The sequence below is a fragment of the Methylobacter sp. Wu1 genome (genome assembly GCF_036553575.1).
GTDB lineage: Bacteria > Pseudomonadota > Gammaproteobacteria > Methylococcales > Methylomonadaceae > Methylobacter.
The window spans coordinates 1-57,671 of record NZ_JAZHOC010000054.1; the positions used below are offsets into that span (position 1 = coordinate 1).

A 57,671-nucleotide genomic window follows, 5' to 3' on the forward strand; every position below is an offset into this window, starting at 1 on the left:
CCCATTTATTTAGGCTTTTTTGAATTTGTGCATAACGCCAGAAAACGCGGTAAAGCGTTATTAAGTTCACTGTTGGAACTGATTATCAGCTAACTCCCCGGAATCCATTATGAGCCTTCCTTTTAACTCTATATGATAGGTAATTTCGGAGCTGTATCTCTTAAACAAGTCCTGGAGCCGTAATAGTTTTTCGCCATGAAACAAATAGGGCGAGAACCATGATCCCATATCCAACTGCGACAGCTCCGGCCAGCTCATGGCTTCGACATGGCCTGAGTGGCCATAGCGCTCCAACGACAAGTCATGGCATATCACCACTTCACCATCTGATGACAGTTGAACGTCAAGTTCGACATCCTCAACGCCCATCTCCATGGCCAATTTAAAAGCGGGCCATGTGTTTTCGGGCATATAGGCAGATGCGCCACGGTGAGCAATGATTCTGAACGGGCGTTTAACGATGATAGGCAACTGCATGGGCTTTCCCCTTTTTTAATGTACGATGGGATAGAGGCTCATTAGTCCGTTGCACGGCTGGCGTGCGTTGTCAAAATGGCTTCCTGTCCATTTTGACAACGTTATAAGCTGGAGACAAATCTGCATGAAGCAGATTTGGGCGGCCTAAAATTTAGGCGCGGGGTTGGAATTTGCTAAAAAGGCTTTTTAATTGCGTTGGGATTTTCTTGTTTTCCCCGCCAGTGCCGTTAGCCTGATTGTTCTGCTGCCTTGCGGCCAGCTCGGCCAGCGTTTCCTGTTCAGCCTGTTTTGTCTGAGCGGGCTGTGGCGCCTCTGTGGCGGATTTCAGAGTTCCGAACAGGTTTTTGACTTTTCCGGTTACACTATCGGCTCTTGCCTTAACGGCATCGGATGGCTGATGTTCCTTGCTAGGAGATTCAGGTTGAATATCGCTTCTGACATCCTCCATCAGGACGGGCTGGGGCTCCTCGGCGGATTTATTGGCCGGAGCTGTCTCGCCGGCCAGTTTTTCATCCAGCCTGGCTATCTGCTGCATAGCGTTTCCAAACATATGCTTGAATTTGCCGGTCAGTTTGGGCGCCGTTTTATCTTCCTGAGGCTGAGGCGCTTGTCGGGCAGGCTCGGCCTGAACGGTTTCTGTCTGGACAGCTTCTATATTGCTTTCAGCGAAAACGGGCTGGAACTCTTCAGTTGCTTTATCGATTGCGGCAGGCTCGCTGTCGGCTCTCTCGTCCAGTTTTGCTATTGTTTGCTTGGCGCCGCCAAATATGTGTTTGATTTTGTCGTTTACATTATTGATGTGATTTTCAGAGGGCGCCAAGGACAGTTGTTCGATCTCGACGGGTTCGGCAGGCGCTTCGGCCAAAGGCTCTTCAAATTCAACCGGAGCAGATTGCTGTTCTTCAATAACAGGCGGTTCAATTGGTTTGTCTTTTTGCAGTTGTGCAATCAGGATGTTTTGCGTAAATATTTTTTCTTCCAGCTGTAATTGCAGAGTTTTGGCATGTGCCCATTCGGCTGCTAGCCGCTCTAACTCAGCAAGGCGCGCCAGATTGGCCTGCTGGTCTTGTGCGGTGTCTGAGATTTGCTGTTGCAGTGAGGTATTTTGTTCTCTCAGTCCGGTGAGCTGTTGGGTTTGTGCATCCACCTGGGCTTGCAACGTTTCCAGCAGCGTTTCTTTTTCGGCCAGTTTGGCTGTTTCTGTCTGATAAGCCTGTTGCAGCTCGGTTTTGGTTTGCTGTTCGGCGCGCAAACGTTCGGTTAATTGCGCAATGACGGCGCTGTATTGTTGCCACAAGCCTTCTATCTCAAGCTCACCTTCGTTAGCTGAGGTCGGCCTGTCCAGATTAAAACTGATCGTTAAGGTCCGAAGGCCATCGGCTAACTTCACATTGTGTTCGGTAATGCGTTTTTCGAGATCCAATGCCCGTTGAGTTGCCTTATTGGCAACGTTCTCCGACTCTTCCATGCGTGCGGTATTGGCGCTTAGTTCCTCTTGCAGTTTTTGCGCCTGTTGCTGGGTGGCATCAATGCTATTTTGGGCTTCTTTTGCTTTGGCACGACTTCTTCTGTTTATAAAGGCAATGCGGATGCTATAAAACAGGGCCGTCAGCAACCAGACAGATGCCGCCAAAGCCGCGGCGTACACTGCATTATCAAGGGTAAATTGGTACCATTGGAAAAGCAGGTCCTGAATAATGGGTAAATAGGCTTGCATAGCTTGCATAGGAATGATCCTTGATCAAGATAATTAAAATAAGCAAATGATAACCGTAAAAGATAACCTTTACGGGAAATAAATGCCAGCCTGGTCTTAATGAATATTAAAAGAAAAACTGCGATAAAGTTATCGCTGTATTTTGAGCAGAGCGCCGTCAATATCAACCGGCTGATTGCAAGCGCCCGATAATATGCCTGATGGCAACGGGTGCTCGCTTCAATAGTGTGGCCGTGGCGGCTGGGCGCCGCCACGGCCTAGCGTAAAGCCTGGCTCGTCTGAGCTTTACAGAACGCCTTGTGCCAGCATGGCGTCGGCCACTTTTACGAAGCCCGCCACGTTAGCGCCGTCGACATAGCTGAAGCTGCCGTCTTCGCGCTCGCCGTACTGTACGCAGGCCTGGTGAATGCCCTGCATGATTTCCAGTAGACGACGGTCGACTTCTTCGCGGGTCCATGACAAACGCATGGCGTTCTGGCTCATTTCCAGACCGGAAGTGGCTACGCCGCCGGCATTGCTTGCTTTGCCCGGTGCATAGAGGACGTTGTTGGCTTCAAACATTTTGACTGCTTCGATAGTAGTCGGCATGTTGGCGCCTTCGGCTACGCATTTAACGCCGTTTTTGATCAGAGTGGCCGCATCCACGGCGTCCAGTTCGTTTTGTGTCGCGCAAGGCAGTGCCACATCAACAGGCACATTCCAAGGCTTAACGCCTTCGTGGAATTTGCTGCCTGTGCGTTTAGCGTAATCGCTGACGCGGCCATAGAGATGGTTTTTAACTTCCATCAGTTCGGCCAGTTTTTCAGATGTGAACCCTTCTTCGTCTACGATCGTACCGCTGGAGTCGGATACGGTGACGACTTTGGCGCCCAGCTCCATCGCTTTTTCCACAGCGTATTGAGCTACGTTGCCTGAGCCGGACACGCTGACGCGCATGCCTTCAAACGACATGCCTTTGCGCTTGAGCATTTCCTGAGCGAAATAGACAGTGCCGTAACCGGTCGCTTCAGGACGGATCAGAGAGCCGCCAAAGCTCAGCCCCTTGCCGGTGAGTACGCAGTCAGCCCGGTTGGTCAGCTTCTTGATCATGCCGGCAATAAATGCGACTTCGCGTCCGCCCACCCCGATATCGCCTGCTGGCACGTCGGTATCTGCGCCGACGTGACGGAACAGTTCAGATGCGAACGCCTGGCAGAAACGCATGACTTCGCCGGGACTTTTGCCTTTAGGATCGAAGTCGGAACCGCCTTTGCCGCCGCCCATAGGCAGCGTGGTCAGCGCATTCTTGAAGGTTTGTTCGAAAGCCAGGAATTTCAGAATCGACAGATTCACGGAAGGGTGGAAACGCAGACCGCCTTTGTACGGGCCGATAGCCATACTATGTTGAATGCGATAACCGCGGTTGACCTGGACGGAGCCATGATCATCAACCCAAGAGACACGGAACATGACAACACGCTCAGGCTCGACCAGACGATCCAGTAACCCATGTTCGGCGTATTTGGGGAAGCGCGCAATGTAGGGCCACAGGCTCTCCATTACTTCCGTTACGGCTTGCAGGAATTCAGGTTGGCCTGGGTTTTGCTGAGCCACGTGGCCCAGGAATTCTTCACAACTTTTATATTTCATTTAATCATTGCCTCAATTTTTTGGGCGTTTAAAAAACGCCTCTTTATTTGTGCATATTTTTTGCGCATAAAGCTCACCGATTTTACACGAATAATTTTCACGACGCTAAATGTTAAGTAAATATTCGGAAATTTTGAGCTGAGCGGTATTGCAAATCCATTGTGAAATTCACAGGGTGATCGGCGGCGGAATTTCTTGTCGTGGCGCAGCACAAAACGGCATGGAATCGGTCAAAAATTAACGTCAACGATTGCGCCAATTTTTTAGACATGATGCCCATTCAAGACCTGCTCAATCGCATACGCTGGGACAAAGCGTTCGGCCGTGCGGATTTCCGGATCGGTTATTACGACCGTATTCAACATAGCCTTGTGTTGAAGGCTCTGGTCGACATCAGGTTTCCCGAAGACAGTCACAATGTTTTTGAATGGAATGACAGTGAAGGTGAAACCCATACCATTCCGCTGCATCGCATCAAGGCGGTGTACCGGAACGGAGAGCTGATCTGGCGGAGAACTCATTGATGTCCTTGATAAGAATGTTTCATTTTGATGAGTGCAGCCATGAAGCCAGCTGAAAAAGCACATGATGTTTTTCAAACCGGTTACCGAACCTTGTTTGCAAGCGGTGAGCTGGAACATCGTGCCCGTATTGCCCGTCGGCATTTACAAGATTGAGATCTTTGCGCACGCTATTGCCATGTTGATCGACTCCAGACCATTCAAGGTGCGGTATGCCGGACTGGAGCGCGCGCCGTTGTTTACAATTACGGCTCTCATCATGGCGAAGAAGACGTATTGCGCGGCTGGAAAGGCTCAGGAGCGGCTTTTTTCAACGGCTGTAAGCTGCGCTGTGAGTTTTGCCAGAATTGGGACATCAGCCAGAAAGGAGCGGGTCGTGAAGTAAGCCGCCCCGTCAGCATGGCTGAGCATCAGGAAGCGCTTGCCATCGCCCGGCGCCTCGGTCGATTGTCCGGGTGATGGCAATGGCGATCGCTGAAAGCAGGCGTTTCAGGCGAAACGCCTGGCTGTTAAAAGCTATTGATCAAGGCTCATCGCATCTGGCCTTGCAGCATACTATGCACGCGTTCCCTATTGGCTACCACCGCATGATGCTGCATTTCAACTATTTGGCGAACATCGGCAGGCAGATCTTCCTGCAAGGCTTTTTCATACGCTTCCACGGCATATTGTTCACCGCGTTCGCATTCTTTCAGTATCGAGGCTTTATCGGCACCGGTTATTGCCGTTTTCAGGTTTACCCACATTCGATGAGCGGCACCCGAAAAACTGCCTTCGGTTTCCGGTTCGCCTCCTAGGCGGCGGACTTGGTTCTGCAGCATTTCGGCGCCTTTGGCGCATTGCTGCGACTTTTCAGTGAAAAAATTCAAAAGCTCAGGATCAGTGACATCCTCAGCGCAATCCTGGAATTCCCGTTCACCGTCCTTGGATACTTCGATCAGATCGTTGAGGACGGAAATTGTTTCTTCGTTAGTCATGGCGATACTCCTCAGAAATATTTCTCGACAGGGAGCGTTACCGTGTTTCAGGTTGAGAATATCCATCGATAACAGACAATTAGACTTAGTAGTCGTTTGGAAAGTTCATGCAAGCTGACTGCGAAGAGCGCAATGCCGGAGCTCTCATGGTCTCTGAGGCAAGGCAATGAAATTTTGTGATCGATCATAGGAGTTACGCATTGACGCTTGAATGAAATTGTGGGTTCAAATGTGCCATTGAAGGCATAAAGGTGCCGATGAAGGCGGCGATGACTTCATTGAATAGATCCCGCCTTAATCGATAACAATTATTGATCAGCTCCATAGCGCATAAGCGTTGTAATTGGGCATAACCACAAATAGCCGCAAACACATGGTTTTTGATGGCTGTCTTGCTGCGCACCTGAAAGTGCTCGATATTGCAGACCTGTTTAATGGCCCGGTGATATTGCTCAATTTGCCAATGCCGGTCATGGGCTTCGCTAAAATCCTGCAGGTCAAAGTCATGGAGTCGCTCTTCATGAGGCAGGTACACAATATAATGGCGCAGTTGGTCTTTTAACCGCGTCCGAAACAGTTTGACACTGCCAAAGTCCCGCAACCAAACGACCAGGCCGTCTTCGGGCACCTCTAATTGTTGAACTTGCTGCCATGAACCTTTTTCCACTGAAACCAGACGGTTGCTCTCCAGCGCAAACAGAAACCCCAGACCCTGGTTTTTTATCGTCTTGAGATTCTTGACGCAACTGTACCAGCTATCGCCCGTCACCAAATTGGGCTCAAGTCCCCAAGCTAACACCTCGGCCAGCATCTCCAGAAAATAATCATTTTTGGTTTTACCTTCGGCTTTATCGTAAACCCGGAAATTAACCGGTTGATGTTGCCCTTGAGGATCGGTGTAATACAGCGTAATCAGGTTAATGCCCTTAACCGTGCCGTGATGCTTGCCGGACCAGAAATAGCCGACTAACGCCATGTACTGACTATACGGTTTATCCAAGACACTATCGTCCACGCTTAAGGTTCCGCCTTTTAGATTCAGCATCGCCTTGCTCTCATTGAATAAATCCAAGGGCGTATAGGACTCCCTTTGCAAAAAACGGTTGACGCTATCGTGTGAAATCTTCATAACTTCGGCTAATCGACAACAACTCACGGCTTTCGGCTCGCTCAATAAAAATCCAATATACATCGGCAAGGTACAACGTGCCGTCGAGGGACGGCTTATTTTTCTTATCACGAGCTGACTTTCCGGTGGCGGAATGTTTTTAACCCGCCTATTCTATCCTGACATCATCTGTCAATGCGTAACTTCTAGATCATTCCAAACTTAAAGAACGGTTGAGCGGCGCAGTTTCCATTGGCTAGTAAAAAGTTGGGTCATTTCCAATCCTTTCAATATGAATTCCATATTGCTTGCTGGCGGGAATGAGAGAAGTTTCTAGCACCTCGTCCTATCCGTACAGCACGCAAATAATGTTAGGAAAATATCTTTCAACCGAACAAAATAAAAACGCCCCGTGCCTTTCTTTAGGCACGGGGCGTTCCGTCACATCTTAGTCTAAACGGAATGGTCTACATTATAAAGAGAGCGATACAGCCGAGCCGACAGTGGCAGACGCGCCTAATCGCAGATCTACATTCGGCAACAAGGCATCAACCGTTCCGACTACTGATCCAAGGACGCCGCCTACCGCGGTAAGAGTGCTGCCCACTAGCGAATCCAAATCTAAACATAAGACACCGCCAGCTGAAACATTGTCCATCTGAGTATCAGTCAAAGCTACAGGCTCGGCAGATGCCAAACCGGATACAGTTAAAAGGACACCCGCTGCCAGTACTTTCATTAATTCGTTTTTCATAACAATAATTTCTACTTTAGTATTATTAATATAATCCATCCTCAACCTATCAGGATGGCGCTTATTTGCTATAGTGCTTTCTAACTATGCGCAAAAACACTTGGCAAATTCTTGAAGGGATCGCCGTAGCTCCAGTGGATGCCGAAAGCGCCGTCGATCATTGATATATCTATGTTTGGATCTGATCATGTCCATTTTAGCTATGGCGCATCCAACTTCACCATACTCTTAAGATTTGCTTAATTCCTGTTCTTTAACGTACTCTAGCATGTGCTTATTAAAATTTATGTTACAGACCTAACATTTTTGTGACGAAAAATGATCGGCGAGCCGCATCCGGATAGAGGGTGGTCTCGATGAAATTTTATTTTCGCAGTTCGTTTTTCCGGTTGCTTTTAATGCTACCCGCAATGAAATCCCGCTGTTACAATCGGAATATCGATAAGCCAACCGAAGGAGTTAACATGAAACAGAAATTTGCATACTGCGCCTTGCTTTTCAGTTTTTGGATGCCCGCCGCATACTCTGAGGAAGTTGGTTGTGTAATGACGGCCTGGAAGCTGATCGGCGCCAACCATAAAGTGTGCGTGCAAGCCTTTGACGATCCCAAAGTGCAGGGCGTCACTTGCCATATCAGTCAGGCCAAGACCGGCGGCCTCAAAGGCACGTTTGGCGTTGCCGAGGACCCGTCGCAGTTTTCGATTTCCTGTCAGCAGGTCGGGCCGATAGTGATCAATGGCAAGCTGCCCGAAGAGGAAACCGCCTTCAGCGAAAACACCTCGCTGCTTTTCAAGGAAACGCGCGTCTCTCGTCTGTTTGACGCCAAGCGCAATACGCTGATCTATCTCGCCATTAGCCGCAAGCTGATTGAAGGCGCCCCCGCCAGCAGCATCTCCACCGTGCCCATTAAGCCTTGGGGCGGCCAGTGACGGCACGGGCTACAGTGTTCTTTCATCAATGGGCTTATTGTCATGTAATGCATACCAGCCCACGGCAATGCGATAGCCCAGCCACAGTAAAGCCACAATCAGTATAAGGCTGCCGCCCATAAACATCATGAGCCTGCTGATTGCAAACAGTGCTAAAGCGATCCAGAAGGTTTTTATTTGCCAGTTGAAATGGGACTCCAGCCATGTTCCCTGGGCATCTTTCCGTTTCGCCAGATTAATAAAGGCGCCTATTATGAAAGGCAAGCCTGCCAATGCAAATGCCAATACCTGGCACAAGTAAACAACAGCGGTTATCGTTTTTAACGTTCTCAGTTTTTCATCATTTTTCGATTTGTTTTCTATATGTGAAGCACTGTCGGCCATGATCAACCTCCAAATCAAGTTAACTCAGTTGGTAGGGTTTTCTAATTGGAATTCCAACGCAGAATTGATAACAAATAACATAAAAGAGATAATTTTTATGTTGGCTAGCGTACCGAATATGTTAAAAGAAGAAGAATATATTGATCAGGACTTACGCACGCCTGTGGGGCGACTGCCAGCAGTAGGCGCTCTAGGCGAAGTCGCCTCACCACAGGTTTTAAAGCCGCTTGTTTCAACGGTTGAACAGACAAACTGCGTAAGTCCTGCTGATAAAAATTGATAAAAACTCAACGGGCTATGTCTCGCTCAAGCAGGAGCTGTCTATGCTGGTAAAATTTATGACTAAATCGCATGCGGATATCGTTCTGTTTGGCGATATAGCCCAGCGGTTGCTGAAAATGATGGGGCACAGCGGTACAGTGCCTAGTGCCATTCCGGCTGAGGAGGTTCCAGCGGCGCTTGAGCGTTTGAAAAACGCCGTTGAAGCGTTTACGCCGGCGCCTGCCGAATTGCCTGAAGCTATCCGGGAAGATGAGTCAAAAGAGCCGATTGTCAGCCTTAAGCATAGGGCTTTGCCTTTAATTGAACTGTTCGCTGCTGCGGCACGGAATAACAGTTATGTGATGTGGGAAAAAATGTAGCAGCCAGAAGCAGATGAGCTTTCATGTTACAATGAACTGAAAGATAAGTCGTACTGTAGCACAAGCAGAAAAACTTAAATTAAGGAGAATGCCATGCGCAAAAGTGTATTTTTGGTAGGGCTCATGCTGATGAGTCTGTTTTTAACCGGCTGCGGCTACAATACGCTTCAGGCCACGGACGAGCAAATCAAGGCAAGCTGGGGCGAAGTGCTGAACCAGTACAAGCGCAGAGCTGACCTGGTGCCGAATCTCGTTAATGTGGTAAAAGGCTATGCCGGCCATGAAAAAGAGGTGCTGACCCGCGTGACGGAATCCAGAGCCCGCGTCGGCTCAATCCAGGCGACTCCCGATTTGCTCAACGACGAGCAGGCTTTCGCCAAGTTTCAGGACGCTCAGGGCGAACTGTCTTCCGCATTGACCCGCCTGCTGGCGGTGGCCGAAAACTATCCGCAATTGAAAGCCGACAGCCTGTTCCGCGATTTGCAGGCGCAGCTGGAAGGCACGGAGAACCGCATCGCTGTCGCGCGCAATCGCTATATTAAAGCGGTACAGGAATACAATGTAACCGTGCGTTCTTTTCCGACCAATCTGACGGCGATGATGTTCGGATACAAAACCAAGCCTTCGTTCGCGGTGGAAGATGAGCAAACGATAACCACGCCGCCCAAAGTCGACTTCAACGTGCCGCCTCCCGGAATGCCCTCTCCAGAATCCGGCCGCTGAACATAGGGCATGAAAGCGCTGACTCTGGCGGTGCGTTCAATTGCCGTAGCGCTCGTTCTGCTGGCAGCAGGATTGGCTGTAGCCGATGTGCCCGTTCCTGCTCTGCAGGCTCGGGTCACGGATCTGACCGGCACATTGTCTCCGGCCCAACAAAGCAAGCTTGAACAGGTGCTGGCAGAGTTCGAGGCACGCAAGGGCAGCCAGATCGCCGTACTGATCATTCCGACAACACAGCCAGAGACCATTGAGCAATACGCCATGCGCGTGGCGGAAACGTGGAAGCTGGGCAGGAAAGACGTCGATGACGGCGTGCTGTTGCTGGTCGCGAAGGAAGACCGGACGCTGCGCATTGAAGTCGGCTATGGACTGGAAGGCGTTATTCCCGATGCCGTGGCCAAGCGCGTGATCAGCGAGATCATCATCCCTTATTTCAAGCAGAATGATTACTTCGGCGGCATCGAAGCCGGCGTGAACCGCTTGATCCGCCTGATTGACGGCGAACCTTTACCGCCGCCGGTCAGGAAAGACGTGTCCTGGTCCGGCTTTGAAGATTTTCTGCCGATCGTGTTTCTGGTGGTTTTGGTCGGAGCCGGCCTGTTTCGCATGATTTTCGGCCGATTGCTGGGATCTTCTATCGTCGGCGGTCTGGTAGGGATTTTATTCTGGCTCATCGCAGGTTCTTTTATGGTCGCATTGATCGCGGGGTTGTTCGCCTTTCTGTTTTCGCTGGGTGGCATGCGCAGCAGCGGTATTTGGCCAGGCGGCGGAGGTTATGGGGGAGGCTTCGGCGGCCGCGGAGGCGGATTCAGTGGCGGTGGTGGCGGCTTCGGCGGCGGCGGCGCATCAGGCCATTGGCGAATTGCTTTGGCCGTACCCACTATGACAGAAAGGAACTAAAAAGTTTATGAATCTTAAGCGCATCATCAGGCATCTGTGGACAGACCGCCGGACGGTTCGGCGGGCTTTTCCGTCCCGCTCCATGCAGGCTATCGAAACCGCGATCCGTCAAACGGAGGCCGATCATCAGGGGCAGGTTCGTTTCGCTGTAGAGGCTTCGCTTGAGTGGGGAGCATTATTAAGAGACCAGGCTGCGCGTGATCGGGCCATTGATGTCTTTTCCCAGTTGCGGGTCTGGGATACGGCCCGGAACAATGGCGTGCTGATTTATCTGTTATTTGCGGACCATGATGTTGAAATCGTGGCGGATCGGGGTATACACAGCCGCGTAGGCAAGCAAGGATGGGAAGTGATCTGCCAGGATATGGAGACGGCATTCAGGCGGCGGCAGTTTGAAGCAGGCGTCATCAGCGGCATCAGGGCTGTCAGCGAACATCTGGCCAGGCATTATCCGGAGCAGGGCGTTCAGGTCAACGAGCTGCCCGATCAACCGGTTCAGATGTAAAAAAAACTGAAGATATATAATCAGGCTGGCATTACTGCCAGGACTCACGCCGTTTCATTTGCCGCGGACGCTTTATATCAGATCCTCGGCTTACTGCCTGAAGCACTGGCATGAAGATTAAAAGCCTTGCTCATACTGAGCAAAACAGTATAGAGTTTAATCTTGATAACTGATGTTACGAGTTAGTTGAAGTTAGATCGATCTAATAAAGTGCCGCTAACGCGACGGTTGTGTTAATCGGGTTTCACGAAAAACCTCCCTGTTTTCCGCCTTGACAGGCGGCTAGGTCGTGCAAATCGGCCGTTCTGCCGATTTGTCGCACCCGAGGGCGAGCTCTTTTCTTTTAACAGCCTGTGTAGGCTGGGTTGGCGCTTTAGCGGAAACCCGGCATAGGCGGCCGAAATGCCGGGTATACCAACCCAGTCTACCGCCGCTAAAAGCTGCAGTGTTCGGCGCGGCAAATGGGATGAAACCGCTTTTGTGTAACATCAGCTGATAAATAAAAAGATTTCTTTCAAATTCTGAGCCATTAAGCGGTGGGCCGAAACAGATCCTTGGATAATACGGTGCCTGAGTCAATTTATTTAAAGCACGAAAGGTCTTTGTGGAACCGAATGGCATGGCTGCCGATTCCCCTGCTGCTTGTCGCGATATCTCTATTATGGGCGACGGATTCGGGAATAGCGTATGAATTGCCTTATCTCCAGATTGGTCTGTCTTTCTGTCTCTCGGCGCTGGTATCGCTGCTTATCGCTTACCTGATCGGCCGCAGTTTCATGGCCAATGGCATGCCGGGACTGTTGCTGTTGGGTTGCGGTGCTTTATTCTGGGGTTCTGCCGGGGTTCTGGCTGGCATAGTCACACTGATAAGAGACGGTTACGAGCATATCGATCAGAACGCTTTGGTAACCATTCATAATATCTGTGCCTGGATATCGGCCTTATGCCATTTGGCGGGCGCCGCCTTTTCATTGAGATGGAGATTTACCCTCAGCATATCGTACTTCTGGCTCGCGATGAGTTTTGCGATAGCCTTTGTCACTGTGGCGCTGGTTGTCTGGATGGCGCTCTCCAGCTGGACTCCGGTTTTTTTCATACAGGGCCAGGGCGGAACGCCGGTGCGGCAATTGGTATTGGGTTCGGCCATTGCCATGTTTGTTTTTACGGCTATCCTGCTGCGCGCGATGAACCATTCGCGCGCATCCTCTTTTATAAACTGGTATTCCCTGGCGTTGCTGCTGCTTGCAGTCGGGCTATTCGGCGTTATGATCCAGTCTGTCCATGGCAGCCTGTTAGGCTGGGCAGGGCGCGGCGCGCAATTTCTCGGCGGCGTCTATATGCTGGCTGCGGCTTTCATGTTGATACGCGAGTCGAATAAGCATGAGATCCGGCTGGAGCGTCCGGCAAACAACAGTCTTTATCATTATGGCATTACCGTTGCGATAGCCGTTGCCGCCGCCATCGTGCGCCTGGTTTTCCTGCAGGAGCTGGAGATGCGCGTCGCCTTTGTGACGTTCTATCCGGCTGTGATAGCCGCTGCATCCTATGGCGGCATGCGGGCCGGTTTATTGGCTGTCGTGCTGTCGGCTCTTCTGGCGGATTATTTCTGGATTGGGCAGGAATGGCAATTTTCCATTGAAGAGCCAGGCGATTGGTTAGGCATTGCGGTCTTTGCTGTCACTGGCGTCATGCTCTCATGGATTACCGAGAGCATGCATCACACGCTGGCGCGAGTTGCCGTGGCCGAGACCGAAGCCCGATTTGTCGCTGAACGCAAGAGCAAAGAAGCCGAGCTTCAAAAGCTTAACCGCACACTCAGCGTGATTACACGCAGCAGTCAAGTGATGATGCGCGCCACCGATGAAATGGCGTACTTGAATGAGATATGCCGTATTATTGCCGAAGACTGCGAACATACAATGGTGTGGATAGGCTATGCGGAACACGATGAAAACAAGACCGTCCGGCCTGTCGCCCATGCCGGTTTCGAGAGAGATTATCTGGAAAGCCTGAATATCACCTGGATGGATAACGAGCGAGGGCGAGGTCCCACGGGCACGTGCATACGCACTGGAGAGCCCAGTATCTTTCGCAATCTGCAGGCCGATCCCCGCTTCAAACTATGGCGTGAAGAGGCGATAAAAATGGGATACGCTTCTTCGCTTACCTTTCCCTTGTTTGCCGATGCCGGCTATCAACTCGATTTTTTTCTTACGAAGGGATATGCCTCGGCGCTCGCCTTTCCACTGTTTGCTCATAATGCGGTCGTCGGCGCCATTACCATCTATTCCATGGAGCCGGAACTCTTTTCGGAAGATGAAATTAAATTGCTGGCCGAGCTGGCGGATGATCTCAGCTTTGGCATCACGGCGCTCAGATTGCGTAAGGAGCATAAACAGGCCGAAAAGGCGCTGCAACGCAGCGAAAAGCAGTACCGCACGCTTTTCGAGACAATGACCGAAGGGCTCATGTTCGATGAAATTATTTACGATGAATCGGGCAATCCTTGCGATCTGCGTGTCCTGGAAGTCAATCCGGCGTTCGAGCATCAGACAGGCTTGAACGCCGGCGACATCGTTGGCCGCACGGTTCGAGAGCTGTTCCCGGACACAAGGCCGACATGGCATCAGGTTTTTGACAAAGTGGCTTTGACCGGTGAGCATACCCACTTTGAAATGTGGGCTAATTCCTTGGGAAGCTGCTTTGAAATCAGTGCTTTCCGGACCGAGCCGGGCCGAATCGGGGTTATCTTTTTCGATGTAACCGATCGCAAGCGTGCCGCCGAAGCATTACAGGAAAATCATCGCCGCAAGGATGAGTTTCTTGCCATGCTCGCTCACGAGCTGCGCAATCCGCTGGCGCCTATCCGCAACGCCGTGCAGGTGCTGAGGAAAATCGATCATGCTAACCCTACAGCCGATTGGGGATATGACGTCATTGACCGGCAGGTGCAACACATGGCCCGGCTTCTGGATGACCTGCTCGATACGGCCCGCATCATGCAGGGTAAAATCATCCTGAAAAACCAGCGCATCAATCTGAGCGATGTCGTTGCCTGCGCTATTGAAAGCTGCCGGCCGCTCATTGAGTCCAAAGGACACCGCCTCGCTCTCTCCCTGCCGGCAGAACCGCAATGGCTGGAAGGCGACGCCATGCGGTTAGAGCAGATCCTGATGAATCTGCTGAACAATGCGGCCAAATACATGCAGGAAGGCGGCGATATCAAGCTGAGTGTCGTGACAGAGGCTAATTGGGCGCGGATCCGGGTTCAGGATACCGGCATCGGTATTGCATCGGAACTGTTGCCGCATGTGTTCGATATTTTCACGCAGGCAGACCGCTCACTTGCGCACTCCCAAGGCGGCTTGGGGCTGGGATTGAACCTGGTGCAGCGCTTGGCCGAACTGCATGGCGGTTCTGTCACGGCTGCCAGCGCAGGGCTTGATCTGGGCAGTGAATTTACAGTGCGGCTTCCGCTCCTGCCGGCCGGGCATGTGGCCGATGCTTTGACTAGCGACTCGACTCCTGCCGGTTCCTCCGAAGAAATCCCGCAACTTCGGATTCTGGTTGTCGATGATAATATCGATAGCGCTGAAAGCCTTGCCGTCCTGCTTCGCTTGTCAGGGCATGAGGTGGCGACCGTAGCATGCGGCACTGATGCGTTGACATACGCTGCCGACTTCCAACCTAAAGTCGTTATACTCGATATTGGCCTGCCCGACATAGATGGTTATGAGGTTGCCCGGCGGTTGCGGGGAATGTCTGAGATGAGGCATGCGAAGTTGGTTGCCGTGACCGGTTATGGGCAGGATGAGGATCGGAAGCATTCGCGGATGGCCGGTTTTGACTACCACTTTCTTAAACCGGTCGATTTCGATGCTATCAGCGAAGTTTTGACGACAGTCTCCAGCAGTTCTGTGCCGGAGTTACAGCCCTAATATGCGGACTAACAGATGGGTTGGGCCGCCAACTGAATGCGGACGGCGACGCAATTGCTTGTGTCGCCGTCCGTTGAAGTGTGCTTTAGCCGATTACAGTTACGTCTTCAGCTTGCGGGCCTTTTTGACCTTGTGAGACGCTAAACTGTACTTTTTGTCCTTCGTCAAGCGATCTGAAACCGCCTGCGCTCAGGATATTTCTGAAATGTACGAAAACATCAGGGCCGGATTTTTGTTCGATAAAGCCGAAACCTTTCTCAGAGTTAAACCATTTAACGATGCCGGTAGTCATTGTAGACATAATAAGTCCTATAGATATATTGAATTAAAGCCTTAAATCAGGCTGGGAGAGCTGGTAAATCTGGAAATTACAAATGAAATACAGGACGAGAAACTTAAAGAAGAGACGTCGAAATGGAAAACAAAGGGTAAATCATATTTTCTAGCTGACGCCCATTGTAGGCGTTATTCCGGATGTGTCAAACTTTATTTTTGCAAGCGCCAGGTTTTATCCGGCGTGAAGCACTGTTGATCAGCGTCTGCTTTCAGGATCGTTGTTTTTGAAAATACCGGTGGTCATCTCACCGCTAGCGGATGTACTATCTCACTAAAAGATGGCTTGAGTCAGCCCAGGAGCACACCATGAACGATAAAGAATTGGTCGCCCGGCATGCGGCCCAGCAGGTTAAGGATGGCATGATCGTCGGTCTTGGCACGGGCTCGACTGCCAATTATTTTATTGATGAGCTTGCGCGCCGCCGCGCTGAGGAAGGCTTGCAGGTGACTGCCGCGGCCAGTTCCGTCGTCAGTACGATCAGGGCCCAGGAACGCGGGCTGCCCCTGGTGGCGCTGGAGCACCTGGCCCGGCTCGACCTCTATGTCGATGGAGCCGACGAGGTGACTCCGGATATGACTTTGCTTAAAGGCCGCGGCTACGACCTGGTCCGGGAAAAGCTGCTGGCCAGGGCCAGCGATATGTTTATCGTGCTGGTCGACCGAAGCAAGCAAGTCGGGCGTATCGGCGAACATTTCCCCATACCGGTTGAAGTCATGCCGTTCGCCTGGCAACTGGTCAAGAAGCGGCTCGAGTCATTGGGCGGGCACGGCAATCTGCGCCAGAATGCGGCTAAAGACGGACTGGCCATAACTTCCTACGGCAGTCTGGTGCTCGATATGGTTTTCGATTCGGATTTTGATGTTCAGGAACTGGACATCGCCTTGAACGATACGCCCGGCGTCGTCGAGCACGGCATCTTTCGCGGGCTGGCCAGTGCGATTTTTATTGCGGCGGAGGGAGAGATACAGGAATATTGGCCTACGCGGTGTTAGCGGTAAAGTAGGCTTTGCAAGGCGATTTTTCAATGTAGATTTTTATAGAGATTAAGGAGGACTAATGATAGAGAAAGACCAAGAGGCGCCTTTTTTCAGAGCGGTTAACCAGAATAATAAATTAGTGTATTTATCGGATTACTACGGCAAGAATGTCGTGCTGTATTTTTACCCGAAAGACGATACGCCCGGCTGCACGATAGAAGCCAATGACTTTACCTCGCTGGCCCAGGATTTTGCCGATCTGAATACCGTCGTGATAGGTGTCAGCAAAGACACCTGCGAATGCCACAGGGCGTTTATCGACAAATATAACCTGAATGTGCCGTTGCTGGCCGATACTTCGGGCGAATTGTGCAACAAGTACGGCGTCTGGCAGGAAGTCGAAAAAGAAGGCGAAAAGAAAATGAAAATCGTGCGCTCGACTTTCATCATCAATCAGGACGGCAAGGTAGAAGAGGCCCTGTACAACGTCAATCCCGAAGGTCATGCGCAGGAAGTATTGGAGAAAGTGAGGCAGCTGGCTCCTAAAACCGAAAGCGAAGAAACTGCAGACTGATATTTTCCTTTCTGTTGTGCAGCGCAGTTTTTGTATTGCCAGATAAAGGTATATGGGCGGCTGCGCGCTCCCCTAAAGGAATTGTAGGTGCGAATTCATTCGCACCTACATTGGGGACCCGATTCAAATAAACGCCGCGATAGCGGCGCATCATCAAACCAAATTTAACTAACCGCGCAACATCAGTTACCAATCGCTATTCCAACTTAATAATGACCAAATCCAAACAGGACTTTTTTTCAGCAGGACTACGCGAATCCGATCCCGGAATATGGCAGGCCATCGCCGGCGAACTAAACCGACAGCACGACCAGATCGAATTGATCGCCTCGGAGAATTTCGTCAGCCGCGCCGTATTGCAGGCGCAGGGCTCCGTCCTGACCAACAAGACCGTAGAAGGCTATCCGGGCGGGCGCTACTACGGCGGCGCCGAATTCGCCGACCGCATAGAACAGCTGGCGATCGACCGGGCCTGCCGCCTGTTCAACTGCCGGTACGCCAACGTGCAGCCGCATTCGGGCAGTAACGCCAATCAGGCGGCTTTCCTGGCCCTGCTCGGCTATGGCGATACGATTTTATCCATGAATGTGGCGGCGGGCGGCCATATCAGCCATGGTCATCCGGCGACCCAGACAGGGCGGCGTTATCGCATCGTCAGTTACGGCGTGAGCCACGAGGATGAATGTATCGATTATGCGGATGTGCGCCGGCTCGCACAGGCGCACAAACCCAAACTGATCATTGCAGGCGGTTCGGCTTACAGCCGGATCATCGATTTTCCCCGGTTAAGGGCAATCGCCGATGAAGTCGAAGCTTATCTGCTGGTCGATATGGCGCATTTCGCCGGCCTGGTCGCGACCGGTTATTATCCCGATCCGTTTCCGCATGCCCACGTCGTGACTACGACCACCTATAAGAGCTTGCGCGGAGCACGCGGCGGCATCATCCTGACCAATGACGAGACGATCGCCAAAAAAATAGCGGCTTCGGTCTTTCCCGGCGTACAGGGCTCGTTGCTCCTGCATGCGATTGCCGGCAAGGCCGTATGCCTGGGCGAAGCGCTGCAGCCTGAGTTCAAGGCCTATAACGGCCAGGTGCTGGCCAATGCCAGAACTTTGGCGGAAAGTTTGGCGAAGGCCGGATATCGCATCGTGTCCGGGCAGACCGATACCGGGCTCATGCTGGTCGATTTGACTGCCAAAGGACTTGACGGCGCCCGGACCGTGGTTGCGCTGGAAAGAGCAGGGCTGACCTGCAATAAAAACCTGATTCCGTTCGATCCGCTGCCGGCCGAAATTGCCTCGGGCATCCGTCTGTCGGCCAACGCCGGCACGACGCGCGGTTTCGGCACCGCCGAGTTTGCACAAATCGCCGGCTGGATCGCCGAGGTATTGGATGGGCTGGCCAACAATGCCGGTAATGCGGCTGTCGAAGCCCATGTCCGCGAGCAGGTTTCAACCTTGTGCCGGGCGTTTCCGATCTATTCTGAAATTTAACTATTGCTGCTAAAGGCTTTAAACGCATGAAGACGATACTCTGTTATGGCGACTCCAATACCTGGGGTTATATTCCGGGCACAGGCCAACGCTATGCCCCTGAAATACGCTGGCCCGGCATTCTCAGCCGCGAGCTTGGCAATGATTACCGTGTTGTCGAGGAAGGCCTCAGTGGACGCTATACGGTCTGGGACGAACCGTTCCGGCCCGGCCGCAACGGCGCGGCGCTACTGCTGCCGCTGCTGCAGTCGCATGCGCCGCTGGATCTCGTGATCCTGATGCTGGGCACAAATGACGTGCTGCATTTCAGGGACAACACAGCTTTCGATGCGGCGCGCGGTGCAGGCATACTGATCGACATCGTGCAAAAAAGCAGTTGCGGGCCGGATGATCTGCCGCCTGATGTGCTGTTGGTCAGCCCGCCCAGAATCACCCAGCTTTCCGCCGAGCTTGGCCTGAAGTGCCATGGTTTGCCTGAGAGGTCAGCAGAGTTCGAGCAACATTACGCCGCCGTCGCCAGCGCGGCCGGATGCTATTTCATTGATGCCGCCGATTATTGCGAGCCCAGCCCCGTCGACGGCGTGCATCTGGATGAAGCAGGGCATCTGGCGCTGGGCATGGCGATGGCTGCCAAGGTGCAGGCCTGCATTTAGCCAGGTTTGTTTGAAATAAAAGCTGAGTCAAGCCCGCTATTCGTAGCGGCCGTGCTGATGTGAGCGGCCATCCCCGCGATTCCCGTGTTGCTGGCGGTTGCCGTTCCAGCGTCCTTGCTGTTCGGCATGGCCCGGTCCTCTGTGTTCGTCTTGACGAGGTCCGCGATTTTCATACTGCCGGCTATGGTTATCTCTCGCCCCGCCAAATTGCCCCGGATTAAAGCGGCCGCCTGCAGGTGCTGTGCGTTCAATGCTGGGCCAGTGCCTCTGGTGATTATCATCCCGGAACCTTGGCTGCGCAGTATGTTCGGGCATTCCGCGATCTTCCCGATGAGGTCTATGGTCTTCATGCTGCCAATGAGGTTGTTCCCAGCGATGTGGGTCGGCGTGGGGTCTCTGATCGGGGTAATAATGCTCATGCGGCGCTCTGCCATATTCGGCTTGCCGGCGCGGCCGATAGACATCATGAAAATGATCACCGCCCGAACTGTAGTTTCTATGTCCATAATCCGGCATACTTCGGTAATAATCCCTTTCTATGACCGTATAGCCGCCGCCATAAGATACGCTATCGGGATAATAGGCGCCGGAATAATGGGCGCAGGCGCTCAGCAGCAGTATTGAACCGACAGCAAATATCTTTTTAATTAATGCGTTCATGTGTTATATCCTTGAATATGCGGGTTTTGGCTGGAGCATAGGGCAAGAATGCTGAATGATAAATGAACTGCCGGGAAAACAGGGGCGCATAGAGCCGTTTTCTCCGATGAGTCGTACCGAACCTGAGAGTGCAGGCGGTAGGCAATTTAGACAATACAAATAGTTAAAGGAATATACAATGAAACATAAAGTAGTCGATGCATTAATTTCCCCCGAAGGTCGTCTCGATGTGCTGTCCAAGATTGAAGTCAGCAAACTGCTGGATACCAGCCAGGGTGGACTGTACCAGGTATTCCGCAACTGCTCGCTGGCGGTGCTGAACTGCGGCAGCGCCATGGATGACGGCAAGGAACTCCTGGAACGCTACTCGTCTTTTGATATTCACGTGATTCAGGAAGAGCGCGGCATCAAGCTGGAAGTGACAGGCGCGCCCGCGCATGCCTTTGTCGACGGCAAGATGATCAAAGGCATCAATGAGCATCTGTTCGCCGTGCTGCGCGACATTATTTACGTCAGCGACGAGATCAACGACAATCCGAAATTCAATCTGCAAACCTCGGACGGCATCACCAACGCCGTCTTTCATATCATGCGCAATGCCAATATCCTGCGCCCGATGACCAACCCGAACCTGGTCGTGTGCTGGGGCGGGCACTCGATCAGCCGTATTGAGTACGACTATTCCAAGCAGGTCGGGCATGAATTGGGCCTGCGCGGACTGGATATCTGTACCGGCTGCGGGCCGGGCGCGATGAAAGGGCCGATGAAGGGCGCCGCTGTCGCTCACTCCAAGCAGCGCATCAAGAACGGCCAGTATCTGGGCATTTCGGAGCCGGGCATTATCGCGGCCGAATCCCCGAATCCGATCGTGAACGATCTTGTCATCATGCCGGATATTGAAAAACGGCTGGAAGCCTTCGTGCGCACCGGCCACGGCATTATCGTATTTCCCGGCGGCGCCGGCACGGCCGAGGAAATCCTGTATATCCTGGGCGTCCTGCTGCATCCCGATAATAAAGACATGCCGTTTCCGCTGATCTTCACCGGCCCCGACACCGCCATCGACTATTTCAATGAAATCGACCGTTTTATCGGCGGCACGCTAGGGCCTAAAGCGCAGCAGCGTTATCAGATTATTGTCGACAATCCCGTCCAGGTCGCGCGCGAAATGCACGAGGGCATCAAGCAGGTGCGCAGTTTCCGCAAGGAAAAAGGCGATGCCTACTATTTCAACTGGTCGTTGAAGGTCGATCCGGTCTTCCAGCATCCGTTTATTCCCACGCATGACAACATGCGAAATCTGGCCCTGCACAAGAATCAGGAAACGCATGTGCTGGCCGCCAACCTGCGCCGGACCTTCTCGGGCATCGTCGCCGGTAACGTAAAAGCCGACGGCATCCGCACCATTGAGCAATACGGCCATTTTGAAATTCGCGGCGATGCCGGCATCATGAAGCTGATGGATTCCTTGCTGGCCTCGTTTGTCGCGCAGCAGCGCATGAAGCTGCCCGGCAAGGCCTATTCGCCTTGTTATCGCGTCATCAAATAAGGGGATTTGCTATAATGGGCAAGTATTAGCTTGCTCATTGTTCTATGAAAGTCATCTTAACGGAGAAGCCATCCGTCGCGCGCGACATAGCCCGCTGTTTGAATATCCGCAACAAGCGCGACGGCTATTTCGAAGGCAACGGCTACCGGATCACCTGGGCTTTCGGGCATCTGGTCGAACTGAAAGAACCGGACGACTATCACAAGGAATGGAAGCGCTGGTCTTTGGAATCGCTGCCCATCATCCCTGAAAAATTCGGCCTGAAAGCGCGCGGCGATGCTTCGGCCAAAAAGCAGCTCAACACGATCAGGCATTTGTTCAAGGAAGCCGATGAAATCATCTGCGCGACCGACGCGGGACGGGAAGGCGAGCTGATTTTTCGCTACATCCTGTCCTGGAGCCAATGCCTGAGCAAGCCGTTCAAGCGCCTGTGGATCAGCTCATTAACGGATGAAGCCATACGCAAAGGCTTTGCCCAATTACAGGACGGCAGGCTTTATGACAATCTCTATCGCGCCGCCAAATGCCGCAGCGAATCGGACTGGATCGTCGGCCTGAACGCCACGCGGCTTTATACGCTGAAATTCGGCCAGAACGGCACGCTGTGGACCATAGGCCGCGTTCAGACGCCCGTGCTGGCGCTGATCGTGCAGCGCGATGCGGAGATCGCCAACTTCATTCCCAAGGATTTCTGGGAATTGCAGACGCTGTACCGTAACACGGTTTTCCAGTACGCCGGCGGGCGCTTTGACCGACAGGTCGATGCTGTGGAATTGCTAAGCCGAATTGATGGGCATGAATTTCAGATCATGGCAGTCAAAGGTAAAAAGGAAACGGTCAATCCGCCTTTGCTGTACGATCTGGCTGATCTGCAAAAAGACATGAGTATGCGTTACGGCTTTACGGCCGAACGTACACTAACCTGCGCGCAGCAGTTGTATGAGAAAAAACACATCACCTATCCGCGCACGGGCAGCCGTTATTTAAGTGATGATATGAAAGCTGACATGAAGCCGCTATTGGAGAAGCTTCGCAGGTCATTTGGTCCACAAATAGCGCCGCTCGATCTGGACGGGTTAGCATTGAACGCGCGCTATTTTAATAATGTTAAGGTGACTGATCACCACGCCATTATCCCGACCACGACTCTACCTGACAGCCTATCTAGTGATGAAGCGAAACTTTACCAAGTCATTGTCATACGCTTCATTGCAGCCTTTTATCCGCCTTGCATCAGGCTGATCACGACAGTACAAGGCGAAACTAATCACACGAAATTCAATGCCACAGGCATTGCTATAGAATCACCGGGTTGGCAGGTGCTGTATAAAGGCGATGATAAACAAGAAACTCTGCCTGATTTTACGCAGGGCGAGACGGGGCTGCATCAGCCTTCGGTCAGTCAGGGCAAGACCAAGCCACCTAAGCCATACACAGAAGCGACCTTGCTGAGCATGATGGAATCGGCCGGCAAAACCTGCGATGACGAAGTGCTTAAGGATGTACTCAAGGAAAAAGGTCTCGGGACGCCGGCAACGCGGGCATCTATCATTGAAACGCTGATCATGCGCAACTACATCAAACGCCAAAAGAAAAACCTGATCAGCACTGAGGCCGGCCGCTATCTGATCGCAATCATTGCCGACGATCGTTTGAAGTCGGCGGCCATGACCGGCGAATGGGAATTCAAGCTCAAGAAAATAGAGCAAAATGCCCATGACCCCGATCAGTTTATGATGGAAATCATTCAATTTATATCTGGAATTATTCTATTCACTCAAAAAATTAAGGATGAATCGATTAGGTTGCCTGAAGCTGTTATTAAGCCGCCAATAATAATTGTGCCGCCTGATTATGATGCTAATAAGTTGGGCGAGTGCCCTTTGTGCCATAAGCCGGTCATCGAAGGGCGTAAAGGCTACGGCTGTAGCGGCTGGAAGGAAGGTTGCCAATTCGTGTTATGGAAAGAGGCGTATGGCGTGTCGATCACGTATGAGATCGCCAGTCAGTTGCTACAGAATGGTCGGACTCTGCAAGCTTATGATGTTCATGTTGGCAACAAAACTTTCGATGCCCATTTGACCCTGAACGGGCAGGGTGAGACGAGTTATATTAAAGCCGCCAGTCAATCGGTTTCAGGGGTAAAAGAAGCCATTGCTGCCTGTCCGTTATGCAACGGCCAGATCATCGAAACGCCCAAAGCCTACAGTTGCAGCGAATGGCGCAACGGCTGCAAGGCCGTGATCTGGAAAACCATTGCGCACAAGAAAATCACGGCCGCGATGGCGAAAAAGATGATTGCTACCGGCCAGACGGGCGTGCTGAAAGGCTTTAAATCGGCTAAAGGCAGCGCTTTCGACGCCAATCTGAAATTCGTCGACGGCAAGGTTCAGATGGACTTCAGCAAGCCCGCTTGAGGTCTCGATATAAGGTATAATAGCCCTTTGATCAATCACGAGAGATAAAGATGAGCAACGTACTCAGTTTTACAGGCACTGTCGGTCGTGACGCGGAAGTCAGGTATCTGCCATCAGGCCAGGCCGTGCTGAATGTCAGTGTCGCCAACAATATCGGCTTCGGCGACAAGCAGCAGACGCTATGGTTCACAGTGGTCTTATGGGGCAAGCGCGCCGAAGGCCAATTGCAGAATTACCTGAAAAAAGGCCAGCAGGTGTTCGTTTCCGGCGAACTGACCCAGAGGGAATATCAGGCCAAAGACGGCTCCACCAGGACTAGCCTGGAAGTGAACGCCAATATTCTGGATCTGGTCGGCGGCCGTAACGCCGAGGGCGCTCGAAGCGAGCCGCAATCCCAGCAAAGAGGCAGACAAAGCTATCAGTCATCGGGCGCGCGCGAGCCGTCTAATCCTCAGCAGGATAGCGGCTATGATAATTTTGATGCGCCTTATGATGACGATATTCCGTTCTAGGAGTCACCTGAGATTAGTTTTGTAAATAATTTAAATAAGCCCCTGATTAAAGGGGCTTTTTTGTATGAGGTAAAATCTATCGGCAGGTACAGGATGGATAAAAAACAGAACGACCCCGAATCAAGCCGACCCGCAATGGCGGCTAATGAATTGGGCTTGGTCTTGCAGTCGGGCGGCAGCAAAAAACTGGCCGAAATACGCCGCAAGGTCCAAACGAACTTGCCGCCCGTTGAGCCGGCTAATGCTGATCATGAAATGCCGGCAGGCTTAAAACCCGAGGTTGTTGCGGAGCTGAAGAAAGCCCGCAAGCTCATTGATGAAAGAATCGCGGAGATCATGAGCCGTTTTCCTGCAGGCAAGCAGAATAAAATGTTCAGCTTCAGGTATGGTTCTGTTGACGCCATCAAGCGCATGGATATGAATGCTGCATTTAAACGGTTAGGCATGCCGGACAATCAGGTCAGGATGAGGCTGATTGCCGGGTTGGATTATTATGGCAATGTTGCGGGGGCGGAGGAAATCAAGCCAGATTCGCCGACCGCCGGGTGATTTATATGCCACAGTATGCCCTGTGTCGGTTGGTCTGACGGTTATCACTCATCACAAAGCTTGTTCTTGCCAAGGTCGGGGCCGTTCAGAAATAAAACGCGGTCATCGCCGCGATCGGATGCGTCTTTGGATTGAATGGTTGTATCGATTGCAGCCTCATCAGATCTGAGGCCGCTGCCAGGGCCTGCTGAAACTAATCTGGCATTTTCGAGGTGATACCTGGCGATATCGTCAGATCCCGCGCCATCAGCGTCGTAATAGGGCACTTGCAATACAATCGGTCGATGCCAGGCATCAAAAGCCTGCGAACCGGTATCGGTCGTTATATTGACGTGTACATGAGCCGGGATAGCAATTGCTTCAGGAGAGCTAGAATCAAATACTGTTCCAAAACTACTATGGAGGGGAGTACCGCTAACGAGACCGCCAGTTGATAAGTACGGCCCACGCCAGCCCACGCCGGTTTTAGGGTTGTAGACATCCCATGAACCTTGCTCGAATAAATATTTCAGGTTGTAAGCGGTGTCGGTACTTGCCTGACTGGCCTTAGGGTAAGCGCCCAATGTATCTGCATAATAGCCAGGACCCGCTTTGCCGCCCATGATCGCCTGCTTGACGGCCTGCAAGGTTGCATCAGTCGCTTGGCATGTAGCCGTGCCGCTTGTGATATTGACATAAGGAACAACCATGCCAGCTAGTGCTATCAGCACCAGCAGCACTACTGTGATTTCCAGCAGCGTCATGCCTGATTGCAGTGTTTTATGGAACCGTTTCATTATTTTGTTCTCATTTGTTGGTGTGGATTTATTCTCGCCGAACAGTTATGCTTCGGGTCGAATGAATTCGACCCTACAGAATTGGCCGGAGGCACAGAAATGCCAAATAGTTGCGTATTTCGAACTTTTTACCAATTGATGACCGGCAAATCGATGCGCGGGTGAAAATCCACCTGAATCGGGTTTTGGCGGTCGGCTGGGTATAAGGTCGATGTACAGTTCGTTCCGTCATGTTCGTAAATGCCAATGGCGTTCTGGCCAGCGGGGATGAAAATGGGATTACTCGCAAAATTAAAATGGATGGTTTGAGATGACCCGTTTTCCTCAATCAAGACAGGTTTGCTGTTGCTGGGTATCGAAGTGATAGTGCCATTGTTGCGATAAAATACCCTCAAACAAAGCTGTTTTATATTTGATGTCCAAGTACCTGAACTAATGTTACAGTTTTGTTGCGAATATCGAGTGATTGTGCTTGAAGCTCCCTCCTCATTTGTGATGTTGCAATCTTTTCCTTTAGTTAAACCATTGGCAGTATTGCATTGAGCTAATGTAAATGAGCATGAAGCAGGATTATCCATATTCCAAGTACCTCCCGGCCCGCCATCAGCAACAATTCGCTCACAATCTGTTTGATTGGAGAACTTACACTGCTTCTGCCATGTTCCATGATTATTAAAACAAGTATTTTCTGTAAAAACACATTTCGAGCCGTCCCAAGTTGTCGGACAAGTCGCTGAAGTAAAATTACATACCCGATCAGTCGTATTCCAAGTTCCACCCACGCCGGGTGCAACGCAACTTGATGGGGTAAATTCACAGGACTCTTGCCATGTTCCCCCTGTAAAGCTGTTGCATTGATCAGAAGTAAAAAAACATGATTGCCACTTCCCACCTAAATCTTTGCAAGTTGATGAACTAATGGCACAAATTGAATCGCAATTGCCATCATTCGGTGAGGTATCAGTACAACTGCCGCCAGCATTTTTACAATCAGCTAGAGCCGTAAAACTACTCGCTTGAGAAGCTAAAAAACCGCAAAATCCACCTAATGATTGATATGGTTTTAATAGATTAATTGTTATTCCGTTGGAAATATCAATTTGCCAGTCCTGTTGACGCACAATAGGATTTGGATAAAACACGGCACCATTTGATTTGTTATTGGATGGGTAATCATTTTCATAATCCCCAGTTGTTGGGATAGAGTTATCCTTTTGATGATTTTTACCAAAACTTTGAACAATCAAATTGCCACTATCTGATGCGTTATTTGTAAGATTGAACAAATCAATAAACCACCAACCATAGTTATTATCGTTAGACAGTAATGTCCAGGTTGCGCCATTTGCTGTGCAGGTAGTTTCATCTGTATAAACGATATTGGTACACTTGCCTTGTGCCACACGCCCCCAACCATCAACAAAAGCATCCTTATCATCTGGATTTCCCGAAACATTCAGGTAAGGGCCTTGCCAGCCCCAGCTCAAGCCTGGCGAATCGCTATTCCTGCCTATCCAAGTTGCAGCAGCTTCCGAACAAAGCGTTTCAGTATTCGATATGCCGTCGCTACAAGGCACCTGCTTATATGTCCACACACTCGGGCTTGTGCAAGCGGATGGTCTTTTGATAGTAGGTAACAAAGTTCCACCCGAATCGTAACAAAATCCTGGTTGTAAAAGCTCACGCAATTCATCCGGCAACCTCCCCATATCCGCCACAAACCCGCTCACCGCCTGCTGGCCGTTGATGATCTGCCGGGGATTGCCGAGGATGGCTTCCCGGATGCGCTCCAGGCGCTCTTGGGTCTGCTCGTAGCGGACCTGGAAACTCAAGCTGTTGGTTTCGCGTATGGCGACGCTGGCCAGCAGCGTTATAAGCAGCAGCACGACCGTCATTTCGATCAGTGTGAAGCCCTGAACCAGGGTAGGGGATGTTTTGTTCATAAGCCGATGAGTATCCAAATGTCAGTTGCGTTCATGAAATACCCGCTCCAAGCGGTCCGCCTGCTTCACGATTTTAAAACTTATAGGCCATGCCCAGATTGAATCCGAAGGAGTCCCAGTTCACGCCGTTGAACCGGGTTTCACCGGCATAGCCGTCGGAGGAATAGAAGGTGTCGATGCCATTGTTGTTGGCTTTCCATTTCTGATAGTCAGCCGACAGGTTTACACTCCAGTCCGGATTGATGCGATAGCTCCCGCCTGCCGAGGCAATAATGCCTTCGCCTTCTGCTTCATGCGTGAAACTTTTGGGATGATCCAAATCTTCGCGCAGATTCCAATTACCAGTACCTTCGTAGTCCGCCCAGTGGTACTCGACTGAACCTTGCAGAGAGAGACGTTCGGTTAGAAACAATTTTGTTTCCATTCCACCCCAAGGACCATACCAAGTCGCTTCATAAGTGCTATTCAGTCCGCCGAAACTGCCCAATGGCGGCATTTCGATCTTAAAGTCATTGTTATTGTCACTGATGGCCTGAACACCGTTGGTATCATTGAACTGCTGGGTGTGAAAGGCATAACCGACTTTAGGTGTCAGGCGCAGGCGAGGCGCAAATTTCTTGCTGCCTATATCAAAGTGATAACCGAGCGCGCCTGAGAGTTCGATCGTTGCGCCATCGTCGGTAACACTGTAGGAGCGCGAAAATTCGCCCTGGCGGTTGTTCTGATCGTAATCGGAATCCTGATTATGGCCATCGACAATCTGGCCGTAAGCGAACTTGCCTTCCGCATGCCAGTGATCGGCATAGGTAACGTCGATGCCGGTTTCGAACATGGCGCTTTCCACGTCTTTCCATTGCAGTTCGGACACAACATCGGGCGAGCCTGACGAGTCGGCGATAGTCCAGTCCAGATCATCCTGCCGATAACCGCCTTCAATATAATAATCAAACTGGAATTCCGGGCTGTCATTGTAATGCTCCGGTTCCTGATAGTTTTCGGCGACGGCCGGGCCATTGGCGGCAAGGCTGATGGTCTGGCCCTGATTGGTCGTTGCAGGCCCGCCTGAAGGTGGCTCGGTAAAAATGACCATGTGCATCGGCCCGTTGCGGCCTACGCCGTTTTCGCGATTGTCTGCCAACGGCGGCTCGCCGGCAGGCGCTTCAAAAACATGCATTTTCATGTCCGGCACGGTGCCTGAGGCGATGCCCACTGCCTGCGCCGTCAGAGGGCAGCAGACGAGTAATGGAGCGATACCTGTTAAGCCGTATTTCTTAACCATGATGTTCCTTGGGTATCAATGAGCCGCAGGGGCCACGATTTCCTCGAACGGCTGGGAGGAAATCAGGTACAGATAGGTTGTTGCATGGCTCTGTTCGCTTTGCCCGGCCAGCGTTTCGTTTTCGATCGTGGAAGCCAGCCAGCGGCCTTTCAGGTGGCGATAATCGACCGTCACCCGCTCGTTCGAGACATTGTGCAGTTCCACGGCCGTGACATAAATGCCGCCCTGGCGCCAGCCGGCAATCGGCAATGCCTTGATCCTGGAATCGTAGGTCAGGTCGACCGGCTCGAACTCGCTCAGCCTGACAGGCGTGATCTTGGGATCGATCTTGCGCTGTTCGGGCGGCAGCCGGATGGCTTCCGAAGCGTAACGGGTCAGGTCCACATAGATCTGCTGGGCAGGCGAGGGCGCCGGCGCCGCTGTTGCCGCCGCCGCCGCAGCTCTGCGGTTTTCCGGGAATTCCCTCGAATCGCCGCGGCCGCGGTATTTATCGAAGACATCCTGCTTGCTGTACTCCTTGAAAGGCTGCTCCAGCACATAGCCTTTATGGCGCCGGTCCGGATTGGAGTAGACGTCCATTGAACCGGCATCCAGCGCATTCGGGTGAATGCTGTTTTCCTCCAGGACTTCGTGGCTGACGCCGGCCGCTTCCGTCGGCGTTTCCATGATATGCGGCTTGATGATGATGACCAGTTCACGGCGCGTGCGCGATTGGCCGTCTTCCCTGAAAAAGAAGCCCAGGCCAGGAATGTCGCCGAGTATGGGCACTTTTTTCTCGCTGTTGCTGGCCGCTTCCTGGATCAGGCCGCCGACGGCGACCGCGGTCGAGTCCTTGGCGACGATCGTGCCGCTGAACGTGCGTTCCTGCACCAGATCGATATTGGCATCCTGCAGGGTCTCGCCGATTTGCACCGGAATCGTGCCTTTGGCGGCCGACAAGGTGGATTGCTCGACCAGTATCTGGATGCCGACTGTTCTGTCCGAATTGATGTTGGGCGTCAGCAGCAGGGTGGTGCCGATGGCGCGCACGTCGGTTTCAGGGACCAGAATCGGCTGTTGTACGACGTTTGCTGTGCCGGAGGCTCCGCTGGCCACTGTGGCCGATGCTGAATAACCGCTGATGATGGGCCTTTCCTCGCCGACAAACACGCGGCTGACTTCCTGATTGGTCGTCATCAGCATGGGGGTGGCCAGTTCCGTGACTCGTCCTTCTTTTTCCAGCAATTGCAGGCGAGCCTCGAAATTATTGCTGACCACTGTAGCCAGCAGTGACGGATCGAAAGCTGCGGATGCGGCTCTCAGGCCGGTATCGAAAACTTCCTGAGCCCCGACGGTGTTGGAGGCGCCCAGTGTAGCCACATTGGCGTTATTGGTCTTGAGCTTGAAGTCGAACAGCGAGTCGTACCCGTCCGATAAATCGATGGACAGGACTTTGACCTCCATCAATAACATGGAACTTTCGGTATCCAGCTTCTTGTACAACTGGCGGATTTCAGCCATCGCATCCTGGTCGCGGGTACGGACCAGCACCCGGTTCTGGTGCTTGATGACGCCGACATAAATCGGTGCCTGATGACGGATGGTCTGATCCAGCAGTCCGCTGCTCTGGGCTATATCGCCGGTGATTAAACCCTGTGTACCGTCTTTGGAATCGGCGAATTTGCGCAGGATATCGGTGCTGACCCGCAGTTGTTCTTCCAATTCAATTTCTCTGTTGCTGTTTTCCTGTCCTCTGGCAGAGACACCTACCTGGTTGCCCAACATGCCGCCGCTGCCGGCATTGATACTGGTCGAGTTGCCGCTGCTTCCGCCGGTACCGCCACTGCCACCGCCGCCGCCAGAGCCGCCTCGAGACGAGGTCAGGGTTGAGCGGCCGTCAATCATGTTAAAGCGTTGAAAACGCTGGGACAGGTCCGTCATGATTTCCCTCTCGTTTTTTCCATAACTCAACGTGACGCGTTCCGAAAACAGGTTTTTAATGGTCTCGGCCAGATCCAGCGCATTTTTGGCATTCTTCATCGTGAAGATTTCCGTTTCTTCTTTTTTGAATTCGACCTGTTCCAGCCGGTATTCCTTGACCGTGTAGATGCGCACGATGTTGGAGTTGACGTCGCGCTGATACCAGAGGTTGTAGGTTTTGGCGATGGCATCGATTACTTCCATGGAAGTCACGCGGCGCAGGAACATCGTGACTTGTATCTCGGCGGCTTCCTTGGAAGCGATGATATTCAGGTCGGACTGCTCCGACAGGATGCGCAGGGCATCGCCGACAGTAATGTCGCGGAATTCGATCTGCTCGATGACCTGTCCGGGATCGGCACGCGCATCTGTCAGCAAAGAAGGTTGCAGCAGCGATAAGGCCAGTATGGCGGCGGTAAAACGGGATTTTGAAAAAAACTTAGGCATAAATAATTAAATCGGGCGTTGCGGTCATGGGGATTCCGGCATCAGGCCGCGCTCATGCTGCAAATCGTCATCAGCGTAAAAAAATGGTTTCGTTGCTCGGGAAGATCCTTACCTGCACATGATCCTTCTGTATTTCCAATACCTGGATTTCGATCAGTTGATTTTTTTCGATAAAGGTAATCTTGTCGTTGACGCTTACCATCTTGGTCTTGCCGTTGACCCGCAGCATGGCGTGGTTCTTGCCTTTATGCATATTGCAGGCGCTGGCCGCCAGCGAGATGTCGGGCAGGTTCGGGGCGGCTGAAGCGTTAACCGCATTGCCCGCTGCAGGGGAGCGGCTGGTGACGTGTTTTAACGCATCCCTGAAGTTTTCGTTCAGGCGGGTCGGGTCCTGCAGCTCATCTTTTGATTGGTTTTTCTTTGCCTGCGCCTGTTGGTCGGACGGCTCCTGCGATTTTCTCAGCCGTTGCTCGAACTGGCTGGTGATGACAGTCGGATCGGGCAGGGCGTTCGTCGTTTCCTGGACAGGTGCGGCTGCCGGAGCTGCAGCGTCTTCTTGTCCGACCGACAGGGACGGGAAACACAACAGCCACAGCGCCGCCAGTTTAAGCGATGGCATCTTCATGAAGGGCTTCCTCCCGCGGCGGAAAACATGGCCACTAAAAAAGCGGCATAAACAAAGCCGACGAGACCGCCGACAAAAATGGTCATGATCGGCGCAATCATGCCGGTTAAGGTGGCGATAGCCTGCTGCAGCAGTTCATCGTGGTATTCGGTCATTTCAAACAGAATTTCGTCGAGCATCCCGGAGCTTTCGCCGATGCGCGTCATTTGCAGTAATAAAGGCATATAGCCGGATTCGGTTTCCAGGGGATCGGCCAGCGACGAGCCTTGCAGAACGCGGCTGCGCGCAAAGGCAATGCGGCTGGCCATGTATTTATTAACATGCAGTTTTTCCATCGTTTCCAGTGCCTCGACCATGACCACGCCGCTGCGCAGCAACAAGCCCATGGCCCTGGAGAACAGCACCGTGCCGGAAAGTCGCAGGACATAGCCGAACAGCGGCAGCTTCAGCGCCCATTTGTCTATCAGCCAGCGGCTGGTCGGCAAGTTATAAAGGACGATAAAAGCCACTATTGCGGCGATTGCGAAAACGGCCATGGTCAGGCCGTTGGCCAGCATCCAGTCGGAGGTGTCGATCAGCGCCTGCGTCACCGGCGGCATCGGTTTGCCCATGATCTGCAGCAGTTTTTTAATCTCGGGAATAATGCTGGTCAGCATGAAGATCACCAGGCCGATCGCGAACAGCATCGTGAAGATCGGATAGCGCAGGGCCGTGACGATCTGCTTTTTCAGTTTGCGGCTGGATTTGACTTCCTTGGCCGCCTCGTCCAGGACCGTGCCCAGATGGCCGGTCTGCTCGCCGACGTGGATCAGCTGGATCGTGAACTCGCTGAAGGCTTTGTGTTCAGCCAATGCATCCTTGAACGAGCTGCCTTGCTGGATGCGCTTGGCCAGTCTTTCCCAGGTAGGGCGCGCGCCGGCCCGGCAAAACTTCTGGGTCAGGCTCAAGGCGTCGAGCAGGCTGATGCCGCTGCGCAGCATGACCGCGATCTGGTGAAATTCATGTTCGATGTCGGATGAATTGAACGCGCGGTAAGCGAACGGGTTGAGGCTGAAGGATTTAGTGGCGCCGCTTTCTTTTTTGACCTCTTCGATTTTAAGCGGCAGCAGGCCCTGCTCGCGCAACGCCAGAATCGCCGATTCGCGGGTCGCGCTTTCGATGGTGGCAGTGCGCTGCTGGCCGCTGCGGTCGCGGGCGAGATAGGTAAATACAGGCATTAGCGGACCGCCGGATTGTTAAACAGGCATAAGTTCTCAATCATCGGCTTTACCATGACGAAGCGATCTGGACGACTTCGGAAACCGACGTGACGCCGGCGATCAACTTGGATACCGCATCGTCCAGCAGACTCTTGATTCCCGTTGCGCGCATTTTCACCACCAGTTCGGCCTCGCCTTCGCCTTCGGCAACGGCGCGCGCCCAGTCCTCGCGCAGTTCCAGCAATTCGTAAAGCCCGATGCGCCCCGCATAGCCTTTGCCTCCGCAGTAAATGCAGCCGGACGGGTCGTGGATTATCCGGCCGGCCAGTTCGGGATGGTTGATCGATACGGCTTCCAGTTCAGTTATCGGCCTGGGGATGCGGCAGTATTTGCACAGGCGCCGGAGCAGGCGCTGGGCCACGGCAAGCCGCAGCGCGGCCGCGACCAGATACGGCTCGACGCCCATGTCGGTCAGACGCGTGACGGTTGCCGCGGCCGAGTTGGTGTGCAGCGTGCCCAGCACCATGTGGCCCGTCAGCGCCGCTTTGATGGCGATATCGGCGGTTTCCTTGTCCCGGATCTCGCCGACCATGATCACGTCGGGGTCATGGCGCAGAACGCTGCGCAGGGCTTTGGCGAAACTGACCTTGTCGGCGGCATCCACCTCGACCTGCGCGACGCCGCCGATTTCGTACTCGATCGGGTCCTCGATGGTGATGATGTTGACATGCCGCTCTTCCAGCAGCATGCGGATGGCCGCGTACAGCGTCGTGGTCTTGCCGCTGCCGGTCGGTCCGGTCATGATCATCATGCCCTGGATGCGGCGCAGGAAGCCTTCGATCCTGTGCCTGTGGTCCGGATCGAAACCCAGATGCTCCAGCGTCAGCGAGTCGGTCTGCACGGCCAGAAGACGCATCGTGACGCGTTCGCCGTATTTGGTCGGCAAGGTGGCCACGCGCACGTCGATGCGCCGTCCGCCGGACACGAACTGATGCGAAAAGCGGCCGTCCTGGGGCTGGCGCTTCTCGGCGATATCCAGATAGGCCATGACTTTCAGGCGGCTGACCAGCTCGGCGTAAATGTTGGCATTGATATGGCTGTACTGCTCCAGTTGGCCGTCGACGCGGAAGCGGATGGTCGCACCGTTAAAGCCCGGATCGATATGGATATCGGAAGCCTGGCGCATGTAGGCGGCATAGAGCAGTTCGTCGCCGGTACTGACGGCGCTGGAGTTGGCCTCGGCGGTTTTGGGCAATGCCTGAACCTGATGGCGGCTGTCGCCGTAGACCTGCTTGAGTTTTACATCCAGCAAATCCTCATCGCCGGCCCATAGCTGGACGGGCATTTTCAGCAGCCGTTCCAGCAGATTTGCCAGCGACGCGTTTTCAATATCCAGGCAGGCGACATGCATGACGCCGTTCAGTTCGATAAAGGGCAGGGCTTTCTGCCGCAACGCAATATTGGCAGGCAGCTTCAGCGCACAGGCCGGATCGATGCGCGCCAGGCCGATATCGAGCAGGTGAGTCTGGGGATCCAGGCCGACGTGATCGATGTATTCCACGGCCACCTGCAGTTCATCGCCTTCGGGCTGCACCCGGCACACCCTGGCTTTGCGTGTAAAGCGCCGGTGCTGGGCCTCGATGCTGACCGTGAGTGTCTGGCCTTCTTCGATCAGACCGGGGTGACCCGCAATAATCAGACCGGCGCCGCTGTCGGATGCTTCTTTGACATCGGCATGGCTTACCGTGATGCCGTTTTCGGCAAACATAGCCGCACGCCAGCCGCTGACAGGCTGGCGCTCTGCGCTTCTTTGTTCGGAAGCAGGCCTTTTAAGCTCTGATGGGTTTTGTCTCATGTATTTATAGTTATTATCATCGCGTAGAGAGCGCTCGGATGTTCTCTACGTCTGTTTGTTATTCAGTCAGGATTCACGCCGCCTGTGGGGGCGACTTCAGTCGCCTTCTGATATGGGCGACTAAAGTCGCCCCCACACAGGCGTTTATAAAAAACGTGTGCCCAATACGCTTACAGCCACAATTTCAACAGCCACTCCTGTTTTCCGTCGCCCTTGCCGTAGGCTTTCATCGTCAGCGATACCGGCAGCGCTTTAATGTCGCTGTCGGCCAATGTCGCCAAGGCCCGGTAGGTATCCAGATAGGTGCCGGCGAAACGGATATTTCTGATATTGATGGCAGCCGCTTTAGGATTTTTCTCGTCAGGGGCGGCAGGCTTTTTATCCTTGGGCGCTTTAGCTTTAGGATCTTTGGCTTTGGGATCGGCGGTTTCCTCCGGCGTTAAAAGATCCTTGAGCCAGTTCCGCGTGCTTTGCAGCGATTTGGGCAGATTTTTGTCGCCCGACTGGTCATTGGGAATCTCTTCAAGTATCTGCAAACGGTTGTCGTCGAAGATAACGGTAATGCGGTCTATGGCGTCATTGGTCGAGCGTTCGGGTGATAAAAAACCGCTTTTGGCCGCCAGTGCCGCATGCAGGGTTTTGGATTCCTGTTCAAGCTTGGCGATCTCTTCCTCCAGCCGTCTTTTTTCCTGTTCCATGCCCGGCATCGCATCCGCGTTGATGCCTTTGCTGAACATCTCCATGTACTGTTGCTCGGCTTTTTGGGACTTTTCCGTGATAAAGCCGCTGATAATCGCAAAATAAACCACCAGCACGCCCAGCGCCGGCAGGATGCGTTTTAGCAATTGCTCTCGTTGTTGTTCAGGTGTCATAGTCATTCAGGCGCTGATCCGTTATTGTTTTTCCGGCTCATGATGAAACCCGTCGATGCCTTTGTCGCGCAGGGCGATTTCAAATTCCCAGGGGCCGCCGTCTTCAAGCAGGTTCATGTTCTTTTTGGTCGGCGCCAGAATTTCCCAGCCCAGATCCGCCAGTTTCAGCTCCAGATAACCGGCCAGCTTGTTGGTCGATACGGCGTCCAGGCTGACGCCGCGGATTTTTATGTCATCGTTTTCGGCGACGACTTCCTCCAGCACCAGATTCTCGGGCCGGCCCGAGGCAACGGCGGCCAGTAATCGCGAGGGACGGTGCTGCAGTGCCTTGATCATTTGCGGCAACGTGTCCGAGTCGCCTTTGAGCTTGTCGAGCTTTGTTTTCAGCTTGTCGCGTTTTTCGCGATTGTCGGCTGACGATTTGCGCAAGGCGGTCATCGAGGTTTCGACTTTTTTCAGGGCTTCGGCCTCCTGGGTGAAATGCTGGGTCTGATACAGATGCCAGCTCAAATGGCCGGCGCAGATCAGCACGGCTACGGAGCCGCCGGAAGCCATCAGCAACAGATCCTTGTTGAGCTTGGATTGTTGAATCTGCATCGGCGCCGAAGGCGGCGTTTTTTTTGCCAGTGAGACGGCCCATAAGGCCAGCCAGTCCGGCAGCCGTTCGGTATTGCCTAAATGCACCGAATATACGGTTTCAGGCAATAATTCGATCATGTCGTTCAGCAGGGTCTCTGTGTGCGGAACCTCGCCTTGCTCATGCAGCCATTGCTCCAGTTGCGTATGCCAATGACGGTAGTCGAGCGAGAACAGCTGCATGGAAAAGCTGCTGTCGGGATGGCGCCGCAAGGCGACCAATTGCCTGGACCAGCATTCCAGTCTCAGCCAGTCCTCGTGCTCCGGGTTGGCCAAAGATTGCGACATGGCGGCGGGATGCAGCAGGCCGCCCAGCTGGCTGCCGGCTTTTTTCAGGGCTTTGTGGATGTCCTCGAAATGCAGCTGGTTGATCTGGCTCACCCAGTACGTGCTCATTTCATCCTTGTTGCTGAGCAGGTGATAGGCCAGCTTTGCGTCCAGCGCGGACTGGCCGGTCAGGCCTTCCAGCTCGAATTGCAGAGCCTGCAGCAGCGTGGCTTCGTCAACGCCTTCCACCTGCATGGAGGGAATGGTCAGCAGGGCGATCGGCAGGCGCATGTACAGCAGCCAGACTTTGCGGCCGAACGGTTTGCCGGCGGCGATTTGTCCGACGCATTCGGCCAGCTTTGCCGTCGTCGGGCAGCTGAAGTTGATAGCGTCCATATCACCGATCAGCACGCCCGTCTTGTCGAAATCGACCCGAAAGGTTTTGGCCTCGGTAATGAACAGCAGGCTGTGAGCCGGGCGTTTTTTGAATTGGGGGAATTTCATGGTTTTTTAACTACAAATAAAACCTTAGGTTCGTTACAGCGAAAGAGGCGCAGCCAGGAGCGGCTGCGCGTCTTGATGCCCATACCGCTGCATTCTTCTGGAAAAATGCAGGGGTATGAGGTGGGTGAGGAGGCGTCCGTGGCCTCTTCATCCGTCATCCTTGGAAAACATCTCCTTCGATACTTTCCGTCATCCCTTGCGGAAACCGCCGGGCGTCGGTTATTGGGGTGCCTATGGGCCCGGGGTAGTTGAATTGTTTCTGTCTGATAGGATGGCCAATGCTGTTCTGTCCATCCTGTTAAGCCAAGTAGAGTGGGCACGAGAGGTCTATGTCCACTCTGCTTGGCTCTTGCATTTGCGGCGGATCGCTAACCACCGATCCGCCTTATGGATTAAGGTTGGGTTGCCGGACAGCATGGCAACCCAACCTGCGCTACTGATCCTTTAGGGATTAGTTAGCTGCTCCTCTATTTTCCCAGCCCTGAGCCAGCAGTGTGTTTGCGCCAACCAGTCTACCTGCTGTAGGAGTTGCAGGATCAGCAGGTGGCACGTTAGCTACAACACCCAGAAACTTCGCAGGTTCGGTCACACCGGGGCAACCGGCGGTAGTGTTATCTGAATGTACCTGCAAGATTGCAATGAAGTGGGCATAAGCCTGGGCGGGCCCAGCTTTGGCATCTTTAGGGAAGTATATAGGCGCGGCAGCCATTGTAGACTGGATCAATTCATTGTTATCGCCAAGACCAACGCCAATGTAGTCATAGCAGGTTGAATTATAAGCCATCGGATCGCGACCTAATGCTGCTGCCACATGCTGTTGTTGAGCAGTTACCGTATAGCCCATGCCCGCTATATCCGTGAAGTCAGCGTCGCTAACCTCTGCAAACGTACCGCCTTCATTACCACCCAGCATAAGCATATTCGTGCTTGTACCAAACGTTTTATTTTCGATAGTAGGATCGTTATTCACCGCCATGTTTATTCCAGACTTCGCAAGGGAAACAGCTCCAACAGAATTCGCTGCATAGGTAACTGGCGTGAACATCGCAGTATTGGCCAAACCGCAATAAACGTCACCTGCAGTTTGCGCACCGGCGCAAGAACCTGTTCCAGGTCCTACATTATCATTGGTCAATGTGTCTACATGCGGCGGCAAATGGCCTTTCTCTGACACATAACGCAGCATTGCGCTGTTCAGCTGCGCCACGTTATTGGAATTGGTGCTGTCATGGGTGGTCTGGGTAAAGCTGCCGACATATGGCACTAGCAAGCCTGCCAAGCCGATCAGAATCAACAATACCACCGTCAATTCGATTAAAGTCATACCCGCCTGGCGAGTCATATTGTTATAATGCTTCATGAAGGGTTACTCCCTATTTTTATTAGTTAATGATTAAGTTTAAGTTGCCATTAACAAAGTTGTTGGCGGCAGAGCTCGACCCTCTGCCGCCAACCGGGGGTAACCTTTCCCCCACCCTCCTAAAATACCTTTAGTTCGCCATCCCGGCTCTGCCCATCCTGGAACGAATTAACTCGCATGGTCACAATGTATAAAGCAATAGCTGTGCCATATTTGTAAGTTATTGATTTCAGAGAAAATACTATTTTTAATTGAAGGCTATTTTAAAAAACCCTTAAACGGCATTTTAAAAACTGTGTGAAATGCCGCACTACTGCGTGAAATGCCCTATTTTTTATAAGTTATATGTAAGTGTTATTCAGGTAGTTCTGTAAGCTATTGATTACAAAATGGCATTATTTTTTGGCTGAGGCATACCTTAAAAAAATTGTGTGAAATGCCGCATTTCTTGTAAGTTAGGTTTGTGCATGAGCTAATTCGCCACTATTAAAGCCAATACCCTCAAAATATCCGGGCTATGCGCGGCCAGTGCGGTAGGCTGGGTTGGAGCTTTAGCGGAAACCCGGCATGGGCGGCTCCGAAATGCCGGGTTTACCAACCCAGCCTACCGCTGTCAAAAACGGCGGTGCTCGGCGCGGCAAAAACAAGCTAATGCCCGCTATTGACATTCATTTATGACTTCGATCCCGTACTGAAAGTGATCCGATAGAGGCAAACCGGCCGGGAAAGCGCTATGATAATCCCGCACAATTTGTTGAATTTAACCGACAGGACAATTACATGAACAAAAAAGTCTTACATTGCTTGATACTGCTGGCCTTGACGCCTGTTGCCGCCCATGCGGAGTACCCTAACATGAGCCAGGAGCAAATGCAGAACATGATGGCGCAGGCCCAGAAAATGCAGGCCTGTTTCAGTCAGGCCGATCCGGCGGCCATGCAAAAAATGGCTGAGCAGGGGCAAGCTTTCCAGGCCGAGATTTCAGCTCTGTGTAAAAGCGGCGATCGCGATGGCGCCCAAAAACGTGCTGTGGCGTATGCGAAGGAAATGATGAACGATAAAGCCTTTCAGGTCATGAAAAAATGCGGCGAAGAGATGGCCCAGGCAATGCCGCAAATGAATATGGTCAAGGATTACAGCGATGCCAAACAAGGCCATGTCTGTGACAATCACTAGGGCTTAAGGACGGCCTGCCATCCATCGCCTCCTGAAGCTGCACAACAATAAAAAACTGTGAGAGGGTATTTATGATATATCAAGTCGAAGGTGATATTCTGTTGAGCAAGGCCTACGCCATCGCACACGGCGTAGGGCTCAACGATCCGATGGACAAAGGCCTGGCGCTGGCGCTGCATACCCGGCATCCGGCCATGCGCAGGGATTTCGAACGCTGGTGCCATCAGCACAATACCAGGCCCGGCGAAGCGTGGCTGTGGGTCGGGCCCGATAACGCTCATATCGTCAATTTGATCACGCTGGAAATCGTGGATTCTCCCGAGCATCATTTCGGCAAGGCGACGCTCAGCAATCTGAAGCATGCGCTGGACGCCCTGGTGAAAATCATTGCAAAAGAAAAAATACCCTCGATCGCCTTGCCGCGGCTGGCGACAGGCACGGGCGACCTGGACTGGGACGACGTGTGGCCGCTCATAGAAAACAGCTTGGGCGAACTTGATATTCCGGTGTATGTCTATACGACCTATCATACCGGTCAGCAGGCTCATGAACCGATAATTTAAACAGTGCCGGTAACTATTTATCCGCACATCCTTACTACCCTGGAAGAGAAGATCATCTTGCCTGAACCTATTCAATTAAAAATTCACCACGTCAGCATTCTTGTTGCCGATACGGCAAAAGCGCTGGCGTTTTACAGCGGCGTGCTGGGAATGAAAACCTGCGAGCGCCCCCCGTTGCCGTTTCCGGGCGCCTGGCTGCAGCTCGGCACGCAACAGCTTCATCTGATTGAATTGCCCAATCCCGACCAGGGCAGGATAGCGCCTGAGCATGGCGGTCTGGATCGGCATACCGCTTTTCTGGTCAATGACTTCCAGGCCGCCAAGCGTATTTTGGAACAGCAGGGCATTCGCTATACCTTGAGCAGATCGGGCCGCCCGGCCCTGTTTTGCCGCGATCCGGACGGCAATGCCGTGGAGCTGATTCAGGACCCGGATGTCGAGCGGTGAATTGACGGCTGCGCTTGGGTCGAATTCATTCGACCCAAGCGGAACGGGGTTTGCAACCCCGTTCCTAACGTTTCCATGATGTCTGGGTTAAGTGGCTGCTCTTGATCTGTGCGAAACATTTCGGACGGGGCAACATGCCCCGTCCGGCTCGGGAGAATTCATTCGACCAGTGCGAATGAATTCGACCTTACGCAAGCCAGCGTTCTGCCGGTGCTGGCCATGTCGCCAAGCGGAACGGGGTTTGCAACCCCGTTCCTAACGTTTCCATGATGTCTGGGTTAAGTGGCTGTTCTTGATCTGTGTGAAACATTTCGGACGGGGCAGGAATTCATTCGACCAGTGCGAATGAATTCGCACCTACACAATCGCTTTGACCGCATCGGCCAGCAGGGCGTCGAGGTTGATGCAGGACGTCGGATGATCGATGCTGTCCGTGCTCCAGATGGCTTTGATGCCGGCTTCGAGAATGTGGGCTTCGGCATCGCCGCAGAACAGCGGGTGCGTGACGGCGACATAAATATCACTGGCGCCGGCTGCCTTCAGCAAGCGGGCCGCCTTGGCCAGCGTTCTGCCGGTGCTGGCCATGTCGTCTACAATCACGACAGGCTTGCTGGCGTAGTCATTTGCCGGCAAAGTCATTTCAACGTGTCTGTCGCCCAGCCGTTCTTTGTGCGCGATCGCATAGTCGAAACCGATCTGCCGCGCGATTCTTGAGACCCATTGTTCCGATTCGCTGTCCGGCCCCAGCAGTACGGCGTAATCGAGCTGCTTCTTCAGAAAGCAGCCGATCTCATCGGCCGCGGTCAGACTGATCGCATTTTTGATCGGAATGGCTTGATCCAGTGACGCGATGCGATGCAGGTGCGGGTCGACGGTCAGTACGTCATCGAATAGGCCGGCCAGCATTTTGCCGATGATGCGCTGGCTGACCGCTACGCCGGGTTGATTGGCGAAATCCTGGCGCATATAGCTTAAGTAAGGCGCAACCAGCGTCAGGCGTTTGGCGCCCAGTTCGCGGGCCGTAGAAGCGCACAGCAGCAGTTCGATCAGTTTGTCGTTGGGTTGGTTGAGGCTGCGGCAGAAGATGACGTGTTCCGGCAATGACGGCGGCAGCTGCACAAAGCTCTCGCTGTCGGGGAAGTGGTGTACCGTGACTTCGGCCAGTTCGGCGTTCAGGCGGCTTGCCAGCCGTTGCGCCTGGCTCAGATAATCGGGGAAGGCAAGTATGATCATGGTGGATTCCGGATTAGAAGGCGATCAGCGAGGTAAGCGCCAGCTCGTCGCCGCCAATGGTGTAGCCGTTATTTTGCGCGGACAGATTCTTGGCGAAGGTGAAATCGGCCGGGAATTCGGCATGGATGCGGTACAAAACATCGCCTTTTTTTACCGGATTGCCCAGTTTTTTGAACAAGTCGACGCCGGCTCTTTTCAGCATGGGGGCCCCGGCAAGGCTCGCGATTTTAGCCATCTGGAAGTTGTCGATATTGGTGATGAAGCCGTCGCGGTCGGCATAGACTTCATGGCAGAGTTTTCCGGCATGCAGGTCGATCGGCTTGGAGCCTTGCGCCTGAATCAGCGCCTTCATCTTGGCCCAGGCCCGGCCGGATTCCAGGATGTCGCGGGCGATGGCATAGCCTTGGCCGCCGCGCACGTCGGGATCGAATTCGATGATCCGGCCGGCCAGCTGCAGGGCTTTCTGGCGCAGATCGGTTGAGGCGTCGGGATCATTCTGCAATACCTGCATGATATCCCGGGCTTCCAGCACCGGGCCTATGCCGCGGCCTATCGGCTGGCGGCCGTCGGTGATCATGACTTCCAGATGGATGTCGAGGCGGTCGCCGACGAACTCGAACAATTTGCGCAGGGCCAGGGCCTGGCGCATGTGCCGGACTTTGGCCGTGGGGCCGACGGGAATATCGATCAGCAGATGCGTGGAGCCGGCGGCAAGTTTTTTGGACAGGATAGAGGCCACCATTTGCCCTTGCGAATCGATGCCCAGCGGGCGTTCGACGGAAATCAGCATGTCATCGACCGGCGCCAGCCGGGCCGTTCCGCCCCAGGCCAGGCAGCCGCGTTCCTTGCGCACGATTTCGTGCATCTGGTCCGGCGACAGATTGACTTCGGCCAATACTTCCATGGTATCGGCGGTGCCGGCCGGCGAGGTGATGGCGCGGCTCGATGTCTTCGGGATCAGCATGCCGTGCGCGGCGACGATCGGCACGACCAGCATCGAGGTGCGGTTGCCGGGAATGCCGCCGATGCAGTGCTTGTCGGCGACTAACGTTTCGTGCCAATTGATGCGCTCGCCCGATTGCAGCATGGCCCGGGTCAGGTAGAATAGTTCGTCTCGGTCCAGGTTATTTTGCCCCGTGGCGACCAGGAAGGCGGCCATTTCCATTTTCGAATAACGGGCTTCGGCGATATCGGTCGTGATGCCGATGAAGTCATCCTGGCTCAAGCGTTCGCCTTCAATCTTGCGGCGCACGGCATCCATGGATTTGGGGTGTTCGGCATGATCGACCGTCACGAGAGATTCTTCGGCGACGTTCAACTGTGCGAACGCCTGTTCGGACAAGCCCAGCTGGTCCGGCAGCACGATCGACGCATCATCGACGACATTGAGCACGGCAACCACTTTGGCGCCATTGGCGCTGACCAGGATTTTGGATAGCGCCTGGAACCCTTCAGCACGGTAAATACCGCATTCGCGATGCATATAAGCCACGTTTTCATGATAGGTATCGATGGCGATACGGCGTATTTTCAGGGTGTCGGTGCTCATGGGTAAACTGTTCAGTCGGACGATGGGGTCGATGATGCGATCTGGATTGGCCGTTGTCAACAAACGAATGCGCGGATTTGGGATTTGCACAGGCCCCGGCCAGGGCCTATCATGCGTTTTACTTTGCTTTTTAATTTTGGGGAACGGCATGGAAAAATGCGCATGGGCACTGGCAGGCCCCCTGGAAGAACAATACCATGATCTCGAATGGGGCGTTGCCGTGCATGATGATCGGCTGCTTTTTGAATTTCTGATACTGGAAGGCGCGCAGGCAGGCTTGAGCTGGGCCACGATTTTAAAAAAGCGCGCCAGCTATAAAGAAGCTTTCGATGATTTTGATGCCGAAGCAGTGGCCGGTTACGATGCCATAAAAATCGACGAACTATTGTCCAATCCGGACATTGTCAGGAACAAACTGAAAGTGCAGGCCGCTGTCAGCAATGCCCGGGCTTTTTTAAAGGTCCGGCAGGAATTCGGTACATTCAACGATTACATCTGGCGATTCGTTGATGGCCGGCCCGTGCGCAATGCCTGGAAAAGCGCTGCCGAAATTCCGGCGGCGACGCCGGCATCGGATCTCATGAGCAAGGACTTGAAGCGGCGCGGCTTTAAATTCGTGGGCAGCACGATTTGTTATGCCTATATGCAGGCGGTAGGCATGGTCAATGATCATACGGTCGATTGTTTCAGATACGGGCAAGTCTGAGAATTCATGCGATTAATCAAAACATCAAAACCGGCCTATCACTATTATAATGACGGCGAGGCGCTTTCGCCGTGGCGGGAATCGCTCAATGAGGTTATTTTCGGCTCCGAGACGCCCTTGGGCAGGGCGTTCGACATCGGTTTGAGCATCAGCATCGTGCTCAGCGTAATCGTGATCATGCTCGACAGCGTCGAAGCTATTCAAAACCGGTACGGGCAAGCCATTTATATTACTGAATGGCTATTTACCCTGCTGTTTACACTGGAGTACGGATTGCGTTTGATCAGCGTGCGCCGGCCCTGGCTGTATTTCACGAGCTTCTTTGGTCTGGTCGATCTGGTTTCGATACTGCCCAGCTATCTGATCCTGTTGTTTCCGGGCGCGCAGTCCATGCTTGCCATACGCATTTTACGGCTGCTTCGGGTTTTCAGGATTCTCAAGCTGTCAGCCTACATGGATGAAGCACAAATCATGATGGCGGCATTAAGCAAAAGCTCGCGAAAAATCATGGTGTTTCTTTATTCCGTATTTATGATCGTGGTTGTGCTCGGCTCATTGGTTTATGTCGCAGAAAGCAGGGAAGCCGGTTTTACCAGCATTCCAAGATCGGTTTATTGGGCTATCGTAACGCTGACGACGGTCGGTTATGGCGATATTTCGCCGCAAACGCCGCTGGGCCAGTTGCTCGCTTCTACGATCATGATCATGGGTTATGGCATTATTGCGGTGCCTACCGGCATCTATAGCGCCGAGTTGATCAGGACGTACACAGAAGGAAAAGTCAGGAATGACGCCTGTCCCGATTGCGGGCGGACCGGGCATGATTTCGATGCCGATTATTGCAAATACTGCGGCCATGCTCTGGAAGATTAGCCTGTCACGGCTTAAGTTGTTTAATTTATTTTGGAGGAGTCTATCGCTATGCGTTATCTGCACACCATGGTTCGGGTCAAAGACCTGGACGAATCGCTTGATTTTTATTGCAACAAGCTGGGGTTGGTCGAATCTCACCGGATAGACAATGACAGCGGCCGTTTCACCCTGGTTTATCTGCATGCTCCGCGCGACGCCGAATTGGCCGCTAAAACCCATGCGCCGCTAATTGAGCTGACCTATAACTGGGATACCGAAGACTATGCTGGCGGGCGCAATTTCGGCCATCTGGCGTTTGAAGTCGATAATATCTATGAGACCTGCCGGAAACTGATGGATGCCGGCGTGCTGATCAACCGCCCGCCGCGCGACGGCCATATGGCATTCGTGCGCTCGCCCGACAATATTTCCATCGAGCTGCTGCAAAAAGGCCATGTGCTTGCACCTGAAGAGCCGTGGTTTTCCATGCAGAACACCGGCAGCTGGTAGTTAAAAATTCCCTGTATATTTAATCTTATGGTCCGCGGTCGGCTTCAGTCCGCGGACGATCAGAAGTTTCCTATGTCCGTCATTTCGAGAACAATACGATAAGGTGCGCTAGTTCGTAGGACGCTGCCGGCGTAAAGCCTGTCCTGAGCGCGGTTGAAGGGAGGCGCATCTGTCGCGATTGATGCGCTGGAGATTATAGATTGGAATGAGGTTCCATAACCCTCTGGGCGACACCGCCGGTACGTATTCATTCCAACAGCTGAGGCAGGTAAGAATGTTTGTCTTGGATATAACCGCTGTGCTACAGTTTATGCACAAGCTGTGCGTCTGGCAGCGGTATTTCATAGCGCCAGCTCTGTTCAGCAGTTAGTCGTAACACCCGTCAGTGAGAAGGACTTCCATGACCAATGATTTCCCCAAAACCCCTTACGATGCCTGGCAGCAGCAACGCTGCCATCCCAATGCGCCTGCCGGCGGAGGCGGCCCCGGCTGCTTTACCAGCGCGGATCCTTTTCGAGCCAGCAGTTCCGGCTGGCAAGACCTGCCCCATCCCGACTCGCCGGCGGCACGCTACCTGACACCGCAGGAGATCCGCGCTCCGGATCTCGCCGAACGGGTGCGGGCTGTCGTCCAAGCCTATACTCGGACTCTGCGCCTGGCGCCTGCGGCGGTTTACCGGGAAACCGGCTGCCAATTGGATCAGATTATTGACGGTTTACTGCCTGGCCTTCTGCAGATGCTGGCGGCGCTCGGCATCAGCGCCATGGCAGGCGCCAGCACCGGCGCGGCCGTCGGCTTCTTTCTCGGCGGCGTAGGCGCGGCGCCCGGCGCTATAGTCGGCGGCGAATTAGGCCTGGAAGCCGGCACCGCGCTGCTTACTTGGCTGGGATTGGGTTTTCTCGCGACCGCTATCGGCCAGGGCATGGGCGAGTTGACGGGTGTTCTCAGGCGCGCCATCCATTGTGCCTGGCATGCGCCGGAACATCGTTACCCGCCCTTCGAAATCGACAGGGCGGCTGAAGATATGGCCCGGGCGGCGGGCATTTTATTCCGCCTGATACTCCAGGGCCTGCTGGCTTATGTGCTCAAGAACGGCGCAGTCAGCGCCAGCCGGGCCGCGGCATCGACAGGCCAGGCTGTCATTAGGGGCAGCACCGGCGCTGCCGCCGACGCAACGCTGGCCGAAGTCTCCGCGCTGCTGCGGAACAGCAAACTGCCGGATGGGTTTGTCGTCTGGCTTGAAAAGAACTGGGAAGACCTGAAACGAAATCCCAAGCTGGTAAATAAGAAAGCCGATGCGAATAGTTCATCTCAAGCATCATCGCCGGTAACGACTCCATCTAAATTGAAAGCCTTGAAGGAAAGACAGGAGCATGATGATGTTACGGAAATTTCCGGTAATCAAAATCAACCTGTCGCTGAAAGATCCAATCATGAGAAAGCGACTTTAGGTGAACGAACTGCTCACGACAGGACGACGGGAAAAAACTCTGAAACGCGTTTAGCAGAAGCTTTGCGTGATGAGACAGGTCAACATTTGAAACGCAAACATGCTACCTATGCAGGCGGTCATAAAGATGGAAAAGTAGTTGTGGGTTGTTCTAGTAATCCAGCAGGATGTGCCGAAAACGACATAGCTCGTCAATTGGGTTCTGACGCTAATATGACAGGAGCAAAAGGTTGGCGAAGAAGTTATGAAACAGGTCAATTAGAATGGACCGATATTCCTGTTTGTACAAGATGCCAATCAAAATATAGTCGTGGTCAATTCCCCAGTGATATTAAGTATGATGCAGGTGGTGCTTGGAGCAAATAATTTTCCATCATCTTATAATCATCTAGAGCAATAATTAAATACTTGGACAAGCAATGAATATTCAAAAAATCAAAGATGAAATACTGAGTATTAACTGGTCTGTTTACAATGGACCTAAATACTATGACCCATATAATGTGGCAGATGCCTTAATTTCTTTGTTAGAACTAAAAGATATTAAGCAAGCAGAGGAAATTGGTCATAGAGTAATTTCTGCAATAGGCAATGACCATGCAGGTACGTATTACCCTGCTGTTTTGTCAGCTTTAGAGATTATAATTTCAATAGAAAAAGAGCCAAACAATAAAACCAGGAAAATATGCGCTAATTCAATACTAAATAATTTATATTACTTTGAGCCTGAAATAGGAAGTTATTCTGGATGTACAACTGCGCAACTAAAGGAGTTCGCAAATAACAAACTAGAAGTATACTCTGACGACAACCGTACAGAGGATTAAATTTTTTATTAAAAACTGCGGAATGAGAGCGCGCGGTAGGATGCGGTAAGGCGCGAACTGCATCGATCAGATTTCCATTGGAACTCGGTGGCACATGGTTAGGTACAGCAGGTAAAGAATTGGCTGCATTCCAGCCTCATGTTTATGTCGCGCGAGGGGGCACCTGAATGGGATAATGAAATCGATTTATCCAGCATTACGGCAAGAGAATAACGCGAATGATGCGGTTCGTGCCTTACTGCATTCTACCCGCCCCGTTAGGGGCTGTAAAGCCTGCCAAATATCTTCAGCCTCTATCCTGCGCTTTCACGAATTTAAAAGCATTCTCTGCCTTTGGCTGATATGATTCATTCCTTTTTGCCAGAATCCATGAAGAACAATTCTGGCGAAGACTGTAAATTATTGAGGCGCACATGCAAGAACTTACTAACCAAGAATTATACCAAGCCCTGGCATATGCCAAGAGCATCGACGAGGATACCGGCAGAAAAATGCTTGAGCAATTCCAGCTTGATCAGACCGCGCTCGCTCAGACTATTTTCGGTGTATTTCCAGCCCTTGTCGCCAAAGAAAATCAGGACATGTCTTATTTGTTCATGGATCTGTGTTTCGATGTGCTTTGCATCTTTCAAAAGGCTTTCGGTCCGCTGCCTCCCCAAAATGAAATGGATTTTGACTGGGCTGCAAAGCAAGCAGTGCTTATGGATGCGGAACTGCAATCGTTAATCCAGGAAAATCCTATGGATGACAAGCTCAGGGCTAAACTGCAGGATAGATTCACAAAACGGGCATTCGAGGATAGTCCTCAGATGGGCTTGGTGAAGCTCATGAATGAAGCGATTGACGATTACGCCTCGGAAAGCCCCAGCCGGGTTTCGGCGATCAAGCCAACCCAAACCATGATCGCTGTCGTAATTCGCCTGTTTGACAATCTTTATACGCAAGCGAGTAGCAAGGGGCTTTAAGCTGTTGGGCTGCAAACGGATATCAGTAGTTTTCCTATTGAGAAATACTGTTTGCTGAGTTAAACGCTAAACGATGGAGAAAACTTCTTCAGAAGCTGTATTCTGCCGAAATAATCGTTTAGCGTGATGAAGACACAAAATGCCTCACATCTGAAATGCCGTTTTGCAATCTTGTTGCTCTTCATGCTTTCGATAGGGTCGACAAATGGTTGTGCAGTACGTGTGGTGCCGCCGCGGCAGCTGAGTGAGCCGGTTTCCGTGTTCCTGCTGGATCATGGACAGCATTCCAGCCTCGTGCTTCCCGGCAAAACTGGCGGGCTGGTTCGATACTCTTATGGTGATTGGCAGTATTATGCCCTGGGGCACACCGGCCTGGTCAGCGGCTTTAATGCATTGTTCATAGACACGCCTGCAGCGCTGGGGCGCCGCGAGTTGCCGGGTCCGCAGACTGCGGCGAATGTACGCAGCCTGATACGCATCGGTATCGAGCAGCTATTTGAACTGCACGCAGAGTCATTGGATGTAAGCCGATTACGTGACGATTTGGATAATTTGTTCAATTCGGCGCAGGCATCGCGAATCTACAATGCGAAAATGGATCTGTACTTCGTGCCGCACCCTGAGCCCTATACGCTTTGGCATAATTCCAACCTGATGGTCGCGCGATGGCTTGGCGTCTTGGGTTTTAAGGTGCGGGGAAATCCGATAGCTTCAAACTGGAGCGTGGTCGATGACTGATGTTCCAGTATAAATATCTGTTTTTTTTGATTTAACTGAAATCAGTTGACGCTAAACCGGCTTATCCATAGGGATTATGGAGCAAAAAAAGGGCGATTGCACTCATGCAGTCGCCCTAAACAGGTATTAACGTGAATAGTTTTTTCAGATGGCGTTTCTGATGCGCTCCATGGCTTTTTCCAGATTGTCCATGCTGGTGGCAATGGAAATGCGGATATGGCCTGGACAGCCGAACGCAGAACCGGGGACCAGCGCGACACCGGCTTTTTCGATCAAATACTCGGCGAATTCAAGGTCGTCATTGATGTTGTCGAGTCTTGCGATCAGCTTTTCTACGTTCGGGAAGACATAAAACGTGCCGTCTGTACCTATGCAGTCGACGCCGTCCATTTTGTTGAATTCCGCGACGACGAAATCATGGCGCTTTTTGAATTCGACGCGCATATCGTCGATAAACGACTGATCGCCGGTCAAGGCCGCTTCAGCGGCGACTTGCGAAATCGAAGTCGGGTTGGAGGTGCTCTGTGACTGGATCGTGGTCATGGCCGCAATCAGATCGACGGGGCCTGCCGCATAGCCGATGCGCCAGCCGGTCATCGAATAGGCTTTCGATACGCCGTTCATGACGACGGTGCGGTCGTACAGTTCAGGATACGCATTCAGGATATTAACGAATGTGCCTTTTTCCCAGAGAATATGCTCGTACATATCGTCGGTGGCGATGATGATGTTCGGGAAGTCCTTGAGCACATCGCCGATGGCTTTCAGTTCATCCAGGGTGTAGGCGATGCCGGACGGGTTGGACGGACTGTTGATGAACATCAGCCGGGTCTTGTCGGTAATGGCGGCGCGCAACTGTTCCGGGGAGATTTTAAATTGCTGAGCCTGTGTGGTTTCAATAATGACCGGCACGCCGTCTGCCAGCAGCACCATGTCCGGATAAGAGACCCAGAACGGCGCGGGAATAATGACTTCATCGCCCGGATTGATCAAGGCTTGAATCAGATTGTACGAGCTTTGTTTGCCGCCGCAGGAAACCAGGATCTGCTTGGGCTGGTAATCCAGTCCGTTGTCGGTTTTAAATTTATTGATAATGGCTTTTTTTAAGCTTGGAATGCCGTCAACTGCAGTATATTTGGTAAAACCATTGTCTAGTGCCTTAACAGCGGCTGCTTTGATATGATCCGGTGTATCGAAATCCGGTTCACCCGCGCCTAGGCTGACAATATCTTTGCCTGCAGCCCGCATCTCGGCAGCTCTGGCGGTAATGGCCAGGGTAGGAGAGGGTTTAACTGCTTGCACTCTATCAGATAGTTTGATGCTCATATTACGCCGTGTAGAATCAATGTCAAAAATAACGGGGATTATACTCTGTATAATGGCCTGCTAATAGTCTGCTGTTAAAAATGATTAATTTCTTGAGATGTATTGAGTGAAAAAACAATTTAAAATTCAAAGTCGTTTCAAGCCGGCCGGCGACCAGCCGACAGCCATTAAACAGCTGGTTGAAGGCTTGGGTGACGGCGAGGTCCACCAGACGCTGTTGGGCGTCACCGGGTCCGGCAAGACGTTTACAATCGCGAATGTCATCAGCGAGGTCCAGCGTCCTGCGATGATTCTGGCGCCGAATAAAACGCTGGCGGCACAGTTGTATGGCGAGATGAAAGAATTCTTTCCTGAAAACAGCGTCGAATATTTTGTCTCTTATTATGATTATTACCAGCCAGAAGCGTATGTGCCGGCTTCCGATACGTTCATCGATAAGGATGCCTCGCTGAACGAGCATATCGAGCAGATGCGCCTGTCGGCCACCAAGGCGCTGATCGAGCGTCAGGACACGATTGTGGTCGCGACCGTATCGGCGATTTACGGTCTGGGCGAGCCGGAATCGTACTTCAAAATGGTCCTGCACCTGGTCAAAGGCGATATGATCGATCAGCGCGCCATTTTGCGCCGTCTGGCCGAAATGCAGTATACGCGCAATGATGTGGAATTGCGCCGCGCCACGTACCGCGTGCGCGGCGAGGTCATCGATATTTTTCCGGCCGAATCCGATCAGGAGGCTTTACGCGTTGAATTGTTCGATGACGAAGTCGAGCGCCTGTCGTTGTTCGATCCCTTGACCGGCGAAGTCCTGCGCCGCGTGGCGCGTTATACGGTCTATCCGAAGAATCACTATGTCACGCCGCGCGAGCAGTTGCTGTCTGCTGTCGACAAGATCAAGATCGAGCTCAAGGAGCGCCTGGAGCAGCTGCGCTCGTTAAACAAGCTGGTCGAAGCGCAACGGCTGGAGCAAAGGACGCTGTTCGATATCGAGATGATACTGGAGGTCGGCTATTGCTCCGGTATCGAGAACTATTCGCGTCATCTGTCGGGCAGAGGCCCCGGCGAAGCGCCGCCGACCATGTTCGATTATTTGCCGGCCGATGCGCTGGTCATCATTGATGAAAGCCATGTCACGGTGCCGCAGATCGGCGCCATGTACAGAGGCGACCGCTCGCGCAAGGAAACGCTGGTCGAATACGGCTTCAGATTGCCTTCGGCACTCGATAACCGGCCGTTGACGTTTGAGGAGTTCGAGGTGAAATCGCCGCAACGGATCTACATTTCGGCAACGCCCGGTCCTTATGAAAAAGCGCACTCCGGCGTATTTGCCGAACAGGTAGTCAGGCCGACCGGATTGCTCGATCCAGAGGTCGAGGTGCGCCCGGCCACTACGCAGGTCGACGATTTACTGTCTGAAATCAATCGGCGCATTGAGCTAAAGGAGCGCGTGCTGGTGACGACGCTGACTAAAAGGATGGCCGAAGACCTGACCGAATATTACCTGGAGCACGGCGTACGCGTACGCTATCTGCATTCTGATATCGATACGGTGGAGCGCGTCGAGATCATCCGGGACTTGCGCCTGGGGCAGTTTGATGTGCTGGTCGGCATCAATCTGTTGCGTGAGGGACTGGATATCCCGGAAGTATCTTTGGTTGCCATTCTGGATGCCGACAAGGAAGGTTTTTTGCGTTCGGTCGTGTCGTTAGTACAAACCATCGGTCGTGCTGCCAGAAACGTCCGAGGCAAGGCGATTCTGTATGCCGATCGCATAACCAAATCCATGCAACAGGCGATTGACGAAACCGAACGCCGCCGCGAAAAACAGCGCCGCTTTAATATTGAGCATCATATAGAGCCGGCCACCGTCTACAAGTCCGTGACCGACATTATGCAGACGTCGATCCCCGGCGCCGGCATTTCGTTCGGCGGCGATAAGAAAAAGGTGGCAGAGCTGGCTGCGGACTACAAAGTCATGTCGCCCAAGCAGTTGGGCAAGAAGCTGAAGCAGCTGGAAGAGGCCATGTATCAGCATGCCAAAAACCTTGAATTTGAACAGGCGGCAAAAATCCGCGATGAAATTAAAGCGCTTCAGGAAGAAATATTGGTTTAAAAGGTTGCATAATAAAATTCTGCCGGTATAATAGCTGGCTCTGAAGTTACACAGGCTTCAGGCGCGTAGCTCAGTTGGTTAGAGCACCACCTTGACATGGTGGGGGTCGTTGGTTCGAGTCCAATCGCGCCTACCAGACTATATAAAGCACTGCTATCGCGGTGCTTTTTTTATTGTACTAACTAACCATAGTTGACGAAAAATGCCGGTAATTACCCTTCCTGATGGCTCTCATCGCGAGTATGAACAAGCTGTTACAGTGATGGATGTTGCCCAATCCATCGGTGCCGGTCTGGCCAAGGCGACTTTGGCAGGCAAGGTGGACGGCAAGCTCGTCGATGCGAGTACACTAATCGATCACGACGCTACGCTTCAAATCGTCACGGCAAAAGACGAAGACGGTGTCGATGTCATTCGTCATTCCACGGCACACCTTTTGGCTCAGGCCGTCAAAGAATTATTTCCCAACGCGCAAGTCACTATCGGGCCGGTCATCGAAAACGGCTTTTATTACGATTTCGCCTACGAGCGTCCTTTTACTCCCGATGATCTGGCTGCCATCGAAAAGAAAATGCAGGAGTTGGCTGACAAGGATTATTCGGTCAAGCGCTATGTGTTGCCCAGAGATGAGGCGGTAAAGTTCTTCAGAAATCAGGGTGAAGAGTACAAGGCTGAAATCATCGAGTCCATTCCGGCCAATGAAGATTTATCTTTGTATGAGCAGGGCGGGTTTACCGATCTATGCCGCGGTCCCCATGTGCCGAGCACAGGCAAATTAAAGGCATTCAAACTCATGAAGATTGCCGGCGCCTACTGGCGCGGCAATTCCGATAACGAAATGCTGCAGCGCATTTACGGTACGGCATGGGGCGATAAAAAAGAACTGCAGGCCTACCTGCATCGTTTGGAAGAAGCGGAAAAGCGCGACCACCGTAAATTGGCCAAGACCCTGGATTTATTTCATGCGCAGGACGAAGCGCCCGGCATGGTATTCTGGCACGATAAAGGCTGGACCATTTACCAGCAGGTTGAGCAGTATATCCGCAAAAAACTGCGCGCTAACGGCTACGGTGAAGTAAGAACACCGCAGGTTGTGGACCGCTCCTTATGGGAGAAGTCCGGTCACTGGGATAAGTTCGGCGACATGATTTTCACGACGCATTCGGAAAATCGCGATTACGCCATTAAGCCCATGAATTGCCCCTGCCACGTGCAGATTTACAATCAAGGTATTAAAAGCTACCGGGATTTACCGATCCGTCTGGCGGAATTCGGTTCCTGCCATCGCAATGAGCCTTCAGGTACATTGCATGGTCTGATGCGGGTCAGAAACTTTGTGCAGGATGATGCGCATATCTTTTGTACAGAAGAGCAGATTCAGGATGAAGTGTCGACCTTTATCGACTTGCTGTTTGATGTTTACAAAGACTTCGGTTTTGAAGAGGTCATTATCAAATTATCAACCCGTCCGGAAAATCGCGTAGGTGATGATGCGGTCTGGGATAAGGCTGAAAGCGCGTTGGAACTGGCGCTTAACAACAAAGGCCTGAAATGGGACCTGCAGCCGGGTGAAGGTGCTTTTTACGGTCCTAAAATTGAATTCTCGTTAAAAGATTGTATCGGCCGTGTCTGGCAGTGCGGCACGATTCAGGTCGATTTCTCCATGCCTGGCCGTTTGGGCGCTACTTATATCGCCGAAGACAGCTCCAGGCAGGTGCCGGTCATGTTGCACAGAGCCATACTGGGTTCGTTAGAGCGCTTTATCGGTATTCTGATCGAGCAGCATGCAGGTACGTTTCCGGTTTGGCTGGCGCCAGTGCAGGCGGTGTTGATGACGATCACTGACCGGCACGCCGACTACGCGTCAGAGCTTGCTCGAAACCTCGAAAAGCAAGGTTTCAGGGTGAAATTAGACTTGAGAAATGAAAAGATCGGGTTTAAAATTCGAGAGCACTCTATGCAGCGTGTGCCGTATCTTCTGGTGATCGGGGATAAGGAAATGGAAGATCAAACCGTTTCAGTGCGCACACAGAAGGGTGAAGATTTAGGTAGTCTGTCAATCGGTGCATTTACCGAGCGGTTAGCAAAAGAGATTGAAGACAAAAAGTAACCATACTTTGGAGGATTAAGATATCGCTGCTAAAAAAGATGAAATACGCCTGAACGATGCCATTACAGCCAGACGAGTAAGGGTAACAGGTGTAGATGGAGAAGCATTAGGCATTATCTCGTTAGACGAAGCCAAACAGATTGCTTATGCTGCGGACTTGGATTTAGTGGAAATATCGCCAAACGCGGATCCTCCCGTTTGTAAGATAATGAACTATGGTAAATACCAGTTTGAGCAAAATAAAAAACTGGCCATTGCCAAGAAAAAGCAAAAACAGATCCAGGTTAAAGAAATTAAATTCAGACCCGGAACTGATGAAGGGGATTATCAGGTTAAGCTCAGAAGCCTAACTAAATTTCTGAACGATGGCGACAAAACGAAAATTACCGTACGCTACCGCGGACGCGAAATGGCCCATCGTGAAATCGGCATGGATTTGTTGAAGCGAATAGAAAAAGATTTGGAAGAGATAGCCACTGTCGAGCAGTTTCCCAAGATGGAAGGCCGTCAGATGGTCATGGTTATGGCGCCGAAGAAGAAAAAATAAACCGCCGCCTTTTCCACTATTTTTAAAGTTATCAGGCAGCACAGGATGTGCTGCCGAAGGCGTCATGAAAAATGGCGCGCATAATTCTTCAGGGCCATGCATTTTGCCTTGCTGGGTTATTTTCTCAGGGATCTTGTATTTATAATTATCGGAGCAAACAAATGCCAAAAATAAAAACCAACCGTGGCGCAGCCAAGCGTTTCAAACGCACAGGCAACGGCGGTTTCAAATGTGGTCAATCATTTAAACGTCATATCCTGACTAAAAAAACCACTAAAAGAAAAAGACAGTTACGCAGGCCGGCAAGTATTCATCCATCAGATGTGCGCATGGCAAAACGCATGATGCCTTACAGCTAATAAAGGAGCGGAATAATGCCTAGAGTAAAACGCGGCGTAACAGCCAGAGCAAGACACAAAAAAGTTTTAAAGCAAGCGAAAGGTTACTACGGTGCACGTAGTCGCGTTTATCGCGTTGCCAAGCAAGCGGTAATCAAAGCAGGTCAATATGCTTACCGCGACCGCAAACAGAAAAAACGCCAATTCCGTGCGTTGTGGATCGTCCGTATCAATGCGGCAGCCAGAATGTGCGGCACGTCTTACAGTCGCTTGATCAATGGTTTGACTAAAGCGAATGTAGCGATAGACCGCAAGGTTTTGGCAGACATCGCTGTACGTGATATGGAAGCTTTTGCCGAAATAGCGAAAATCGCTAAAGCAAATCAAAGCCCGCTTTGAAATAAAAAGACGATTACTCTTACTGAGTAATCTGATTATTCCCCCCTCTCCGGTCGGGGAGGGGGGGAGTGAAGGTTTTATCCTTCCCAGATTAAAAAATCCTTTTGGATTATCCTCCCCATCTACTTAAATAAGCGAGTTGAGCAGTGTCGGCCACTCTAGAAGAAATTCTCGCGCAGGCATTACAACAGCTTGCGGAAGCACAAGATCTTAATCAACTCGATCAAGTCCGTGTCCAGTATCTCGGCAAAAAGGGTTTATTTACCCTGCAGATGAAAGAACTTGGCAGACTTGATCCTGAACAGCGCCGTTCCGTCGGACAGATCATCAACGAAGCCAGGGATCAATTTCAGGAACAGCTGGAAGCCAGAAAAAATACCCTGGAGCATGCTGCGCTGGAAGCAAGGCTGTCCAGCGAGCGCGTCGATGTCACCCTGCCGGGACGCGGGCAATTTGTTGCCGGGCTGCATCCGGTGACGACCACGCTGAGAAGAATTTCCAAAATTTTTGCCGGTGTCGGCTTTAAAGTGGTCGAAGGGCCGGAAATTGAAGACGATTACCATAATTTCAGTGCCCTGAACATTCCCGAGCATCACCCGGCGCGGGCCATGCACGATACGTTTTATTTTGATGCGCATACGGTTTTGCGGACGCATACTTCGCCGGTGCAGATCCGGGTTATGGAATCCGAGCAACCGCCGCTCAAGGTCATCGCGCCAGGAAGGGTATACCGCTGCGATTCGGATCTCACCCATTCGCCCATGTTTCATCAGGTAGAGGGCTTTCTTGTCGATACCGACGTCAGCTTCGGCGATTTAAAAGGCGTGATTTACGAGTTTTTACAGGCGTTTTTCGAAAAAGACGTCCAGGCCCGTTTCCGTCCGTCTTATTTTCCGTTCACCGAACCTTCGGCAGAATTCGACGTTTCATGCGTGATGTGCGACGGTCAAGGCTGTCGTGTCTGCAAGAACACCGGCTGGCTGGAAGTAGGCGGCTGCGGAATGATCCATCCCGAAGTCTTCAAATCAGTGAATATCGATCACGAACAATTCTCCGGTTTCGCATTCGGCATGGGCGTGGAACGTCTGGCTATGATGCGATACGGCATCAACGATTTGAGATTATTTTTTGAAAATGATCTTAAATTTTTAGAACAATTCAGATAAGTTGCAGTTA

General features: G+C 52.3%; 55 protein-coding genes and 1 tRNA gene. 34 read left to right on the forward strand and 22 right to left on the reverse strand.

The features are described from left to right. Positions 1–66 precede the first annotated feature (66 nt). The 3 genes from V2P20_RS10065 to gdhA form a co-directional block, all read right to left on the reverse strand. On the reverse strand, positions 67–477 hold the full coding sequence (locus V2P20_RS10065) for a glycerophosphodiester phosphodiesterase family protein (RefSeq protein WP_331818069.1): 411 nt from the start codon (positions 475–477) through the stop codon (positions 67–69). Between the two features lie 151 nt (positions 478–628). Next, positions 629–2,203 carry a hypothetical protein gene (locus V2P20_RS10070; protein WP_331818070.1) on the reverse strand — a complete coding sequence of 525 codons (1,575 nt, stop codon included), beginning with the start codon at positions 2,201–2,203 and terminating at the stop codon, positions 629–631. Positions 2,204–2,479: 276 nt separating this feature from the next. Next, on the reverse strand, positions 2,480–3,823 hold the full coding sequence (gene gdhA, locus V2P20_RS10075) for an NADP-specific glutamate dehydrogenase (protein ID WP_331818071.1): 1,344 nt from the start codon (positions 3,821–3,823) through the stop codon (positions 2,480–2,482). A gap of 200 nt (positions 3,824–4,023) precedes the next feature. On the opposite strand from gdhA, the gene V2P20_RS10080 reads away from it, so the two are divergent. Together V2P20_RS10080 and V2P20_RS10085 are read left to right on the forward strand one after the other, a co-directional pair. Continuing rightward, positions 4,024–4,347, forward strand: a complete 324-nt coding sequence (locus V2P20_RS10080; RefSeq protein WP_331818072.1) for a DUF504 domain-containing protein — start codon at positions 4,024–4,026, stop codon at positions 4,345–4,347. A gap of 61 nt (positions 4,348–4,408) precedes the next feature. Beyond that, the gene (locus V2P20_RS10085; RefSeq protein ID WP_331818073.1) at positions 4,409–4,729 is read left to right on the forward strand and encodes a hypothetical protein; all 321 of its coding nucleotides are present in this window, start codon (positions 4,409–4,411) and stop codon (positions 4,727–4,729) included. Between the two features lie 145 nt (positions 4,730–4,874). On the opposite strand, the gene V2P20_RS10090 is transcribed toward V2P20_RS10085, so the two are convergent. The 3 genes from V2P20_RS10090 to V2P20_RS10100 all read right to left on the reverse strand — a co-directional run bounded on the left by V2P20_RS10090 (position 4,875) and on the right by V2P20_RS10100 (position 7,222). After that, on the reverse strand, positions 4,875–5,321 hold the full coding sequence (locus V2P20_RS10090) for a PA2169 family four-helix-bundle protein (RefSeq protein ID WP_331818074.1): 447 nt from the start codon (positions 5,319–5,321) through the stop codon (positions 4,875–4,877). 193 nt (positions 5,322–5,514) lie between these two features. After that, the gene (locus V2P20_RS10095; RefSeq protein WP_331818124.1) at positions 5,515–6,558 is read right to left on the reverse strand and encodes a transposase; all 1,044 of its coding nucleotides are present in this window, start codon (positions 6,556–6,558) and stop codon (positions 5,515–5,517) included. Positions 6,559–6,901: 343 nt separating this feature from the next. Beyond that, positions 6,902–7,222, reverse strand: a complete 321-nt coding sequence (locus V2P20_RS10100; protein WP_331818075.1) for a hypothetical protein — start codon at positions 7,220–7,222, stop codon at positions 6,902–6,904. Between the two features lie 425 nt (positions 7,223–7,647). Between V2P20_RS10100 and V2P20_RS10105 the strand changes: the two genes are divergently transcribed. Continuing rightward, positions 7,648–8,112 carry a CreA family protein gene (locus tag V2P20_RS10105; protein WP_331818076.1) on the forward strand — a complete coding sequence of 155 codons (465 nt, stop codon included), beginning with the start codon at positions 7,648–7,650 and terminating at the stop codon, positions 8,110–8,112. A 9-nt stretch (positions 8,113–8,121) separates the two neighbouring features. Here the strand turns inward: V2P20_RS10105 and V2P20_RS10110 are convergent, their stop codons facing one another. Continuing rightward, the gene (locus V2P20_RS10110) at positions 8,122–8,496 is read right to left on the reverse strand and encodes a hypothetical protein (RefSeq protein ID WP_331818077.1); all 375 of its coding nucleotides are present in this window, start codon (positions 8,494–8,496) and stop codon (positions 8,122–8,124) included. Between V2P20_RS10110 and V2P20_RS10115 the strand changes: the two genes are divergently transcribed. The 6 genes from V2P20_RS10115 to V2P20_RS10140 all read left to right on the forward strand — a co-directional run bounded on the left by V2P20_RS10115 (position 8,495) and on the right by V2P20_RS10140 (position 15,200). Then, entirely contained in the window at positions 8,495–8,776 is a 282-nt protein-coding gene (locus V2P20_RS10115; RefSeq protein WP_331818078.1) for a hypothetical protein, read from the forward strand. The genes V2P20_RS10110 and V2P20_RS10115 overlap by 2 nt on opposite strands. Positions 8,777–8,819: 43 nt before the next feature. After that, a complete protein-coding gene (locus V2P20_RS10120) occupies positions 8,820–9,137 on the forward strand; it encodes a DUF1840 domain-containing protein (RefSeq protein ID WP_331818079.1) in 318 nt (105 codons plus the stop codon). A 93-nt stretch (positions 9,138–9,230) separates the two neighbouring features. After that, on the forward strand, positions 9,231–9,860 hold the full coding sequence (locus V2P20_RS10125) for a LemA family protein (protein WP_331818080.1): 630 nt from the start codon (positions 9,231–9,233) through the stop codon (positions 9,858–9,860). Between the two features lie 9 nt (positions 9,861–9,869). Then, positions 9,870–10,757, forward strand: coding sequence for a YgcG family protein (locus V2P20_RS10130; RefSeq protein WP_331818081.1), 888 nt, complete (start codon positions 9,870–9,872; stop codon positions 10,755–10,757). A gap of 7 nt (positions 10,758–10,764) precedes the next feature. Next, entirely contained in the window at positions 10,765–11,262 is a 498-nt protein-coding gene (locus tag V2P20_RS10135; RefSeq protein WP_331818082.1) for a TPM domain-containing protein, read from the forward strand. Positions 11,263–11,876: 614 nt separating this feature from the next. Then, positions 11,877–15,200 (forward strand): ATP-binding protein, encoded by a 3,324-nt coding sequence (locus tag V2P20_RS10140; RefSeq protein WP_331818083.1) that lies wholly within the window; start codon positions 11,877–11,879, stop codon positions 15,198–15,200. Between the two features lie 85 nt (positions 15,201–15,285). On the opposite strand, the gene V2P20_RS10145 is transcribed toward V2P20_RS10140, so the two are convergent. Continuing rightward, the gene (locus V2P20_RS10145) at positions 15,286–15,492 is read right to left on the reverse strand and encodes a cold-shock protein (RefSeq protein ID WP_194970716.1); all 207 of its coding nucleotides are present in this window, start codon (positions 15,490–15,492) and stop codon (positions 15,286–15,288) included. A 350-nt stretch (positions 15,493–15,842) separates the two neighbouring features. Between V2P20_RS10145 and rpiA the strand changes: the two genes are divergently transcribed. The 4 genes from rpiA (at position 15,843) to V2P20_RS10165 (ending at position 19,237) form a co-directional block, all read left to right on the forward strand. Beyond that, positions 15,843–16,529 carry a ribose-5-phosphate isomerase RpiA gene (rpiA, locus tag V2P20_RS10150; RefSeq protein ID WP_331818084.1) on the forward strand — a complete coding sequence of 229 codons (687 nt, stop codon included), beginning with the start codon at positions 15,843–15,845 and terminating at the stop codon, positions 16,527–16,529. Between the two features lie 64 nt (positions 16,530–16,593). Continuing rightward, entirely contained in the window at positions 16,594–17,088 is a 495-nt protein-coding gene (locus V2P20_RS10155) for a peroxiredoxin (protein ID WP_331818085.1), read from the forward strand. 212 nt (positions 17,089–17,300) lie between these two features. Next, positions 17,301–18,584 (forward strand): serine hydroxymethyltransferase, encoded by a 1,284-nt coding sequence (gene glyA, locus V2P20_RS10160; RefSeq protein WP_331818086.1) that lies wholly within the window; start codon positions 17,301–17,303, stop codon positions 18,582–18,584. Between the two features lie 26 nt (positions 18,585–18,610). After that, a complete protein-coding gene (locus tag V2P20_RS10165) occupies positions 18,611–19,237 on the forward strand; it encodes an SGNH/GDSL hydrolase family protein (protein ID WP_194970692.1) in 627 nt (208 codons plus the stop codon). Positions 19,238–19,273: 36 nt separating this feature from the next. Here the strand turns inward: V2P20_RS10165 and V2P20_RS10170 are convergent, their stop codons facing one another. After that, positions 19,274–19,897, reverse strand: a complete 624-nt coding sequence (locus tag V2P20_RS10170) for a hypothetical protein (protein ID WP_331818087.1) — start codon at positions 19,895–19,897, stop codon at positions 19,274–19,276. Between the two features lie 178 nt (positions 19,898–20,075). On the opposite strand from V2P20_RS10170, the gene ppnN reads away from it, so the two are divergent. The 4 genes from ppnN to V2P20_RS10190 all read left to right on the forward strand — a co-directional run bounded on the left by ppnN (position 20,076) and on the right by V2P20_RS10190 (position 24,924). After that, positions 20,076–21,446, forward strand: a complete 1,371-nt coding sequence (gene ppnN / locus V2P20_RS10175) for a nucleotide 5'-monophosphate nucleosidase PpnN (protein WP_331818088.1) — start codon at positions 20,076–20,078, stop codon at positions 21,444–21,446. Between the two features lie 44 nt (positions 21,447–21,490). Further along, complete coding sequence (locus tag V2P20_RS10180) at positions 21,491–23,863, forward strand: DNA topoisomerase 3 (protein WP_331818089.1); 2,373 nt, start codon at positions 21,491–21,493, stop codon at positions 23,861–23,863. A gap of 50 nt (positions 23,864–23,913) precedes the next feature. Beyond that, on the forward strand, positions 23,914–24,375 hold the full coding sequence (gene ssb, locus V2P20_RS10185) for a single-stranded DNA-binding protein (RefSeq protein ID WP_331818090.1): 462 nt from the start codon (positions 23,914–23,916) through the stop codon (positions 24,373–24,375). Positions 24,376–24,468: 93 nt separating this feature from the next. After that, positions 24,469–24,924, forward strand: a complete 456-nt coding sequence (locus V2P20_RS10190) for a hypothetical protein (protein WP_331818091.1) — start codon at positions 24,469–24,471, stop codon at positions 24,922–24,924. 44 nt (positions 24,925–24,968) lie between these two features. Here the strand turns inward: V2P20_RS10190 and V2P20_RS10195 are convergent, their stop codons facing one another. From V2P20_RS10195 to V2P20_RS10240, 10 genes are all read right to left on the reverse strand, one after another. Then, entirely contained in the window at positions 24,969–25,700 is a 732-nt protein-coding gene (locus V2P20_RS10195; protein WP_331818092.1) for a hypothetical protein, read from the reverse strand. Between the two features lie 128 nt (positions 25,701–25,828). Further along, positions 25,829–27,643: a prepilin-type N-terminal cleavage/methylation domain-containing protein gene (locus V2P20_RS10200; protein ID WP_331818093.1), complete on the reverse strand. Its 1,815-nt coding sequence runs from the start codon at positions 27,641–27,643 to the stop codon at positions 25,829–25,831. A gap of 73 nt (positions 27,644–27,716) precedes the next feature. Further along, entirely contained in the window at positions 27,717–28,922 is a 1,206-nt protein-coding gene (locus V2P20_RS10205; protein WP_331818094.1) for a hypothetical protein, read from the reverse strand. 15 nt (positions 28,923–28,937) lie between these two features. Then, positions 28,938–31,328 carry a DUF3438 family protein gene (locus V2P20_RS10210; RefSeq protein ID WP_331818095.1) on the reverse strand — a complete coding sequence of 797 codons (2,391 nt, stop codon included), beginning with the start codon at positions 31,326–31,328 and terminating at the stop codon, positions 28,938–28,940. A 70-nt stretch (positions 31,329–31,398) separates the two neighbouring features. Next, positions 31,399–31,953, reverse strand: a complete 555-nt coding sequence (locus V2P20_RS10215) for a hypothetical protein (protein ID WP_331818096.1) — start codon at positions 31,951–31,953, stop codon at positions 31,399–31,401. Continuing rightward, a complete protein-coding gene (locus V2P20_RS10220; protein ID WP_331818097.1) occupies positions 31,950–33,170 on the reverse strand; it encodes a type II secretion system F family protein in 1,221 nt (406 codons plus the stop codon). Before V2P20_RS10220 ends, V2P20_RS10215 begins: the two co-directional genes overlap by 4 nt. A gap of 49 nt (positions 33,171–33,219) precedes the next feature. Further along, the gene (locus tag V2P20_RS10225; RefSeq protein ID WP_331818098.1) at positions 33,220–35,007 is read right to left on the reverse strand and encodes an ATPase, T2SS/T4P/T4SS family; all 1,788 of its coding nucleotides are present in this window, start codon (positions 35,005–35,007) and stop codon (positions 33,220–33,222) included. A gap of 170 nt (positions 35,008–35,177) precedes the next feature. Then, positions 35,178–35,885, reverse strand: a complete 708-nt coding sequence (locus V2P20_RS10230) for a hypothetical protein (RefSeq protein ID WP_331818099.1) — start codon at positions 35,883–35,885, stop codon at positions 35,178–35,180. 15 nt (positions 35,886–35,900) lie between these two features. Beyond that, a complete protein-coding gene (locus V2P20_RS10235) occupies positions 35,901–37,286 on the reverse strand; it encodes a hypothetical protein (protein WP_331818100.1) in 1,386 nt (461 codons plus the stop codon). 451 nt (positions 37,287–37,737) lie between these two features. Further along, on the reverse strand, positions 37,738–38,646 hold the full coding sequence (locus tag V2P20_RS10240; protein ID WP_331818101.1) for a hypothetical protein: 909 nt from the start codon (positions 38,644–38,646) through the stop codon (positions 37,738–37,740). Between the two features lie 780 nt (positions 38,647–39,426). Between V2P20_RS10240 and V2P20_RS10245 the strand changes: the two genes are divergently transcribed. The 3 genes from V2P20_RS10245 (at position 39,427) to V2P20_RS10255 (ending at position 40,832) form a co-directional block, all read left to right on the forward strand. Beyond that, positions 39,427–39,822, forward strand: coding sequence for a hypothetical protein (locus tag V2P20_RS10245; RefSeq protein WP_331818102.1), 396 nt, complete (start codon positions 39,427–39,429; stop codon positions 39,820–39,822). Positions 39,823–39,893: 71 nt separating this feature from the next. Beyond that, positions 39,894–40,385, forward strand: a complete 492-nt coding sequence (locus tag V2P20_RS10250; protein WP_331818103.1) for a macro domain-containing protein — start codon at positions 39,894–39,896, stop codon at positions 40,383–40,385. Between the two features lie 57 nt (positions 40,386–40,442). Then, on the forward strand, positions 40,443–40,832 hold the full coding sequence (locus tag V2P20_RS10255; RefSeq protein ID WP_331818104.1) for a VOC family protein: 390 nt from the start codon (positions 40,443–40,445) through the stop codon (positions 40,830–40,832). A 357-nt stretch (positions 40,833–41,189) separates the two neighbouring features. Here the strand turns inward: V2P20_RS10255 and V2P20_RS10260 are convergent, their stop codons facing one another. Both V2P20_RS10260 and V2P20_RS10265 read right to left on the reverse strand, forming a co-directional pair. Beyond that, the gene (locus V2P20_RS10260; RefSeq protein WP_331818105.1) at positions 41,190–42,065 is read right to left on the reverse strand and encodes a ribose-phosphate diphosphokinase; all 876 of its coding nucleotides are present in this window, start codon (positions 42,063–42,065) and stop codon (positions 41,190–41,192) included. A gap of 13 nt (positions 42,066–42,078) precedes the next feature. Continuing rightward, on the reverse strand, positions 42,079–43,704 hold the full coding sequence (locus V2P20_RS10265) for a thymidine phosphorylase family protein (RefSeq protein ID WP_331818106.1): 1,626 nt from the start codon (positions 43,702–43,704) through the stop codon (positions 42,079–42,081). Between the two features lie 58 nt (positions 43,705–43,762). Here V2P20_RS10265 and V2P20_RS10270 point away from each other — a divergent pair, with 58 nt between their 5' ends. The 7 genes from V2P20_RS10270 to V2P20_RS10300 all read left to right on the forward strand — a co-directional run bounded on the left by V2P20_RS10270 (position 43,763) and on the right by V2P20_RS10300 (position 49,662). Further along, complete coding sequence (locus V2P20_RS10270) at positions 43,763–44,320, forward strand: DNA-3-methyladenine glycosylase I (protein ID WP_331818107.1); 558 nt, start codon at positions 43,763–43,765, stop codon at positions 44,318–44,320. A gap of 6 nt (positions 44,321–44,326) precedes the next feature. Further along, entirely contained in the window at positions 44,327–45,193 is an 867-nt protein-coding gene (locus V2P20_RS10275) for an ion transporter (RefSeq protein ID WP_331818108.1), read from the forward strand. Positions 45,194–45,241: 48 nt separating this feature from the next. Then, complete coding sequence (locus tag V2P20_RS10280; protein ID WP_194970714.1) at positions 45,242–45,682, forward strand: VOC family protein; 441 nt, start codon at positions 45,242–45,244, stop codon at positions 45,680–45,682. A gap of 400 nt (positions 45,683–46,082) precedes the next feature. Further along, positions 46,083–47,498 (forward strand): DUF6861 domain-containing protein, encoded by a 1,416-nt coding sequence (locus V2P20_RS10285; RefSeq protein ID WP_331818109.1) that lies wholly within the window; start codon positions 46,083–46,085, stop codon positions 47,496–47,498. 53 nt (positions 47,499–47,551) lie between these two features. Next, entirely contained in the window at positions 47,552–47,959 is a 408-nt protein-coding gene (locus V2P20_RS10290) for a hypothetical protein (protein WP_331818110.1), read from the forward strand. Positions 47,960–48,372: 413 nt separating this feature from the next. Continuing rightward, a complete protein-coding gene (locus V2P20_RS10295; RefSeq protein WP_331818111.1) occupies positions 48,373–48,924 on the forward strand; it encodes a hypothetical protein in 552 nt (183 codons plus the stop codon). A 225-nt stretch (positions 48,925–49,149) separates the two neighbouring features. Next, positions 49,150–49,662: a hypothetical protein gene (locus V2P20_RS10300; protein WP_331818112.1), complete on the forward strand. Its 513-nt coding sequence runs from the start codon at positions 49,150–49,152 to the stop codon at positions 49,660–49,662. 144 nt (positions 49,663–49,806) lie between these two features. Here the strand turns inward: V2P20_RS10300 and V2P20_RS10305 are convergent, their stop codons facing one another. Beyond that, positions 49,807–50,988: a pyridoxal phosphate-dependent aminotransferase gene (locus V2P20_RS10305; RefSeq protein ID WP_331818113.1), complete on the reverse strand. Its 1,182-nt coding sequence runs from the start codon at positions 50,986–50,988 to the stop codon at positions 49,807–49,809. Between the two features lie 106 nt (positions 50,989–51,094). On the opposite strand from V2P20_RS10305, the gene uvrB reads away from it, so the two are divergent. From uvrB to pheS, 7 genes are all read left to right on the forward strand, one after another. After that, positions 51,095–53,101, forward strand: a complete 2,007-nt coding sequence (uvrB, locus tag V2P20_RS10310) for an excinuclease ABC subunit UvrB (RefSeq protein ID WP_331818114.1) — start codon at positions 51,095–51,097, stop codon at positions 53,099–53,101. Positions 53,102–53,160: 59 nt separating this feature from the next. Then, a tRNA-Val gene (locus tag V2P20_RS10315) sits at positions 53,161–53,237 on the forward strand. A gap of 66 nt (positions 53,238–53,303) precedes the next feature. Next, entirely contained in the window at positions 53,304–55,211 is a 1,908-nt protein-coding gene (gene thrS / locus V2P20_RS10320) for a threonine--tRNA ligase (protein ID WP_331818115.1), read from the forward strand. 22 nt (positions 55,212–55,233) lie between these two features. Further along, positions 55,234–55,758: a translation initiation factor IF-3 gene (infC, locus tag V2P20_RS10325; protein WP_331818125.1), complete on the forward strand. Its 525-nt coding sequence runs from the start codon at positions 55,234–55,236 to the stop codon at positions 55,756–55,758. Positions 55,759–55,919: 161 nt separating this feature from the next. Beyond that, complete coding sequence (gene rpmI, locus V2P20_RS10330; RefSeq protein WP_268120784.1) at positions 55,920–56,117, forward strand: 50S ribosomal protein L35; 198 nt, start codon at positions 55,920–55,922, stop codon at positions 56,115–56,117. 15 nt (positions 56,118–56,132) lie between these two features. After that, positions 56,133–56,495: a 50S ribosomal protein L20 gene (gene rplT, locus V2P20_RS10335; protein ID WP_194971872.1), complete on the forward strand. Its 363-nt coding sequence runs from the start codon at positions 56,133–56,135 to the stop codon at positions 56,493–56,495. Positions 56,496–56,641: 146 nt separating this feature from the next. Continuing rightward, complete coding sequence (pheS, locus tag V2P20_RS10340; RefSeq protein ID WP_331818116.1) at positions 56,642–57,661, forward strand: phenylalanine--tRNA ligase subunit alpha; 1,020 nt, start codon at positions 56,642–56,644, stop codon at positions 57,659–57,661. The last annotated feature ends 10 nt before the right edge of the window (positions 57,662–57,671 follow it).

Coding starts and splice junctions, on each gene's coding strand:
- V2P20_RS10190 (WP_331818091.1), top strand. CDS start 24,469: ATGGATAAAAAACAGAACGACCCCGAATCAAGCCGACCCGCAATGGCG.
- V2P20_RS10225 (WP_331818098.1), bottom strand. CDS start 35,007: ATGAGACAAAACCCATCAGAGCTTAAAAGGCCTGCTTCCGAACAAAGA.
- V2P20_RS10245 (WP_331818102.1), top strand. CDS start 39,427: ATGAACAAAAAAGTCTTACATTGCTTGATACTGCTGGCCTTGACGCCT.
- V2P20_RS10155 (WP_331818085.1), top strand. CDS start 16,594: ATGATAGAGAAAGACCAAGAGGCGCCTTTTTTCAGAGCGGTTAACCAG.
- V2P20_RS10210 (WP_331818095.1), bottom strand. CDS start 31,328: ATGCCTAAGTTTTTTTCAAAATCCCGTTTTACCGCCGCCATACTGGCC.
- glyA (WP_331818086.1), top strand. CDS start 17,301: ATGACCAAATCCAAACAGGACTTTTTTTCAGCAGGACTACGCGAATCC.
- rpiA (WP_331818084.1), top strand. CDS start 15,843: ATGAACGATAAAGAATTGGTCGCCCGGCATGCGGCCCAGCAGGTTAAG.
- V2P20_RS10065 (WP_331818069.1), bottom strand. CDS start 477: ATGCAGTTGCCTATCATCGTTAAACGCCCGTTCAGAATCATTGCTCAC.
- V2P20_RS10280 (WP_194970714.1), top strand. CDS start 45,242: ATGCGTTATCTGCACACCATGGTTCGGGTCAAAGACCTGGACGAATCG.
- V2P20_RS10295 (WP_331818111.1), top strand. CDS start 48,373: ATGCAAGAACTTACTAACCAAGAATTATACCAAGCCCTGGCATATGCC.
- ssb (WP_331818090.1), top strand. CDS start 23,914: ATGAGCAACGTACTCAGTTTTACAGGCACTGTCGGTCGTGACGCGGAA.
- V2P20_RS10085 (WP_331818073.1), top strand. CDS start 4,409: ATGATGTTTTTCAAACCGGTTACCGAACCTTGTTTGCAAGCGGTGAGC.
- V2P20_RS10115 (WP_331818078.1), top strand. CDS start 8,495: ATGATCAACCTCCAAATCAAGTTAACTCAGTTGGTAGGGTTTTCTAAT.
- V2P20_RS10275 (WP_331818108.1), top strand. CDS start 44,327: ATGCGATTAATCAAAACATCAAAACCGGCCTATCACTATTATAATGAC.
- gdhA (WP_331818071.1), bottom strand. CDS start 3,823: ATGAAATATAAAAGTTGTGAAGAATTCCTGGGCCACGTGGCTCAGCAA.
- V2P20_RS10240 (WP_331818101.1), bottom strand. CDS start 38,646: ATGAAGCATTATAACAATATGACTCGCCAGGCGGGTATGACTTTAATC.
- V2P20_RS10140 (WP_331818083.1), top strand. CDS start 11,877: ATGGCATGGCTGCCGATTCCCCTGCTGCTTGTCGCGATATCTCTATTA.
- V2P20_RS10135 (WP_331818082.1), top strand. CDS start 10,765: ATGAATCTTAAGCGCATCATCAGGCATCTGTGGACAGACCGCCGGACG.
- V2P20_RS10180 (WP_331818089.1), top strand. CDS start 21,491: ATGAAAGTCATCTTAACGGAGAAGCCATCCGTCGCGCGCGACATAGCC.
- V2P20_RS10195 (WP_331818092.1), bottom strand. CDS start 25,700: ATGAAACGGTTCCATAAAACACTGCAATCAGGCATGACGCTGCTGGAA.
- V2P20_RS10170 (WP_331818087.1), bottom strand. CDS start 19,897: ATGAACGCATTAATTAAAAAGATATTTGCTGTCGGTTCAATACTGCTG.
- V2P20_RS10230 (WP_331818099.1), bottom strand. CDS start 35,885: ATGACTATGACACCTGAACAACAACGAGAGCAATTGCTAAAACGCATC.
- thrS (WP_331818115.1), top strand. CDS start 53,304: ATGCCGGTAATTACCCTTCCTGATGGCTCTCATCGCGAGTATGAACAA.
- V2P20_RS10145 (WP_194970716.1), bottom strand. CDS start 15,492: ATGACTACCGGCATCGTTAAATGGTTTAACTCTGAGAAAGGTTTCGGC.
- V2P20_RS10130 (WP_331818081.1), top strand. CDS start 9,870: ATGAAAGCGCTGACTCTGGCGGTGCGTTCAATTGCCGTAGCGCTCGTT.
- ppnN (WP_331818088.1), top strand. CDS start 20,076: ATGAAACATAAAGTAGTCGATGCATTAATTTCCCCCGAAGGTCGTCTC.
- V2P20_RS10165 (WP_194970692.1), top strand. CDS start 18,611: ATGAAGACGATACTCTGTTATGGCGACTCCAATACCTGGGGTTATATT.
- V2P20_RS10205 (WP_331818094.1), bottom strand. CDS start 28,922: ATGGTTAAGAAATACGGCTTAACAGGTATCGCTCCATTACTCGTCTGC.
- V2P20_RS10290 (WP_331818110.1), top strand. CDS start 47,552: ATGAATATTCAAAAAATCAAAGATGAAATACTGAGTATTAACTGGTCT.
- V2P20_RS10215 (WP_331818096.1), bottom strand. CDS start 31,953: ATGAAGATGCCATCGCTTAAACTGGCGGCGCTGTGGCTGTTGTGTTTC.
- V2P20_RS10220 (WP_331818097.1), bottom strand. CDS start 33,170: ATGCCTGTATTTACCTATCTCGCCCGCGACCGCAGCGGCCAGCAGCGC.
- rpmI (WP_268120784.1), top strand. CDS start 55,920: ATGCCAAAAATAAAAACCAACCGTGGCGCAGCCAAGCGTTTCAAACGC.
- V2P20_RS10090 (WP_331818074.1), bottom strand. CDS start 5,321: ATGACTAACGAAGAAACAATTTCCGTCCTCAACGATCTGATCGAAGTA.
- V2P20_RS10070 (WP_331818070.1), bottom strand. CDS start 2,203: ATGCAAGCTATGCAAGCCTATTTACCCATTATTCAGGACCTGCTTTTC.
- V2P20_RS10260 (WP_331818105.1), bottom strand. CDS start 42,065: ATGATCATACTTGCCTTCCCCGATTATCTGAGCCAGGCGCAACGGCTG.
- V2P20_RS10110 (WP_331818077.1), bottom strand. CDS start 8,496: ATGGCCGACAGTGCTTCACATATAGAAAACAAATCGAAAAATGATGAA.
- V2P20_RS10250 (WP_331818103.1), top strand. CDS start 39,894: ATGATATATCAAGTCGAAGGTGATATTCTGTTGAGCAAGGCCTACGCC.
- V2P20_RS10100 (WP_331818075.1), bottom strand. CDS start 7,222: ATGGATTATATTAATAATACTAAAGTAGAAATTATTGTTATGAAAAAC.
- V2P20_RS10270 (WP_331818107.1), top strand. CDS start 43,763: ATGGAAAAATGCGCATGGGCACTGGCAGGCCCCCTGGAAGAACAATAC.
- V2P20_RS10305 (WP_331818113.1), bottom strand. CDS start 50,988: ATGAGCATCAAACTATCTGATAGAGTGCAAGCAGTTAAACCCTCTCCT.
- V2P20_RS10105 (WP_331818076.1), top strand. CDS start 7,648: ATGAAACAGAAATTTGCATACTGCGCCTTGCTTTTCAGTTTTTGGATG.
- V2P20_RS10200 (WP_331818093.1), bottom strand. CDS start 27,643: ATGAACAAAACATCCCCTACCCTGGTTCAGGGCTTCACACTGATCGAA.
- rplT (WP_194971872.1), top strand. CDS start 56,133: ATGCCTAGAGTAAAACGCGGCGTAACAGCCAGAGCAAGACACAAAAAA.
- V2P20_RS10120 (WP_331818079.1), top strand. CDS start 8,820: ATGCTGGTAAAATTTATGACTAAATCGCATGCGGATATCGTTCTGTTT.
- V2P20_RS10125 (WP_331818080.1), top strand. CDS start 9,231: ATGCGCAAAAGTGTATTTTTGGTAGGGCTCATGCTGATGAGTCTGTTT.
- V2P20_RS10235 (WP_331818100.1), bottom strand. CDS start 37,286: ATGAAATTCCCCCAATTCAAAAAACGCCCGGCTCACAGCCTGCTGTTC.
- V2P20_RS10285 (WP_331818109.1), top strand. CDS start 46,083: ATGACCAATGATTTCCCCAAAACCCCTTACGATGCCTGGCAGCAGCAA.